This window comes from Gemmatimonadaceae bacterium (assembly GCA_036496605.1).
In the GTDB taxonomy this organism is placed as follows: domain Bacteria; phylum Gemmatimonadota; class Gemmatimonadetes; order Gemmatimonadales; family Gemmatimonadaceae; genus AG2.
In genome coordinates, this window is sequence record DASXKV010000040.1 from 1 (window position 1) to 57671 (window position 57671).

Annotated in this window: 53 protein-coding genes (1 of these 53 running past the window's edge); 2 read left to right on the forward strand and 51 right to left on the reverse strand. The window is 64.1% G+C overall.

What is annotated here, in order from left to right; genetic code table 11:
* From VGH98_15975 to VGH98_16005, 7 genes are all read right to left on the reverse strand, one after another.
* The coding region (locus tag VGH98_15975; protein ID HEY2377477.1) for an NAD-dependent epimerase/dehydratase family protein at positions 1-588 on the reverse strand (588 nt) is incomplete at its 3' end.
* A 235-nt stretch (positions 589-823) separates the two neighbouring features.
* Positions 824-2137: a GTPase HflX gene (gene hflX / locus VGH98_15980; protein ID HEY2377478.1), complete on the reverse strand. Its 1314-nt coding sequence runs from the start codon at positions 2135-2137 to the stop codon at positions 824-826.
* Positions 2138-2140: 3 nt separating this feature from the next.
* Positions 2141-2608: an LEA type 2 family protein gene (locus VGH98_15985; protein HEY2377479.1), complete on the reverse strand. Its 468-nt coding sequence runs from the start codon at positions 2606-2608 to the stop codon at positions 2141-2143.
* A gap of 75 nt (positions 2609-2683) precedes the next feature.
* Positions 2684-4030 carry a replication-associated recombination protein A gene (locus VGH98_15990; protein HEY2377480.1) on the reverse strand — a complete coding sequence of 449 codons (1347 nt, stop codon included), beginning with the start codon at positions 4028-4030 and terminating at the stop codon, positions 2684-2686.
* A 214-nt stretch (positions 4031-4244) separates the two neighbouring features.
* Entirely contained in the window at positions 4245-4958 is a 714-nt protein-coding gene (locus tag VGH98_15995; protein HEY2377481.1) for a ZIP family metal transporter, read from the reverse strand.
* On the reverse strand, positions 4955-5482 hold the full coding sequence (locus VGH98_16000; GenBank protein ID HEY2377482.1) for a hypothetical protein: 528 nt from the start codon (positions 5480-5482) through the stop codon (positions 4955-4957). The genes VGH98_15995 and VGH98_16000 overlap by 4 nt, the downstream gene beginning before the upstream one ends.
* A 19-nt stretch (positions 5483-5501) precedes the next feature.
* Entirely contained in the window at positions 5502-6803 is a 1302-nt protein-coding gene (locus VGH98_16005) for a CCA tRNA nucleotidyltransferase (protein ID HEY2377483.1), read from the reverse strand.
* A 171-nt stretch (positions 6804-6974) separates the two neighbouring features.
* Between VGH98_16005 and VGH98_16010 the strand changes: the two genes are divergently transcribed.
* Positions 6975-7370: a hypothetical protein gene (locus tag VGH98_16010; protein HEY2377484.1), complete on the forward strand. Its 396-nt coding sequence runs from the start codon at positions 6975-6977 to the stop codon at positions 7368-7370.
* A gap of 48 nt (positions 7371-7418) precedes the next feature.
* Here the strand turns inward: VGH98_16010 and VGH98_16015 are convergent, their stop codons facing one another.
* The 19 genes from VGH98_16015 to VGH98_16105 form a co-directional block, all read right to left on the reverse strand.
* Positions 7419-8387: an asparaginase gene (locus VGH98_16015; GenBank protein HEY2377485.1), complete on the reverse strand. Its 969-nt coding sequence runs from the start codon at positions 8385-8387 to the stop codon at positions 7419-7421.
* The gene (locus VGH98_16020) at positions 8384-9139 is read right to left on the reverse strand and encodes an SDR family oxidoreductase (protein HEY2377486.1); all 756 of its coding nucleotides are present in this window, start codon (positions 9137-9139) and stop codon (positions 8384-8386) included. The genes VGH98_16015 and VGH98_16020 overlap by 4 nt, the downstream gene beginning before the upstream one ends.
* Positions 9136-9711: an SIS domain-containing protein gene (locus VGH98_16025; GenBank protein ID HEY2377487.1), complete on the reverse strand. Its 576-nt coding sequence runs from the start codon at positions 9709-9711 to the stop codon at positions 9136-9138. The genes VGH98_16020 and VGH98_16025 overlap by 4 nt, the downstream gene beginning before the upstream one ends.
* Before the next feature lie 66 nt (positions 9712-9777).
* The gene (locus VGH98_16030) at positions 9778-10533 is read right to left on the reverse strand and encodes a CpsB/CapC family capsule biosynthesis tyrosine phosphatase (GenBank protein ID HEY2377488.1); all 756 of its coding nucleotides are present in this window, start codon (positions 10531-10533) and stop codon (positions 9778-9780) included.
* Between the two features lie 3 nt (positions 10534-10536).
* Complete coding sequence (locus tag VGH98_16035; protein ID HEY2377489.1) at positions 10537-10872, reverse strand: hypothetical protein; 336 nt, start codon at positions 10870-10872, stop codon at positions 10537-10539.
* Complete coding sequence (gene alaS, locus VGH98_16040; GenBank protein ID HEY2377490.1) at positions 10869-13652, reverse strand: alanine--tRNA ligase; 2784 nt, start codon at positions 13650-13652, stop codon at positions 10869-10871. Before alaS ends, VGH98_16035 begins: the two co-directional genes overlap by 4 nt.
* Positions 13653-14012: 360 nt before the next feature.
* Complete coding sequence (locus VGH98_16045) at positions 14013-14666, reverse strand: regulatory protein RecX (GenBank protein HEY2377491.1); 654 nt, start codon at positions 14664-14666, stop codon at positions 14013-14015.
* A gap of 358 nt (positions 14667-15024) precedes the next feature.
* Positions 15025-16068: a recombinase RecA gene (gene recA / locus VGH98_16050; protein HEY2377492.1), complete on the reverse strand. Its 1044-nt coding sequence runs from the start codon at positions 16066-16068 to the stop codon at positions 15025-15027.
* A 107-nt stretch (positions 16069-16175) separates the two neighbouring features.
* Positions 16176-16550, reverse strand: coding sequence for a YraN family protein (locus tag VGH98_16055; protein ID HEY2377493.1), 375 nt, complete (start codon positions 16548-16550; stop codon positions 16176-16178).
* A 38-nt stretch (positions 16551-16588) separates the two neighbouring features.
* The gene (locus VGH98_16060; GenBank protein HEY2377494.1) at positions 16589-17404 is read right to left on the reverse strand and encodes a glycerophosphodiester phosphodiesterase family protein; all 816 of its coding nucleotides are present in this window, start codon (positions 17402-17404) and stop codon (positions 16589-16591) included.
* A gap of 22 nt (positions 17405-17426) precedes the next feature.
* On the reverse strand, positions 17427-18239 hold the full coding sequence (locus tag VGH98_16065; protein ID HEY2377495.1) for a hypothetical protein: 813 nt from the start codon (positions 18237-18239) through the stop codon (positions 17427-17429).
* A gap of 51 nt (positions 18240-18290) precedes the next feature.
* Complete coding sequence (locus VGH98_16070) at positions 18291-20654, reverse strand: DNA translocase FtsK 4TM domain-containing protein (protein HEY2377496.1); 2364 nt, start codon at positions 20652-20654, stop codon at positions 18291-18293.
* Positions 20655-20726: 72 nt separating this feature from the next.
* On the reverse strand, positions 20727-21476 hold the full coding sequence (locus tag VGH98_16075) for a 2-phosphosulfolactate phosphatase (GenBank protein ID HEY2377497.1): 750 nt from the start codon (positions 21474-21476) through the stop codon (positions 20727-20729).
* Positions 21476-22831 (reverse strand): acetyl-CoA carboxylase biotin carboxylase subunit, encoded by a 1356-nt coding sequence (gene accC / locus VGH98_16080; protein HEY2377498.1) that lies wholly within the window; start codon positions 22829-22831, stop codon positions 21476-21478. The genes VGH98_16075 and accC overlap by 1 nt, the downstream gene beginning before the upstream one ends.
* A 165-nt stretch (positions 22832-22996) precedes the next feature.
* The gene (locus VGH98_16085) at positions 22997-24175 is read right to left on the reverse strand and encodes a type IV pilus twitching motility protein PilT (protein ID HEY2377499.1); all 1179 of its coding nucleotides are present in this window, start codon (positions 24173-24175) and stop codon (positions 22997-22999) included.
* 4 nt (positions 24176-24179) lie between these two features.
* Entirely contained in the window at positions 24180-24686 is a 507-nt protein-coding gene (gene accB / locus VGH98_16090; GenBank protein HEY2377500.1) for an acetyl-CoA carboxylase biotin carboxyl carrier protein, read from the reverse strand.
* A 44-nt stretch (positions 24687-24730) separates the two neighbouring features.
* Positions 24731-25822, reverse strand: coding sequence for a Xaa-Pro peptidase family protein (locus VGH98_16095; protein HEY2377501.1), 1092 nt, complete (start codon positions 25820-25822; stop codon positions 24731-24733).
* A complete protein-coding gene (gene aroQ / locus VGH98_16100; protein ID HEY2377502.1) occupies positions 25815-26279 on the reverse strand; it encodes a type II 3-dehydroquinate dehydratase in 465 nt (154 codons plus the stop codon). The genes VGH98_16095 and aroQ overlap by 8 nt, the downstream gene beginning before the upstream one ends.
* Entirely contained in the window at positions 26276-27895 is a 1620-nt protein-coding gene (locus VGH98_16105; protein HEY2377503.1) for a tetratricopeptide repeat protein, read from the reverse strand. Before VGH98_16105 ends, aroQ begins: the two co-directional genes overlap by 4 nt.
* A gap of 176 nt (positions 27896-28071) precedes the next feature.
* On the opposite strand from VGH98_16105, the gene VGH98_16110 reads away from it, so the two are divergent.
* On the forward strand, positions 28072-29907 hold the full coding sequence (locus VGH98_16110; GenBank protein ID HEY2377504.1) for a peptidyl-prolyl cis-trans isomerase: 1836 nt from the start codon (positions 28072-28074) through the stop codon (positions 29905-29907).
* 307 nt (positions 29908-30214) lie between these two features.
* Here VGH98_16110 and VGH98_16115 read toward each other — a convergent pair whose 3' ends face one another.
* From VGH98_16115 to tsaB, 25 genes are all read right to left on the reverse strand, one after another.
* Positions 30215-30481: a twin-arginine translocase TatA/TatE family subunit gene (locus tag VGH98_16115; protein ID HEY2377505.1), complete on the reverse strand. Its 267-nt coding sequence runs from the start codon at positions 30479-30481 to the stop codon at positions 30215-30217.
* Between the two features lie 9 nt (positions 30482-30490).
* Positions 30491-30778, reverse strand: coding sequence for a DUF4321 domain-containing protein (locus tag VGH98_16120; protein ID HEY2377506.1), 288 nt, complete (start codon positions 30776-30778; stop codon positions 30491-30493).
* Entirely contained in the window at positions 30778-31782 is a 1005-nt protein-coding gene (locus tag VGH98_16125) for a polyprenyl synthetase family protein (GenBank protein HEY2377507.1), read from the reverse strand. The genes VGH98_16120 and VGH98_16125 overlap by 1 nt, the downstream gene beginning before the upstream one ends.
* A complete protein-coding gene (locus tag VGH98_16130) occupies positions 31779-34409 on the reverse strand; it encodes a tetratricopeptide repeat protein (protein ID HEY2377508.1) in 2631 nt (876 codons plus the stop codon). The genes VGH98_16125 and VGH98_16130 overlap by 4 nt, the downstream gene beginning before the upstream one ends.
* Positions 34410-34470: 61 nt before the next feature.
* Positions 34471-35742 (reverse strand): imidazolonepropionase, encoded by a 1272-nt coding sequence (gene hutI / locus VGH98_16135; GenBank protein HEY2377509.1) that lies wholly within the window; start codon positions 35740-35742, stop codon positions 34471-34473.
* 4 nt (positions 35743-35746) lie between these two features.
* Positions 35747-36733: a radical SAM protein gene (locus VGH98_16140; protein ID HEY2377510.1), complete on the reverse strand. Its 987-nt coding sequence runs from the start codon at positions 36731-36733 to the stop codon at positions 35747-35749.
* 6 nt (positions 36734-36739) lie between these two features.
* A complete protein-coding gene (gene hutU, locus VGH98_16145) occupies positions 36740-38428 on the reverse strand; it encodes a urocanate hydratase (GenBank protein ID HEY2377511.1) in 1689 nt (562 codons plus the stop codon).
* Positions 38429-38438: 10 nt separating this feature from the next.
* Positions 38439-39944, reverse strand: coding sequence for a histidine ammonia-lyase (hutH, locus tag VGH98_16150; GenBank protein HEY2377512.1), 1506 nt, complete (start codon positions 39942-39944; stop codon positions 38439-38441).
* Between the two features lie 881 nt (positions 39945-40825).
* A complete protein-coding gene (locus VGH98_16155) occupies positions 40826-41926 on the reverse strand; it encodes a hypothetical protein (protein HEY2377513.1) in 1101 nt (366 codons plus the stop codon).
* A gap of 310 nt (positions 41927-42236) precedes the next feature.
* Positions 42237-45209: a putative LPS assembly protein LptD gene (locus VGH98_16160; GenBank protein HEY2377514.1), complete on the reverse strand. Its 2973-nt coding sequence runs from the start codon at positions 45207-45209 to the stop codon at positions 42237-42239.
* Entirely contained in the window at positions 45206-45997 is a 792-nt protein-coding gene (tatC, locus tag VGH98_16165; protein HEY2377515.1) for a twin-arginine translocase subunit TatC, read from the reverse strand. Before tatC ends, VGH98_16160 begins: the two co-directional genes overlap by 4 nt.
* 53 nt (positions 45998-46050) lie before the next feature.
* Complete coding sequence (ybgF, locus tag VGH98_16170) at positions 46051-46827, reverse strand: tol-pal system protein YbgF (protein HEY2377516.1); 777 nt, start codon at positions 46825-46827, stop codon at positions 46051-46053.
* A 38-nt stretch (positions 46828-46865) separates the two neighbouring features.
* A complete protein-coding gene (gene pal / locus VGH98_16175; GenBank protein ID HEY2377517.1) occupies positions 46866-47507 on the reverse strand; it encodes a peptidoglycan-associated lipoprotein Pal in 642 nt (213 codons plus the stop codon).
* Between the two features lie 86 nt (positions 47508-47593).
* On the reverse strand, positions 47594-48889 hold the full coding sequence (locus VGH98_16180) for a hypothetical protein (GenBank protein ID HEY2377518.1): 1296 nt from the start codon (positions 48887-48889) through the stop codon (positions 47594-47596).
* Between the two features lie 63 nt (positions 48890-48952).
* Positions 48953-49684: a TonB family protein gene (locus VGH98_16185; GenBank protein HEY2377519.1), complete on the reverse strand. Its 732-nt coding sequence runs from the start codon at positions 49682-49684 to the stop codon at positions 48953-48955.
* Positions 49681-50091: a biopolymer transporter ExbD gene (locus tag VGH98_16190; GenBank protein HEY2377520.1), complete on the reverse strand. Its 411-nt coding sequence runs from the start codon at positions 50089-50091 to the stop codon at positions 49681-49683. Before VGH98_16190 ends, VGH98_16185 begins: the two co-directional genes overlap by 4 nt.
* Before the next feature lie 24 nt (positions 50092-50115).
* Complete coding sequence (locus VGH98_16195; protein ID HEY2377521.1) at positions 50116-50865, reverse strand: MotA/TolQ/ExbB proton channel family protein; 750 nt, start codon at positions 50863-50865, stop codon at positions 50116-50118.
* The gene (locus VGH98_16200; protein ID HEY2377522.1) at positions 50862-51872 is read right to left on the reverse strand and encodes an NAD-dependent epimerase/dehydratase family protein; all 1011 of its coding nucleotides are present in this window, start codon (positions 51870-51872) and stop codon (positions 50862-50864) included. Before VGH98_16200 ends, VGH98_16195 begins: the two co-directional genes overlap by 4 nt.
* Before the next feature lie 13 nt (positions 51873-51885).
* Complete coding sequence (hemA, locus tag VGH98_16205; protein HEY2377523.1) at positions 51886-53184, reverse strand: glutamyl-tRNA reductase; 1299 nt, start codon at positions 53182-53184, stop codon at positions 51886-51888.
* The gene (locus VGH98_16210) at positions 53175-53795 is read right to left on the reverse strand and encodes a bifunctional precorrin-2 dehydrogenase/sirohydrochlorin ferrochelatase (GenBank protein ID HEY2377524.1); all 621 of its coding nucleotides are present in this window, start codon (positions 53793-53795) and stop codon (positions 53175-53177) included. The genes hemA and VGH98_16210 overlap by 10 nt, the downstream gene beginning before the upstream one ends.
* Positions 53792-54598: a cytochrome c biogenesis protein CcsA gene (gene ccsA / locus VGH98_16215; GenBank protein HEY2377525.1), complete on the reverse strand. Its 807-nt coding sequence runs from the start codon at positions 54596-54598 to the stop codon at positions 53792-53794. The genes VGH98_16210 and ccsA overlap by 4 nt, the downstream gene beginning before the upstream one ends.
* A gap of 31 nt (positions 54599-54629) precedes the next feature.
* Positions 54630-55814, reverse strand: coding sequence for a LysM peptidoglycan-binding domain-containing protein (locus VGH98_16220; protein ID HEY2377526.1), 1185 nt, complete (start codon positions 55812-55814; stop codon positions 54630-54632).
* A 338-nt stretch (positions 55815-56152) separates the two neighbouring features.
* Positions 56153-56650 (reverse strand): single-stranded DNA-binding protein, encoded by a 498-nt coding sequence (locus VGH98_16225; protein ID HEY2377527.1) that lies wholly within the window; start codon positions 56648-56650, stop codon positions 56153-56155.
* A 140-nt stretch (positions 56651-56790) separates the two neighbouring features.
* Positions 56791-57282 carry a ribosomal protein S18-alanine N-acetyltransferase gene (gene rimI, locus VGH98_16230; GenBank protein ID HEY2377528.1) on the reverse strand — a complete coding sequence of 164 codons (492 nt, stop codon included), beginning with the start codon at positions 57280-57282 and terminating at the stop codon, positions 56791-56793.
* Positions 57279-57671 carry the 3' portion of a tRNA (adenosine(37)-N6)-threonylcarbamoyltransferase complex dimerization subunit type 1 TsaB gene (tsaB, locus tag VGH98_16235; GenBank protein HEY2377529.1) on the reverse strand. It continues 279 nt past the right edge of the window, so 393 of the gene's 672 nt are visible here — the last part of the coding sequence; the start codon falls outside the window, past its right edge — the gene reads right to left on this strand; its stop codon occupies positions 57279-57281. The genes rimI and tsaB overlap by 4 nt, the downstream gene beginning before the upstream one ends.

Here is a 57671-nt window from a genome sequence, read left to right on the forward strand (position 1 = left end):
CGCTGCCGGGCTCTTCTCTCGCCCGCCATCGTACGTGCCTAACGGCCCGTAGATGTTGTGGAAGCGCACCACCCGCGTCTCGAGCCCGTGGTCCTCGGTGTAGTGCCGGCACTGGCGCTCGCTGAAGAGCTTCTCCCAGCCGTAGCCGTCCTCGGGATCGGCCGGATACGCGTCCGCTTCCTTGAGCGGCGTCACGTCCCTGCTCGTCTGCTTGTAGCCGGGATAAATGCAGGCCGAGCTCGTGTAGAGATAGCGCTGAATCCCGTTCAGCCGCGCTGCCTCGAGCATGTGAATGTTGATCAGCACGTTGTCGTGCATGATCACGGCCTTGTTATGCTCGATGAACCCGATCCCGCCCATGTTGGCGGCGAGGTTGTAGACCTCGTCGATTCCGCGCGTCGCTTGCAGGCAGTTACCCCAGCGCCGGAGATCCAGGAGCTCGAACTCGTCGGCCCGTGTCGGTTCGTACTCCGGCTCTTTGACGTCAACGCCGCGCACCCAATAGCCCCGGTCTTTCAGGTAGCTCACCAAATGATGGCCGATGAAGCCGCCAGCTCCAGTCACCAATACACGGGTCTTCGCGCTCATGTGCTCAAAGAGGAGAAGGGTTTCGAGTGTAAAGCAGCGCTCACGCGCGCTGTGCTGCACGCGGCATTCGTGATCACTAACTCATCTCGTGATCGGGCAAGGCGTGAGCTCTTTTCGGGGTGCATTCCACCCCACCGTTGTGGCCCGGATGTGCAATCTCCGGGCCCGTCACCGGTTACGGTTCAGGGAAGCTCGACAGGTGCACGCTGTGATGCAGAGTGAACTGCACCACACGTCAGATGGGCGTCGCGATGCCCCCGATGACCTCGGCGCCGGCGCGTCGAAGGCGGCCGGCGAGCGCGTCGTCGACGCGCGCGCGAATGATGAGCTGATCGCCATCGGTACGCTGATCGACGACCTCACCACCACGATGAATCTCCGCGAGCAATTTCCCGTCACCAGCTGAGAATCTGATCTCGGTGAGCGGTCGACGCGCGCGAATGGCTGAGCCCAGCGCACGTCGCAATGGCTCGAGGCCGCCATCGTGAACAGCCGAGACGAATACGGCGCCCTTCACGAGCCGGCCGATGCGCTCCTGCAACGCGAGCAGTTCCTCCTCGCTCAGGAGGTCGGTCTTGTTGAACACGAGCAGCTGCGGCCGGTCTCCGACGCCCAGCTCCTCGAGGACCTGCTCGACGACGAGGCGCTGGTCTTCCCACAGCGGCTGACTCGCATCGATCACGTGGAGGAGCAGGTCGGCCTCGGCCGTCTCCTCGAGCGTCGCGCGGAACGATGCGACGAGATGGTGTGGGAGTTTTCGGATAAAACCGACGGTGTCGGTGACGAGCACCTTCGCCTCGCCGACGTCGACCTCGCGCGTGAGCGGATCGAGCGTCGCGAAGAGGCGGTCTTCGATGAAGATGTCTTGCCCGCCGCCCGTGAGGCCGGACAAGATCGACGATTTGCCCGCATTCGTGTAGCCGACGAGCGAAGCCTTGAATGCGCGCTGTCGCGATTGCCGCTGGACGACGCGTCCTTTCTGTACGTCGCGGAGGCGCTCCCTGAGGAGCTTGATGCGATGGTTGATGAGCCGCCGGTCCGTCTCGAGCTGCGTCTCACCGGGGCCGCGCATGCCGATGCCGCCCCGGAATTTCTCGAGGTGGGTCCACATTCTCGTCAGGCGCGGCAGCATGTACTCGAGCTGCGCGAGCTCGACCTGCATTTTCGCTTCGGCCGTGCGCGCGCGCGTCGCGAAGATGTCGAGGATGAGTTCCGCGCGGTCGACGACGCGCTGGCCCACGGCGTCCTCGATGTTCTTCCCCTGCGACGGCGACAGCTCGTCGTCGAAGATCACGAGCGACGCATTCCGGTCCGCCACCATGTCGCGCAGCTCGTCGATCTTCCCGGAGCCGAGGTACGTGCCGGGGTGACGCTTGTCGAGCTGTTGCATGATCTGCCCGACAACGACGGCGCCGGCGGTGTCGGCGAGCTCCTGCAGCTCGCGCAGATGGTCGTCGACGGCGCGACGGGCACCGGCGCGCTTGAGCGGCGCGCCGACGAGGACCGCGCGATCGACTGCCGGACCGATGTCGATCGGTTCTTTAGCGATTGGTCAGTTTCCGCGGCTGTTGCCGCCGAGGGTGGAATAGCGGCCCGTCTGCGAGAAGGGCACGGTGAGATTGCCGACCGGCGAACCGACGGTGACGTCGCCTTTCACCGTGTAGAGCACGCTCCCCGTGTTCATCAGCTGACGCCCAGCGGCACCGACACCCGAATACGTGAAACTGATCGGGATATGTACCTGTTGGGTCTTCTTCCCCTCGACGGTGAACCGCTGCATCGTCGTGCCGTTCGCGAAGGGCACGGTGTCGACGAGCACGTTGTAGCGAAGCTGCGTCGCGTCGAGCCGGAAGTCGTTAGGGTTCTGAACATTCAAAACGACGTCGAGCGAGCCGCCGTTCAGGCCGACTCCGGTCACCTTCACGTCCGCGAGGGTGACGACGGGATCCCTGAGTGCCTGTTTGCCGAGTGCCGAGCAACCAACCACTGCCACTGCCGCCGCCAACAAAATTCGTCGCATTGGAACCTCTGATAGGTGATTGGTCGTTGGTGATTGGTTGCTGGTGGTTCATGACTACCGATCGCCAACCACCAATCACTGCTCCGCCTTGCGCTTCAGCTCCTCCCACCAGGCCATGCGCTTCGCGATCTCGCGCTCGAATCCGAATTTCCCCGGTTCGTAGAACGTCGCGCCGCGCAACGACTCGGGCAGATACTCCTGAGGAATGTACGCCTCCTCAGCATCGTGCGCATACTGGTACCCCTGGTGATAACCCAGTTCCTTCATCAGCGGCGTCGGAGCATTCCGGATGTGCAGGGGTACGGGTTCGGCTGGGTGTGATTGGGCCGCTTCCAGCGCCGCACCGAGCGCGCGCTTCGCGCTGTTCGACTTTGGTGCGGTCGCGAGATACACGATCATCTCGGCCAGCGGTAAATATCCCTCTGGCGGCCCCAGATGGTGAAATGCATCGCGTGCGGCGACGGCAATCTTGAGCGCTTCCGGGTCAGCGAGTCCGATGTCCTCAGCCGCCATGGCGAGCGAGCGGCGAAACATGATCATGGGGTCCGCACCACCTTCGATCATACGCGCCATCCAATAGAGTGCGCCCTGTGGATCGCTACCGCGCAGGCTCTTGTGAAAGGCGCTGAGCATGTTGTACGTCTCTTCCCCGCCCTTGTCGTATCGCGCGAAGCGGAGCTGCAGCGCGTCGCGCGCGACGTCGACGGTGATGGTGCCACCGGCACCGACGTGCGTTGCCGCCGCCTCGAGCGCCGTCAACGCGCGCCGCGCATCGCCGTCAGCCTGCTCGGCGATCAGGCCTAACGAGTCCGGCTCGGCGTTCAGCTCCATCGCTCCGAGGCCGCGGTCGCGATCCTCGAGCGCACGCACGAGCAAGCCCTTGATGGCGTCGCGCGAGAGTGATTGCAGCACGAACACCCGCAGCCGGGAGAGCAGCGCACCGTTGATCTCGAACGATGGATTCTCGGTCGTGGCGCCGATGAGCGTGATCGTGCCCGCCTCGACGTGCGGGAGAAACGCGTCCTGCTGCGCCTTGTTGAATCGATGAATCTCGTCGGCAAAGAGAATCGTCCCTCGGCCGAGCCGGCGGCGCCCTTCCGCTTCGTGCACGATCTCGCGCACGCGCGGCACTCCTTCGGTGACGGCCGAGAATGAAACGAACTCGCGATCGGTGTAACGCGCGATCATGCGCGCGAGTGTCGTCTTGCCGGAGCCGGGCGGACCCCAGAAGACCATCGACATCACGTCGCCGCGCTCGATTGCCTCGCGCAATGGTTTCCCGGGGGCGAGTAGGTGCTCCTGCCCGACAAACTCGTCGAGCGAGCGCGGACGTATGCGCGCCGCGAGCGGCTCCGGCGTCCGCGCGGCAAAGAGCGACTCGTTCTGATCGTCGCCGCGACCTCTCGATCTGCGATCAGGCACCAGCTGTCATCCTTGTATCGTGAATTGAAACTGAAATCGCGTCGAGGGCGAGCTCGAGAAGCGAGACGTGAGTGATGAGCTCCGGCCCTTTCGATGTGGCACTCAGGCAACGCCTCACGGAGTAAGCCGGATCTCACCACTCAATTCTCGAGCCTCAAGCTCGCGCGCTTTCCCGGAATTCTGCGAAGGCAAGCGCTTCGCTCAAGATGACAGGTCAGCGAGCAAGCGAGCGCGCTGCCAAGTAGAGCCCACATCCGAAAAGAAAGCTCGTCGGAATTTGCCAGCCGCGCTTCGCCTGGAATTCCGGCACGAGGTTCGACGCGCCGACGTAGAGTGTCACGCCGGCGGCAATCGCGAGGCCGTTCGACTGAAGAAAAGTCAGCTGACCGGTGAGTAAGACGCCGAGAAATGTCGCGGCGCCAAGCGCGGCGGCGGCGAGAAGCGCTCGGCCGCGTCCGGCGCCCGCCGCGAGGAACAGGCTCGAGATCGCCAGACCTTCCGGAAATTTGTGCAGGAGCACCGCCACGAAAACGAGCGCGCCGAGGGAGGAGCTCACTCTCAGCGAGCTCGCGACGGCGACACCGTCGACGAACGTGTGCAGCAGGAGTCCGACGAGGGCGGAAATCGACACGATCTCCGAGACCTCGTGCGTCTCCTCGCCGAAATGAAAGTGCCGGCCGAGCGTGTGCTGGCTGAGATGCACGAGCACGTAAGCGACGAGCGCGACGATCGCGGCGCGACTGCCCGAACGCTCGATGGCCTCCGGAAAGAGATCCAGTACGGTAACCGAAATCAGAAATCCGGCGGCGAGCGAGAGGATCAGGTCGAGCGCGCGAAGGCTCCAGCGCGCGCGGCTGATCACCGCGAGCGCTCCGAGCATGTTTGCGCCTGCTGCCGCTATCGCGTACAGCAGCTCCGCGCGCGTCACGCCGGCTTCAGTCCCAGCCGTTCGACCGCGGCCGCGAGAGCGGTGGCCAGCTCGGGCGCGGCGGGGAAATCCTCACGCTTCATCTTCCAGCTCTTCGTGCGCACGCGCTTCTGTTCCTCGAGCCCTTTGCCTTCGAGCAGGTACAGCCAGCGATCGGTGCGCGCGTAGATGAAAAGCTCGAGATGCGGGTTTAGCGTTAACTGATCTTCCGACGTGAAGATGGAGAACTCGATCCCGCCGTAGCGCGCGAGAAGGATCTTGAGCTTCGCCACCTGCTCGCGCACGTCCGGCAGCGCCACACCCTCACCCTTCCACGTTTGCCCGCCGCGCAGATCCTCGATTACCACGTCGGTGGCCGGCGAGAGCTGCTCGGATAGGGTGAAGAAAAGGTCGACGACGCGCTCGGCGTTGGCGACGACGTGCGCCGCATAGAAGTCGGATTCCTGCACGAACGTGAAGCCGTCGGCGCTGGCGCGAAATCGACGCCAGATGGAGGCTTCAGGGGTGCGGCCGCGAAAGAACAAGGGGGCTAGGGGCTAGGGGCTAGGGGCTAGTCTCCGTCGCGATGCGTTGGGCTTCTTGCAATAGCCAGTCCCTGCTGTTGCGACTCGGGTCCTCGAGCACGGCCTCGAGTAATGCGTTCAGTATCTTACCAACCAGAGGGCTTGGCGGTATCCCTGCAACGCGAAGGTCGTCGCCGTCGAAGGCGAGATCGGCGATCTCGATCGGATCGGTTTGCGCCGCGCGGAGCATGCGCCGATACAGCGAGCGCAATCGAGATTGCAATACTCGATCGTCGGGATGACGCGCCGCCATGGAGGCGGCGGCGATCCGCATGAAGGGAGCGAGATCCAGCCGTCCGATCGCAGCGACCCAGCGTCGCAGCTGCGAGTCGGACACCGGCAGACGCTCCACAAGCGCGTCCCCCAGTCTCGCACCGATCTCGCTCCACGTCTCCGCAAGCTCGGCGACGCGACGGATCTCGGCGCGCGGGAATCGAAGCGCGGTCATTGCCTCACGTGCCCGCGATTCTCCGAGCTCGACGAAGAGTGCGGCGACACGTGTGAACAATCTGAAGGCTTTTGGCGCGAGCGTCGGTAGCGGAAGGAGATCCAGCGCGGCGAGGATGTCGTCGCCGACGTTCGCGAGCAATGGGATCACCGTCGCCAACACGCCCGTGCTCTTCCACCGCGCGAGTGCGCGACCAGGCCGCGTGACCTGGTCCATCGTCTTCTCGAGCTCCTGCTTCACCCGCTCGGGCGACAGGCGGCCCATGTGCGGCGCGCTGCGCTCGATTGCCGCAAGGGTGTTACCCTCGATGTCGAACTCGAAGCGCGCGGCAAACCGAATTGCACGCAATGCGCGGAGCCGATCCTCGCGCATGCGCGCGTCCGGATCGCCGACTGCGCGCACGACACGTCGGCCGAGGTCCGCGCGACCATCAAACGGATCGCGGAGCTCGTCGCGTGAGGGCGAATAGGCGATGGCGTTGATGGTGAAGTCGCGGCGCGCGAGATCCTCCTCCAGCGTCGCGCCGAATTCGACCTCGGCGTGCCGGCCGTCTGTTTTGATGTCTCGGCGGAACGTCGTCACCTCGTGCAGCGTGCCCTGGCCATCGAGGACGCCGACGGTTCCGAACTGAATGCCGACGGGAATCGTACGTCGCTTGCCGAAGACTTCGCGCACCTGCTCGGGCGTTGCCGACGTCGCGAAATCCCAGTCCAGATGGGGATGACCGAGTATCGCGTCGCGCACGGCACCGCCGACGCACCACGCCTCGTAGCCCGACTCCTCCAGGCGTCGGGCGATGCCGAGCACAGGCTCCGGTGGACGCAAAAGGGACATGCTGGAAGGGAAACGGGCTGGTCTGGGACGGATTGGCCGGGCGTTGAGAATAATCGCGACTTCCCCGGTCGAGAAGCGCGTCAGGGGTGCAACGAGTGGCGCGTGAGTACCATATTTGGTTGCCCCCGTAACGATTTAGCGCCGAGTTCGGCCAAGGAAGGAGGTAGGGTTTTGAAGGAGTTGGAGGCACTGCTGGCGCAGTCGCGCGCGTGCGAGAAGTTCAAGGCAGATGTGATCGCGTACTGCGCGCGCGGCGAGGCGGCACGAATTCGGGTCGATTCGTACGTCCCGCGAGTCAAGGTTCAGCGACTACTCAAGCACATCCTTGCGACCGAGCCCGATCTCCCGATCGACGGAGTTGCCGTATCGGGGTCGTCAGGGTGTTCGGACTTCGTGGGAACTGTCGAGGCTCGAGCGCAGAGCGCGACGCACGTGTTCGAGTTCGGATGGTGCTGTCGTTGGCGCGCCGAGCAAGAGGGGTGGACCGATTACTTCGGTTTTCCGGATCAGATTCGTGCCGCGCAGGAGTTCGATTGGCAGTGTTTCCATACCTGGCGGCGCCGGTAAGGTATCGCACCAACAGCTTTTCAAGCCTGGGTCGCCTGTATTCCGCGCTCACTGCTCGAAAAGAGCACGGATCTCCACGTTGGTGAGCTGAGCCCCTAACGCCAACATCAGATCGATCCGGGCCTGCTGCGGTCTGCGGCTGCCGGCGAGGATGGCACCGCGTTCGTGCAGCCGGCGCGCGCCGCCTGGGTAGCCGTAGGTTCGGCCGACGCGGCCACGCTGGACTCGTGAGGCAATGATCACCGGCTTGCCCTCGTCGTGCCAGCGATCGATCCCTTCGATCATCGCCGGGGGAACGTTGCCTCGGCCCATGCCGGCGAGCACCACGCCGCGAGCGTCGCGTCGCGAGGCGTCGAGGAGCCGCGAATCGGATCCGGCCCAGGCGTAAACGATATCGACGGGACCGCCGAGCTCCCGCGGGCTGAGGGCCGGCTGCAACTCGGGCAGCGCGCGGCGGAATACGACCTGTCCGTCGTCCACGACGCCTAACGGTCCGAGGCCGGGACTCTCGAAGGCGTCGACGGCATGCGTGTGGGTCTTGGTCACGTCCAGAGCCGAGAATATTCGGTCGCACATAGCGACGAGGACTCCGAAGCCCGCGGTCGACTCACTTGCCGCCACGCGAACGGCGGCGCCGAGATTTGCCGGACCGTCCCAGCCAAGGTCGCTCGCCGTGCGCATTGCGCCGGTGAAGACGACGGGCTTCGACGCGTCCAGCGAGCGCGCCGCGAGATACGCCGATTCCTCGAGCGAGTCGGTCCCGTGCGTCACGACGATGCCCTGCACTTCGCTCCTGCCAAGTTGTTCGGCGATGGCATTGCGGAGCGCCCACATGCGGTCGGTCGTCATGTGAGGCCCGGGGTACGCGCCGAAGTCGACGATCTCCACGTCCGCGATCTTCTCGATCGCCGGCGCAAGTGCAAGGATGTCGCGCCCCGACATCGACGGGACCGCGCCGCCACTCGCCGGATCGTGGCGCATCGAGATCGTTCCGCCAGTGAAGAGGAGAACGATCATCCGACGAGCACACTACCGCCGTTGACGTTGAGAATCTCGCCAGTGATGTGGCGGCCGAGGTCGGAGCAGAGAAAGACGATCGGACCGGCGATGTCGCGAGGATGAGCGACGCGTCCAAGTGGAATCGAAGCCGCGATACGATCGCGGCCGCCGGCGGCGAACGGCTCCTCGCACATCTCCGTGTCGACCCAGCCTGGCGCAACGCTGTTGACGGTGATGCCGCGCTTCGCGAGCTCGATGCACAACGATTTCACATACGAGATCATTGCGCCTTTCGAGGCGGCATAGTCGGCGTGATAGGCTTCGCCGCGCTGTCCGGCGGTGCTCGACACGAGCACGATGCGTCCGCCGTCGGACATCGAGCGCGCCGCGGCGCGCGTCGTGTAGAACATCGAGTCGACGTTCTCCATCATCGTGCGCCGCCAGCGGCTGTCGTCCATGTCGGCGACCGGAACGTCGTCGGTGGGCCAGATGCCGGCGTTACCGACGAAGAAGTCCAGGCCGCCGAGGTCCTTGGCCGCGCTCCGAATCAGCAACTCCGATCCATCACGCGAGCCGATGTCTTGAGCATATGCGAATGCCCGCACGCCGGCGGCTTTCGCCTGCTCGACGATGCGCACCGCGTCCTCCTTCCGCGATCGATACCCGATGGCCACATCGACGCCGTACTCGGCGAACAACAGCGCTGTCGCCGCGCCGATGCCGCGCGACCCGCCCGTCACCAACGCGCGCTTGCCGCGAAGAGCGTTCACAGCGTTCGCTCCACGAGGTCGCAGATGATGTGCTCGATGCAGAGATGCATCTCCTGCGCGCGATCCGTCCGGTCGGTCGGAATGATCACGGAGTGGTCGGCCAGCTCGAGCAGTGGACCGCCGTCGCGCGCGCTGAACGCAAGCACGGGAATGCCTCGATCACGGGCCGCCTCGGCGGCACGGAGCACGTTAGGCGACGCGCCGCTCGTCGAGTGGATGATCAGGAGATCACCCTCCTTCGCCAGCGCCTGAATCTGTCGCGCGAACACGTGCTCGAAGCCGAAATCGTTGCTGGCGGCGGTGAGGAGCGAGCTATCGGTCGTCAGCGCAATGGCCGGATACGCTCGCCGGTTTCGCATGTAGCGGACGACGTATTCGGTGGCGAGGTGCTGGGCATCGGCGGCGCTGCCGCCATTGCCACAAAAGAACAACGTTCCGCCGGCGCGAACGGTGTCCTCGACGAGTCCGAGCGCGACGTCTAGCTGGGCGCCGAGCTCGTCGGCGACACGGTTGGCGAGGGTCGCGAGATCGCGCAGCGCGTAGGTGAATTGCGCTCCGGGTGTCGACGTCAACGTTCGTATTGGACTGAGGTGGAAGCAGCAGGAGTTGTGAGCACGGGATACGTGTCGCTACGGTGCCTAACGGCTACCCAGCAGGAGCTCTTTGAGACGATCGAACACGCCGCGGCGACGGCCGATGGGCGGAACGGGTTCTATCGGCTCGTTCGCCAATAAGTGAGCCGCGTTTCGCCTCGTGAGCAAATCCGCGGCGTCGTCCGCGCCGAGCTCGGTGAGCCAACGATGCGCGGGCAGCAGTGCGCGCGAGTCGCCGTGCGTGTCGCTCGCGAGGAGATCGACCAGGCCCTCCTCGAGGAGCGACGCGGCCACCGTCCCCTGCGGTCCGCTGGCGAAAACGCCGGCGACATCGGTCTGGATCACCGCCCCAACGCGCCGCCATTCCTCGACGCGCTCCACCGTGCATCCCCAGTAGCGTTCAGGGTGTGCGAGCACGGGGACGATGCCGCTCATCCTGAGCCGAAAGAGCTCTTCCGACGCGTTAGGCGGGATCATCATGCGCGGGAACTCGACGAGGACCGCACTCGAGCCGCCGAGCGACAGCCGCCGGTCGCGCAGGTCGGCACCGGGCTGATCGAGCATGATTTCCCAGCCGAGCTTGAGCTCCGGGCTCTCGACGGCGGCGGCTCGAAGTGAGGCGAGAATCTCGAGATGGCGCTCGTACGGCGCGGCCGCGGCGCGTGATGCGTCCAGATGCGGCGTGCAGACGACGATCTGTACGCCGTCGGCGGCGAAGCGCGCGAGGATCGGGATGGAGACATCGGCCGAGGGTGATCCGTCGTCGACGCCGGGAAGCAAGTGCGTGTGTACGTCGATCATCGATCAGGCGTCGGGCGAGGTCGGCTCTCCCGCCAGTGCTCCGAGCCGCGTCATCGCGGCCGTGGCGCGGTCATCGAGTTTCGCGATGTCAGCGGCCGCCGCTTCGAAGGCATAAGTGACGAGTGCGTCGGCCGCGAGGAGATCGATCGCCGAGTCCCGTCCGAGGGCATCAGGCTGCAAGAGTCGCTCGAGCAGCCCGGTCGCCGCATCGAGGCAGAGCGCGGCTGCGCGTGACGCGTCGTCCTCGGCGCGCCGGCCTAACGCCTCGACGATTCGCTCCATCAGCGCGGGCGGCGGGGCGGGCGTCCGCGATCGCAGCCAGTCGAGCAGCGTCATCACGCCCCGCCGAGGGCGGCGCCCACGAGCTCCAATCCGCGCTGTGCTGCCTCGTCGAATCGATCGGCGTCGGGAAGACCGGCTTGCGCCATATGCGCCTTCCCGCCGCCGCGCCCGCCGGCGGCGGCCGCGATCTCCTTGATCAGCGTGTCGGCGCGAATGCCGCGCTCGCGCAGATCGTCGCTGACGATGACGATGACGCCTCCCTTCCCGTCCGAGAATTTGCTGCCGACGACGCCGACGCCGCTGCCGATGCGCTCTCGTAAGGCGTCGCCGAACACCTGGAGCTCGCGCACGTCACCCGCGCGCACCGTCCCGGACACATAGCGCACGCCGTTCGCGCCAACCGACACCGCTTTCTCGAGCAGCGTCTGCAGTTGATCGCCGCCGCCGCGCATCGCTTCCTCGAGCCGACGCTCGAGCGCTCGCCGCTCCTCGACCAGCTGATTGACCCGGCGCTCTACCTGATCCGCGGGAACGCGAAGCGAATCGGCCACACGATGCAGCGCGCGCTCTTCGCCGCGGACGAACTCGTATGCGCCCGGACCGGTCACTCCTTCGATCCGGCGAACGCCAGCCGCGACTCCCGTCTCGCTCACGATCTTGAAGAATCCGATCTGCGCCGTGTTGCGCACGTGCGTGCCGCCGCAGAGCTCCATCGAGAAGCCAGGGATCTTCACGACGCGCACGACGTCGCCGTATTTCTCGCCGAACAGCGCCATCGCGCCAGCGTCGCGCGCTTCCTGATACGCCATCTCGTCCGTCGTGACCGGGATCGCCTGCCAGATCTCGCGGTTCACGAGTGCTTCGATCTCCTCGAGACGCTCTCGCTTCACCGGCCCGTGATGAGTAAAGTCGAATCGCAGTCGTTCCGGCGCCACGAGCGAGCCCGCCTGATGGACGGCTTCGCCGAGCACCTGCCGCAATGCCGCGTGCAACAGGTGCGTCGCCGTATGATTGCGTTCCGTCTCATGACGCCGCTCGCTCGGCACGCGCGCGGTGACGCGCCCGAAGCGAAAGGTGCCAACGAGCGGACCGACGGCGGCCGGACGCCCATCGATCTTGCGGACGTCGTCGACTTCGACGCGCCAACCGTCGCCGCTGATCTCACCGCGGTCGGAGATCTGTCCACCCGACTCGGCGTAGAATGGCGACTCGCGGAGGAGAACCGCGACGCGGCCGTCCGGCAAATGGCGAACTGCCGTCGTCTGCGTCTCGATCTCGATCGCGTCGTAACCGACGAAGCTTCCCTCAGCGGATTTCTCACCCGGCGGAAGCTCCCATTGGTTCCAGTCGGCGAGGCTATCGGTACCGACCGTGATCTTCCTGGCCCTTCGCTCCGCCTGCGAGCGCTCTCGTTGTGCCTGCAGCGCCGCCTCGAAGCCCGCGATGTCGACGGTATAGCCGCGCTCGCGCGCCATGAGCTCCGTCAAATCGATCGGAAACCCGAAGGTGTCGTACAGGCGGAAGGCATCCTCTCCGCTGATCGTTCCTCGCAGATCGGCGCTGCCCTCGACAGTGAGCGTTGGCGCGAGCTGCTCGAAGCGAGAGAGACCACCCTCGATCGTGGCGAGGAATCCCTGCTCCTCCACGCGCGTCGTCTCGACAATGTGCTTCGCGCGCGCTTTGAGCTCGGGATAGACATCGTTCATCGTTTCGATTACGGTCTCGACGACGTCCACGAGCGTCGGCTCCTTGCGTCCGAGGAGCCATGCGTGCCGTACCGCCCGCCGAAGAATGCGACGGAGCACGTACCCCCGTCCCTCATTGGATGGAAATACGCCGTCGGCTAACAAAAAGGCGACCGCGCGCGCGTGGTCGGCAAGCACACGAAAAGAGGCCGGCGACACCGCATTCGCGATCACATCAGATCCGCCGCGTCCGCCCCGCACCTTCAATCCCGACCGTGGCTCATCGTTCTCGCGTCCCCAGTACGGGATGCCGACGACTTTTTCGACTTTGCGAATCAGCGATGAGAAGACGTCGGTGTGAAAATTGTTCGTCACGCCCTGCAGCGCCGCCGCGATGCGCTCCAGGCCAGCACCCGTATCCACAGATGGCTTTGGCAGCGGCACGAGCGTCCCGTCGGACTGCCGATCGTACTGCATGAACACGAGGTTCCAGATCTCGAGAAACCGGCCCGCCTCGGCACCTTCGACGAAGCCCTCGAGCGAATAGTCGTCGTGGTCCTCGGTCCACTCGCCGTGCGCACCGGCCGGATAGCGCCAATCGTTCGCGAGATGCGCGAGGTCGACGTAGATCTCGGAGCACGGACCGCATGGGCCCGTGTCCGCCATCTGCCAGAAATTGTCCTTGTCGCTGAGACCGTAGATGCGGCTGTCGGGGAGACCGGCGATCTCGCGCCAGAGCGCGCGCGCTTCGTCGTCGGCGTGGTGCACCGAGACGCGAATCTCCTTGGGGTCGAGCGACAGCTCATGCGTGACGAACTCCCAGGCAAACTCAATCGCGTTGCGTTTGAAGTAATCGCCGAAGGAGAAATTGCCGAGCATCTCGAAAAAGGTGTGGTGCCGCGCCGTGTGGCCCACCTGCTCGAGATCGTTATGCTTTCCGCCGGCACGCACGCATTTCTGCGATGTGGTCGCGCGACGCCCGAAGTCTGGCTCCTCGAGACCGAGGAAGACTTTCTTGAACTGGACCATCCCGGCGTTGGTGAACAGCAGGGTGGGATCGTCGCCTGGAACGAGCGAGGAGCTCGGACGGATGGTGTGTCCGTTACGACGGAAATAGTCTAAAAATCGCAGTCTGATTTCAGCGGCCTTCATTCTGCGGAATATAGGACAGCTTGCGAGCATACGCTCGCAGGCTGTCCTATATTCCGCATCAGAAGTCGCTCGCTGGCGCTCGCTCGAAGCCGATATGGAGTCGCTCGCGCTGTGCGCTCGCTCCCGCTCCTCTCGCCTTTATTGTGCTCAGATCTCGATGGCAGGAGCGGAGTCGAGTCTCGATAGCAGGAGCGGAGTCCGGAGGGGCAGCTATGGCGATACTGCCATCCTATCGACCATGCCTAACGGCGTAGGGGCGATGGCAGTATCGTCATAGTGCCCCGGAGCGGCTCCGCTCCCGCGATTGCACGCACGGACGCACGGACGCACGGAACACAACCGCCCTGAGCGACTCCGCAGTCATTCTCTCGCGTGGGCTTCGTCGCGCGACAACACGGTGCGAAGGGTTCGCGCGATGTCGTCGCCGTCATAACCGCGCCGAGCGAGGAACGAGTAGAGTCGGCGTCGCTGGACGGTGGTGTCGAGGCGTTCGAGTGATTTCAACTTCTTGCGCGCGACGCGCTCGAGAGTGCCTTCCTCGTCGACGTGTTCATCCGCGAAGACTTCGGTGATGGCCGCATCGGCCACTTCGCGCGCGACGCCTCGACGAGCCAGCTCCAGCTGCACGCGGCGGCGCGAGAGTCCGGCGCCGACGGCTTTGCTGCGAGCGAACTGTCTCGCGAAGCTGGCGTCGTCGAGAAATCCGGCACGGAGTAGTCGATCGATGGCGACGTCGACGTACTCGGGCAACTCTCGTTTCCTCACGAGCAGCCGCCGCAGCTCGGCTGACGAGCGTGCGCGAAGGGCGATCATGTTCAGCGCTCGATCGTAGGTGGCGACGATGCTCGTCTCGCGCGCCAACGCAGCATCGAGGCGCTCATCGACGACAACGCCGACGGCGAGTCGCAATCGCTCGAGCGCCTCGAGCGAAAGCGTGGCGACGTGGCCACCGTCGACAGCGACGTCGAATCGGCCATTGCGCCGTGGAGCTGCGGTGATCGAAGTAACTAGCATAGATAGAGCGGTGTCGATGGTGGGCGAGATTGAGGCTCGAGCCGCGAGCCATCTCGCATCTGAAGCTCGATCTCGAGACTCGTTGCTGCCTTCTCGTGGCTCGCATCTGGGCTCGCTGATGGCGGGTGAGATGCGTGAGTGCGACTTCGAAAGGGCGGGATCTCATTACTCACGTCTCGCTTCTGGAGCTCGGCCTCGACGCGACTCGTCCCGGAATCTCCGCCTTTTGCCGCGCGCAAAGCGCGCAGCAAAAAGGCCGGGGACCAACAGCCTGATCACGAGGGGAGTATCCGGGTCCCGACGATCCCAGGGCTGCGTGTCCCCGGCCCTGATGCAAAGGCCGGTGCGATGGTGGACGTCAGTCGTCCAGCACCTCTCCGTCTGCCAATCCAGCGCGCGGCGTCATGCCGAGCAGGTTCTTCACCTGCTCCTCGACCTCGGTCATGAGCGCAGGATTGTCCTTGAGGAACATCTTCGAGTTTTCACGACCCTGGCCAATCTTCTGACCCTTATAGCTATACCATGCGCCGGACTTCTCGATGATCCCGGCTTCAGCCGCAATGTCGAGCACCAGGCTCGCGTGGCTGATGCCTTCGGCGTACATGATGTCGAATTCTGCCTGCTTGAACGGCGGCGCCACCTTGTTCTTCACGACTTTCACGCGCACGTGCGAACCGATGACGTCTTCCTTCTCCTTCACCGGACCGATGCGGCGAATGTCGAGGCGCACCGACGCGTAGAACTTGAGCGCCTTACCTCCGGTCGTCGTTTCGGGATTCCCGAACATGACGCCGATCTTTTCACGCAATTGGTTGATGAAAATCACCGACGTCTTCGACCGGGCGATCGCACCCGTGAGCTTGCGGAGCGCCTGGCTCATGAGACGCGCTTGCAACCCGACGTGGGCGTCGCCCATGTCACCTTCAATCTCGGCTTTTGGCACCAGTGCCGCGACCGAGTCGATGACGACGACGTCGATCGCGCCCGAGCGAACGAGAATGTCGGCGATCTCGAGACCCTGCTCGCCGGTATCCGGCTGCGAGATGAGAAGATTCTCGACATCCACCCCGAGTTTCCGCGCGTATTCGGTGTCGAGCGCATGCTCGGCGTCGATATACGCGGCGACCCCGCCCGCGCGCTGTGCGTTCGCAACGACGTGAAGCGAAAGCGTCGTTTTGCCGCTCGACTCGGGACCGTAGATCTCGGTGACTCGGCCCCGCGGAATGCCGCCGATGCCGATCGCCGCGTCCAGGTTGATAGCGCCGGTCGGGATCGCCTCGACTCGCACCTTAGTCTCGGTGCCGAGTCGCATGATCGACCCCTTCCCGCAGGTCTTTTCGATCTGCGTAATGGCCAGATTCAGCGCTTTTTTCTTGTCGTCCGTGATCGTAGAAACGGCCATCGTGCACACATCCTCTCGTTGATCGTGGATACTCTGGCCAAGCAGAATCGTACCGGAAACACCGTGGCTTCGATACCCGAAGAAAATACGAAGACGACCCGAGCGAATCAACCCGATCGTGCGACTTTGAACGCGTCTTCGACGTGACGGACGCGAACGCGCTCACCGCTCATGAGGACACCGATTACGTCGAAGCGGTATGACTCCTCCGCGCGACCATGGCGGTCGATCCAGACCTGGGCGGATTTCGCTAATTCCTTCTGCTTCCGCCAGTTGACCGCTTCTATGGGCTGTCCGAACCGATCGCCGCGCCGCGCTTTCACCTCGACGAAGGCGATGGTTCCTTCCCGTTCGACGACGAGATCGATGTCCCGGTGGCCGGAACGAAAACGCCGCTGAATGACCCGCCAGCCCGTACGCCGAAGCCACCGCTCCGCGATTCGCTCGCCCAGCTCTCCGAACGCCTGCTTGGTCGCTGACATGGCCGCCAACCTACGGCGGCCGCCGGTCGGCTCCGGTATCAAACTCCCGCGCTTGGGTGCGAATCAGCGACGTCCGTCTGGAGCTCGTTCCGAGCCCGGAGCATCACTGCGGGATCATTCGTGACAATCCCTTGAATCCCCGCGCTCCACAGGCGTTTGGCGACGCCTGGGTCATCGATGGTCCAGACGTGCGTAACCGCTCCGCCGCGCCGGGCGACTCGAGCGAGCCGTGTTACCGGAAGACGAATCCCGCGGTACCAGCGCGGAATGCATAACGCGTCGTACGGCAGTCGGTGCGAAGCCTCGGCCCACAGCGTCTCCCAGAGTAATCGCACCACGTCGGCGCCCGACGCGCCGGTCGCAAGCGCGCGTCCGCGGAATGGCGCGACCGCGTCATGGGTCATCGAGGCGATGACCGACCGATGCATGGCGTCGCCACCGATCAGCGCTCGCTCGACTGCCTCGAGCGCGCCAGGCACCTTCACCTCGATGAGCAACGGAAGCTCTGGAAATCGCTTCAGTACGTCGTCCAGCCTCGCGATCGTTAGGCCGCGGCCGCGAAAGGGATACGTCGAGCCGCCGTCGCTGGTGAACGTTGCTCCCACGTCCACGCGTTCGAGCTCGGCAGTGGTCATCTCGGCGACAACTCCGGCGCGACCTGCGGTGCGCGCCAGGGTTGGATCGTGAATGACGACGGGAACGCCGTCGCGAGTGATCCGGACGTCGAACTCGAGCGCGTCGACGCCTAACGCGGCTGCCTGGTCGAACGATTCGATCGTGTTCTCGGGTGCGTGAGCCGCGTTGCCGCGGTGCCCGATCACCAGCCGCGCGCCGAGATCAGTGAGCGGGTTCACCCGGCTCCCGGCCCTTGGCGCGTCAGTGCGGGAGACGCGCGCTCGTCGGCACCAGCGCCGGGCTGTCGCTCTGCGCCAGGGTGCGCACGAGGGTTGCTCCGAGCTCCGGGAGCACCTGCTCGGCGCGAACGACGATCTGTCCCTGCTTCGTGACCCAGAGCCGCTCGGACGCGCGCTCCGCCTCGAGAGACACGATCCAGCAGTCGAAGTCTCCTGCGGGAACCGTCACGTGCTCTTCGCCCTCGACGGAGAGCGTCGCGGGCGTCAGCGTCGACCCGCCGGCATCGATGACAATCAGCGACGCAGAGTCTCGCCACGTCGCCGACAGCGGGAGCGACGCGAGTACCACGTCGACCGCCATGGTGTTGACGAGCAGATCTCCGCGGTTCGCCAGCACGACGTTGTGCCTGCCCAACGGCGACGTCATCGCCCCGAAAATGCTGTCTGGTGTGAACTCGGCCGCGACGCTAGCCAAGCCATGCACGGAAACCCAGTGCAGCGGCCTCAGATCGTCGAGCCGCACGACGAGTGTATCACTCGTGAGCGCGACACCTTCCATTCCGTTGCGCGTGAGCAGGAGCGTCGGCGTTCCAGCATAGTCGAGCGTGGACACGACAAAGCGCTGATCTCCGATTGGAGAGCTTGCACTGTCGCGCATCAGGCTCAGCTGATACAGGAATTGAGCAGGCTGTATGCGGGTCGAATCGAAAACGAGTCGATGCGAAACGCTGTCTACGTGCGGCGGTGTGGCAACGGCAGCCGTTTGCGCAGTCGCCGTCTCGATCGCAAAACCGAGCGCGGAGAGTGCGAGCGCGCATAGGAGGGACCGTCGCATCAGAGTGATACGTCGGGCGACGAGGTCACGTTCCACACACGCGGCGGCGCATTAGCCGCGCGGTCCGCAGATACGCTCGAGATCGTCCAGGCCGACGAGTACGTCGCGGGGCTTGGATCCATCCGGCGGACCGAGCACGCCCGCGTAATGAAGCTGATCGATGATCCGCGCGGCGCGCCCATAGCCGACCTTGAGACGTCGCTGCAGCAACGACGTCGAGCCCTGCTGGTGCTGGATCACGACCTCTGCAGCCTCGCGGAACAACTTGTCCCGATCGACGATCTCCGCTTCCTCATCGTCGCCCTTCCCAGACTCCTCTGCTTCGCGCTGCCGCACCGCCTCGAGAATGTCCGGCTCTTCGGCGGCCGTGTCGTCGACGAGCGCGCCCTGCGCGGCAAGCGCAGCGCGTTTTGCCTCACGGCGATCGTGATACCACTTCATGAGAAACTCGGTGTCGTCGCTCGACAGGAATGCGCCTTGTAGCCGTGCGGGCTCGGACTTGCCAGGCGGAATGAACAGCATGTCGCCGTTGCCAAGCAGCGCTTCTGCGCCTGCCCCGTCGATGATCGTGCGACTGTCGACTTGTGACGCGACTCGAAAGGCGATGCGACTCGGGAAATTCGCCTTGATGAGCCCCGTGATGACGTTCACGCTCGGCCGCTGCGTCGCGAGGATGAGATGGATGCCCGTCGCGCGCGCCTTCTGCGCCAGCATCGCGATCGGCGTCTCGACTTCACCCGGCACCGTCATCATCAGGTCCGCCATCTCGTCGATGACGACGACGATGTACGGCAGGACATCTCCACGATACGTGAGATCCTCGAACGCGACGTTCTCACGCTTAGGCAGCTTGAGCTGCGCGCCGTCCTGCACTCGCTTGTTGAAATCCTGAACGTTCCGGCAGCCGTTGGCGGCAAGGACCTCGTAGCGCTCGTTCATCTCCATCTTCGCCCAGTTCAACACCGCCGCCGCGTCATGGTTGTCGGTGATGACCTTGTGCCGCAGATGTGGCAGCGTGTTGTACACGGACAGCTCCACCATCTTCGGGTCGACCATGAGAAAGCGAAGAGTTCGAGGTGTGTGCCGATATATGAGGCTAGTGATAATTGTGTTCACACACACCGACTTTCCTGAACCAGTTGCACCAGCGATGAGCAAGTGCGGCATCTTCGCGAGATCGCTGATGACCGGCTTCCCTTCGAGATCCTTGCCTAACGCGATCGGGAGCGCCGCGCGTGCGTTCTGGTAGTCGCGCGTTTCGATGAGCTCGCGGAAGGAAACGATTTCCGATGTCGGATTCGGAACCTCAACACCCACAGCGCCGCGTCCCGGAATCGGCGCGACGATACGGATGGACGCCGCCCGCATCGCGAGCGCGAGATCGTTGGACAGGTTCGCGATCTGCCGGACCTTCACGCCTGGCGCGGGCTCGACCTCGAATTGCGTGACGACGGGCCCCGTCGTGCGACCAACGAGCTCTCCTTCCACCCGGAATGTCCGCAGTGCGTCCATGAGCTTCGCGCCCATCGCGTCGAGCTCGCGACGGCCCACGTCCGCGTTATGCGGCGGTGGCGGCGAAAGAATGTCGCTCGGCGGTAGTTCGTCGCCGAGCGTGGAGACGGGCCCCGTCGCTTCGATCGCGGCTGTGATCTCGATCTCACGTTCGGCCGCCGCTTCCGCGCGGCTCTTCTTGCGGCGGCGTTTGCCATCCGCACCAGAATCGATGGTCCCGTTATCGAGATGGAGCGACGCGCCGCCACCAACGAGCCCGGGCAGCTCTTCCGGCGATGGCTCGAGCGGGACGCCCGCGGCCACCAGTGCTTCCTCCTCTTCTTTCTCTTTCTTCCGCCGGCGCTTGGACGGCGCGAGCGGCTCGGCGAACGGCAACGGTTCAGGTGCGGGCGCTCGCCGCCCGATGAGCATACGGATCGGATTCCAGGCGAGCGTCGTCGCCGTCAGTGTGCTGAATGCGAGCACGATGACGACCCACGCCCCGATGTCGCCGAACCACGTTCGCAAATAGAACGCAAAGAACGCCCCCCACAGGCCCGCCATTCGGCTCTCTTCACCGAGCGGGAGATTCATCGCGAGGCCGACAGCGATCGGCAGAATCGCGACCAGTCCCGCGAAGAAGATCATCCACTTGCGATCCTGCTCCGATTGCAAGCGACCGAACACCTTGAGTGAATGCACGGCCGGAACGAGCGGGGTGAGCGCCGCGGCGGGCCAGCCGAGCAGCTTCACGAGCGGGCGTGCAAGCCACCAGCCCACCCAGCCGACGTTTCCTCGCACGTCGACGCCAAAGCGCATCTGCGCGAGCGCAAGAACGCCAAGCGCCGCCGCAAGGAAAAACGCGAACAGGAGAAAGGCGATGGCGGTGATCTCGCGTTTGACGCTACTACTCACTTCGATCACCTATGTTACCTGTTAGAAGCTGCTCATGACATTCGCGTGATTCGCGTCCCAGAACCCTTGACTCTCCAATGACTAACGCGCCCGCTCGGGACCCAACTTTGTAATCTGGCGATCCTGGTAGATCGGGATCACCGGATAGGAGTCAATCGCTGCACAATCGGCGAGATCTTCGCCGTAACCCGCCTCACTCAGCGCGCGGCCGTGGGCTGACGCCGAGAAGAGACGCATGAGGTTGTCACTGTACCGGCGATCGATGAGCATCGCGGCAAAGGCTGCGTCGTTGAGGGCGACTTCGGATCGACGACGTGTGGCATGATGAACGTAACGACCCGCGCAGGCCGCGTCCTCGAGCGAAAACTGCTTCTCGCGCCCGGCGCAGAGAATGGCGATGTCCGTCCCTCCGCGCTGTGCCGTGCGCAACATCGCCAGCACGGCCGAGAAATTGACGTACGATCCGATCACGACGTCACGCGGTCCCTGTTGAACGACAGCAATTGCCGTCGTTCCGTTGGTCGTGCTCAGGAGGACCGTCTTTCCTTCGACCGCCTCGCGAGTGAATTCGCGCGGCGAATTTCCGAGATCGAAGCCGGGGATCGGACGCATCTGACGTTCACCCGCGAGCTTCACCTCGGATCGCTCGAACGCCTTGGCGCGCATCACGACTTCGTCGGTGTTCTCGAGCGGGATGATCGTGCGTGCGCCGTTGGCGAGCGCGGTCGCGATGCTCGTCGACGCGCGCAACACGTCGATGACGACGACGACGCGTCCCGAGGTGTCGCTCGCCGTTAGGCCCCCCGTGCCGAAGAAAACGTCGATCCGCACTACGCGGGCTCCCGAAGCAACTGGCTTTCGCGCTCCAGGAACTTGGTGTCGAAGTCGCCAGCCTTGAATTTCTCGTTCTGCATGACGCGAGCGAGGAACGGAATCGTCGTCGTCACGCCTTCGATGATGAAGCTCTCGAGCGCAACCATCATCCGTGCGATGGCCTCGCTGCGATCGCGACCCTGGCAAATCAGCTTCGCGAGGAGCGAGTCATAGTAGGGCGGCACGGTATAGCCATCGTACACGTGGCTATCGAGGCGCACGCCAGGGCCACCGGGGGGATGATAGGTCGTGATGCGTCCCGGCGATGGCTGGAAATTCCTCGCCGGATCTTCCGCGTTGACACGTACTTCGATGACGTGTCCACGCCGCGTCGGCAGCTCCTTCTCAGTGAGCGGCTCGCCCGCCGCGACGCGGATCTGCTCTTTCACGAGATCGACGCCATAGAGCATCTCGGTCACCGGGTGCTCGACTTGAATTCGCGTGTTCATCTCCATGAAATAGTATGATCCGTCTTCATCGAGGAGCATCTCGATCGTACCCGCGCCGACATAATCGATCGCTTTGGCGCCGGCGACGGACGCGGCACCCATCGTCGCGCGGAGCGCGTCGTCGACAGCTGGGCTGGGCGACTCCTCGATGAGCTTCTGGTGGCGCCGCTGAACCGAGCAGTCGCGCTCACCGAGGTGCATCACGTTGCCATGGCGGTCCCCGAGGATCTGAAACTCGATGTGCCGGGGACGCGCGAGATACTTCTCGACGTAAACCTCGCCGTTGCCAAACGCACTCAGCGCCTCGGAGCGCGCGAGCGAAAACGAACGCCCGAAGTCGTCTGCATCCTTGGCGACACGCATTCCCTTTCCGCCGCCTCCGGCCGCGGCCTTGATGATCACGGGAAAGCCGATCTCGGTCGCGAATTTGAGCGCCTCGTCGACATCGTCGACCGGTCCGGGCGTACCAGGAATAATTGGCACTCCGACGGCGCTCATCGCCTTCCTCGCCTGGGCTTTGTCGCCCATAGTGCGAATCTGGTCCGCCGTCGGGCCGATGAACGTGATCTTCGACGCCGCGCAGATCTCCGCGAACTCCGCGTTCTCGGCGAGAAAGCCGTACCCGGGGTGAATCGCGTCCGCGCCGGTGATCTCCGCAGCCGCGATCAGCCGTGGGATGTTGAGATAGGAATCTTTTGCGGGCGGTGGCCCGATGCAGACGTCGTCGTCCGCAAAGCGGACGTGGAGCGACTCGCGGTCTGCATCCGAGTATACGGCGACGGTCTCGAGGCCAAGCTCGCGGCACGCACGAATCACGCGCAGCGCAATCTCACCTCGATTGGCGATGAGGACTTTTGAAAACATCGAGAGGGGCTAGGGGCTAAGTGGGATGGGCTAGAGTCCAGGGGCTAGGGGCTAGGGAGTATCTCGAGACGAAGCGTCTATGAGAGTTTCGCGCGATCATCCATCGACGCTTCTTCCGACCTTCCGCTAGCCCCTAGCCCCTAGCCCTCTAGCCCCTCGCCAAATCTACCCATTTCCTTCCCTTTCGAATCCCGCCCACGTGCTGTCGCTCGTTCCGGCGACGCCCTGGACACGGAGCGCAAACTCGGAGGGACTGCTCGCGAAGAACACCGCGCTCTCGTATGAGATGATCCCCTTCGTGTACCAGCCCATCAGCGACTGGTCGAAGCTCTGCATCCCGTACTGAACGTTTCCCTCCTTGATCAGGTCGGGAATATTCAGGGTCGCATTCATGTCGCGGATGTTGTCGCGGACCGCGGCCGTGTTGATCAAGATCTCACAAGCGGGGATGCGCCCCGGCTTGTCCGCGCGCGGCACGAGGCGGAGAGAGACAACGGCCTGGAGAGCCGTCGCGAGGGAAAAGCGAACCTCCGCCTGCTGGTGCGGCGGATAGAACGACAGAACGCGGTTGATCGTCTGCGTCGCGTCGGTCGTGTGCAGCGTCGAGAACACGAGGTGACCGGTGTCGGCCGCCTTGAGCGCGGTATCGAGTGTTTCGATGTCTCGAATTTCACCGATCAGCACGACGTCAGGATCTTGCCGAAGCACGCGACGGAGTGCCTGTCCGAAATTGGCGGTGTCGGTTCCGACTTCCCGCTGGTTGATGTGGCAGTTGATGTCGCGGTGCAGGAATTCGATCGGGTCCTCGATCGTGATGATGTTCGCGCGACGGTGCTCGTTGACGTGCTGGATCATCCCGGCGAGAGCGGTGGACTTTCCCGATCCCGTGATGCCGGTGACGAGTACGAGGCCGCGCGGCTTCATCGAGATCTCTTCCAGCACGGGCGGCAGATTGAGCTCGGCGATGGTCCGTGCCTGATACGGAATGGCGCGCATCGCATAGCACAACGAGCCGCGCTGCTGATACACGTTCACACGGAATCGCCCGATTCCGGGAACACCGATCGCGAAGTCGCACTCCTTTTCTTCGGCGAACTGCTTCACCTGGCGCGGCGTCATGAGCTGCTCGGCCAGCGCTTTCAGGTCCTCTGGGCGTAGCGGCGGGCGGCCGAGGGGCTCGAGCTCACCGTTGACGCGAAGAGTCGGCGGACGGCCGACTTTCAGGTGCAAGTCCGACGCGTTGCGCTGAATCAGCTCCTGCAGCACGGACTTGAAGTTGAAGCCCGAGGTAGGAGCCGATTGACCAGCCGCTGGAGGAGCGGCGGTACCGGCAGCGGCGCGCATTGGACTAGCCATTAGGATCGATTCTGTAGAGCACCTGTCCGTATTCCACCGGCTGCGCGTCCTGCACAGCGATTTCGCGGAGCACTCCGGCGTACTCCGACTCGATTTCGTTCATGATCTTCATCGCCTCGATGATGCACAGGATCTGCCCCTTCGCCACCCGGTCCCCGACGGCCACATAGTTCTTGGCGCCCGGTTCCGGCGATTGGTAGAAAGTGCCCACCATTGGCGACTTCACTTCGAGTAGCTGTGTCTTGGACGCTTCGGCCCTGCTCTGCGTTTCGGGCTCGCCGAGAGCCGGGAGTCCGTCGGCCGGAGTTAGCCGGGCGGCGGGCGGCGGAAGCATGGCGGCGGGCATGGGCATCTGGCTGGTCACCTGCACCGTTCCGCGCTGCTGTGGACTCTTGGAGATCCGGATCTTCATCCCTTTGTCGGATGAGATCTCGATAGAGTCCACCGTCGACTCATCGATCATCTCGATGAGCTTTTTCACATAGCGAAGGTCGATCAAGGATGGTTGGGAAGGATGTTGGTTACGAGTGCCGGTGAGCAGCATCAGCCCCTGATTTCGATCAGCTCGCGCGTGAATTCCGTCAGAATGCGTGGACCGGACGCGTCCAAAACGACGTCGTCCTCGATGCGAACACCACCCCATCCAGGGCGGTAGACTCCTGGCTCGATCGTCACCACGGCTCCCTCCGCGAGCGCAGTGTCGGCGGTGCGGGCGAGCCGGGGCGCTTCATGGACCTCGAGACCGACGCCGTGCCCGAGGCCGTGCCCGAACAACTCGCCAAAACCACGCCGCTCGATGTAGCCGCGCGCGATGGCGTCCGCGTCGCGGCCGGTCATACCGGGGCGAATATCGTGTGCCGCCTGCTCGTTGGCTTTGCGAACGACATCGTAGATCTCGCGCTGCTCGGCCGTCGCCCGGCCGACAACCACGGTTCGAGTGATGTCGGAGCAGTATCCCTCGACTTCGGCGCCAAAATCCAGCAGCAGAATGTCCCCGTCGCAAATCCTTGCCGACGACGCGCGCGCGTGCGGAAGCGCGGATCGGGCACCGGTTGCCACGATCGATGGGAATGGAAAGCCCTCGCTTCCTTCGTCGCGCAGCGCGCGTTCGAGCACGCCCGCGACCTGAAGCTCGCTCATCCCGACGCGGACCTTGGCCAGGGTTCGTTCGAGGGCGCGGATCGCGACACCCGCCGCGCGCTCGATGCGCATCACCTCGCCAGGGTCCTTCCGTTCGCGCAAGGTCTCGACGAGATCGAGCGTCGGCCGCCATTGCCAACGCGCTCCCGCCTCCATCAGACGCTGAAAGTCGCGATGCAGAACATGAGCAGACTCGAAACCAATGACCTGGACACTGGCGAGCTGTGCGAGCTGCTGCCACAGTCCCGTCCACAGGCTCTGCGGCTCGATCAGCACGCGCGCGGCATCGCCAACCTCGTCCGCCGCCTGGGTCTGATAGCGGAAGTCGGTGATCAGCACGGTGTCCCGCTGGCTCACGAGCAACAGCGCGCTCGAGCCGGAGAAGCCCGTCAGGTATCGCACGTTCGCGAGGCCGGTAACGAGCAGCGCGTCGACGTGCGCGGCCGTCAGGCTCTCGAGCAAAGCGGCGAGGCGCCGCGGGCGTTGATCAGACACGCGCGACGTTTCCCGTCGACGCGCGTGCCGACAATTTCGCGGCAAGGCCGCGGAGCGCGAGCTCGTAGCCGTAGGTGCCCAGGCCACACACGACGCCGATCGCCGCCGGCGCCAGCATCGAGTGACGGCGCTCGGGCTCGCGTCCATAGACGTTCGTTATGTGCACTTCGACAAATGGCATCGCGACGCCGGTCAATGCATCCCGAATAGCGAGACTGGAATGACTGTACGCTCCAGCATTCACGAGCGCGCCATCAACGCGACCACGGAGCCCATGAATGTATTCAATGAGCTCCCCTTCCCCGTTCCGCTGCACGAACTCGAGCGTCGCGCCAAGCTCGCGCGCCACGGCTTGCAGTTGGCGCTCGACATCATCGAGCGTCTCGGTTCCGTACACCGACGGCTCTCGCACCCCGAGAAGATTGAGGTTCGGTCCGTTTATGACGGCGATCCTCACGTCTTCTTCAACCCCTCGAGCCATGCGTTGAATTGCTGGATGTCGTCCGGCTGCCCAGCGCCCGCCTCAGACGACGGCTCCGCGTCGCTGGCCGTGACGTCCTGCTGCGCCTGCTGCGAAAAGAACTGGTCAAAAGAGAAGCCCGCCTGGGCGCCGCTTCCCGTTGCCGGCGTCGCATGACGAAAGACGTGATCGAGGGAGAGCTCCGTTGCGGCAGGCGTCGCTGGTCTCCCGCCCAACGAGGGCTCTGCTGCCGCGCGATCATGCGAGGCAGACGCAGCGGTTGCATCGTGGTTGGTTTGACCGACCTGATCGGCCCGCGGCCGCTGTTCGGCGTCGGTGAACAAGTTATGAATCGATCCTCCCACGGTCGCGGCGGGCGCAGCCGAACGCGCTTCCGGCACGCTGTTGGGGATGGCCGGCGCGAAATCGTCCGGCGAACGACTGCCTCGCGGCCTGGACTCGGCGATCTGGCCGAGAAACTCGCGAATCGTCGGTCCTGCGTCCGCGACGACCTCGGGTGCGGGCGACGGAACCGCTGGCACCCCACGGAGGCGTCCGTCGCGGTCTTGCTCGAGCGCGCTGGCTCGAGCGGCGAGATTGGCGTCGTCAGGGTGCAGCTTCAGCAGCCTGCGATAGACCTCGAGCGCCTCGTCGAGATGCCCTTGCTTGACGTACAGCTCTGCCATCGTCTCAGTGACGAAGGCGCTGCTCGCATCGCTCGGCGGCGCAGCGGGCGCTGAAGCTGGCTGTTGCTGTGGTGGAGGGGGCGCTTGCGGCGCCGCTTGCTTCGGCGCAGGTGCTGGCTCGGCGGGCGGCGCTTCGTTCGTTAGGCCGTCCAGGAACGAAGCATGGAATCCCGATGGCGCATTCTCCTCATCCCTGGCGAACGGCGGAGCGCCTGACGAGGAAGCCGCACCGCGAATCGGCTGCGCATCCGCGCTGGTGTGCTCGTCCGGGTGACCAAGGAGATCCTCGCCCTCATGGATGAGCTGCAATGGCCCACTCGCCAACCCCGACGGGGATGAGGCCGTGAACAGCTTGGCCAAGTCGTCGAAGTTGCTTTCCGAGGGTCCTGCGGGCGCCGCAGATGGTGACGGAGCTGCAGTCCCGGGCGACGCAGAACTAATCGCAGACTCGACTTGGAGCGAACCACCCTCCGACTCGCCTGCTGCATTTTCCTGCTGTGGGGCTGCGGCGGGCGGCGCGGTGCCGCCGTCGGTGTCGAGCGACGTAAGGATTCCTACGATTTCCTCATTGCGTGGATCAGATTCGAGGACGCGGCGGTACCAATCACGGGCAGTCTCGTTGTCCCCGCGCGCCCGCGCGATGTCGCCAAGGTGGCGGAGGGCAATGAGATTTTCGGGATCGAGCGCGAGCGCGGTCTCGAATACGCTGCGAGCTTCGTCGTGCCGGCCAGTTTCGAACAGGGCTTGGCCGTACACGATGTGGCCGCTCATGTGGCCCGGCTGCTGCGGCAGGAACTCCTGACAGATGAAGATGGCCTGCTCGAAGTCGCCGCTCTTGCGGTACTCGTTGGCGAGTGGCGCGAAATAGCGACGAGGATTCTCGTCGAATTTTTTGCGGAGCTCGTCGATACGCGAAGGGCCGGCCATTGAGCGTGAGCCAGATGTGTCTACAGGAGGGGCTGGCGGGAACGTGAAAATACATTCCGCCGAGTGAACAAGTCAATCAGGAAGTGCCGCGCTCACTTGATTTTACCTCATTGCCGCTCGTACTTTTCACAGCTTCGACCCGCCTTTTTTCTCGCCTTTTTTAGGAGTATCGCCGCGTGCTGCGACAAATGCGGAGCGCGAGTTTTGTCATCGTGGTGTGGGGCATCATCGCCTTCGCATTTATCGGTGGCTTCCTTTTCGCCCAGACATCCGGACTGCTCGGTCGTACGAGCGTCAATTCCACGACCGCCGTTGCCGTCGTGAACCACCACGACATCCTGTGGAGCGACTACGTCAAGGCGTATCAGGACGAAGTGCAACAGGAGCAACAGCGCTCCGGACGCACTCTCACCGAGGATGAAACTCGCCGCGTTCAGAACGCAACCTTCGACCGCATGGTCATGGACGTTCTGCTACAACAGGAGTACGAACGCCGCGGCATCGTGGTCACGGATGATGAGATAAAAGAGTACGCCAAGTTCGCACCGCCACCGTGGGTGACTTCCGCACCCGAGCTGCAGACTGATGGGCAGTTCGACATGCAGAAGTACCAGCGGTTGCTCGCGAGCTCATACGCGAAGCAGACAGGACTCCTCGCGGGACTCGAGCAGTATTATCGAGGCGAGGTCCCTCGACGCAAACTGTTCGATCAGATCTCGAGTGGGCTTTACGTGACGGACGCGGAGCTCTGGCGCATCTGGCGCGATCAGCACGACAGCGCCTCGGTGAGCTTCGTGGCGTTCCGGCCGCAGCCGGACAGCGCGCTCGCAAAGTCGATCTCGGATGCCGACCTGCACGCGTACTTCGACAAGCACACGGACGAATTCAAGCGCCCTGGGCGAGCGGTACTGTCGGTCGTCGAGATTCCGCGCGTCGTCACTGCCGCCGATAGCGCCGCGGTTCGCAATCACGCAATCGCGCTCCGCAACGAAATCCTCGGCGGTGCCAAGTTCGAAGATGTTGCCAAACGAGAGTCCGCCGATTCAGTCTCTGGCGCAAAAGGCGGCGATCTCGGTAAGGGTGGAAAGGGCCGCTTCGTCGCTCCCTTCGAGCAGGCTGCGTATGCGCTCAAGCCCGGCGAGATCTCGCAGCCGGTGCTGACGCAGTTCGGCTATCACCTCATTCGCCTGGACGAGCGGAAGGGCGACACGCTCTCGCTCCATCATATTCTGCTCCGTATTCAGCCAAGCGATTCGAACGAGGCACTGATCGATCGTAAGGCAGACGAGCTCACCAAGGACGCGGCATCGACGGAACAAGGCGCAAAGCTGGACAGTGCCGCGAAGAAGCTTGGGCTGCCCGTGTTCAAGGTCGTCGCGACGGAAGACGAGCCGGCGACGTACGAGGGTCGTCCGATTCCCAGCGTGAGCGCATGGGCGTTCGGTGGACCGCACGCCGGCGAAACGAGTGAGATGTTCGACGACGAAAGCGGCTACTACCTCGCGCGCCTGGACTCGATCACCGATAGTGGCGAGCCAAAGTTCGAGAATGTGAAAGAACTAGTTAGGCAGCAGGTCGCGCGTGAGCGAGAGATCGACCGGCTGATGCCGGCGGCCCAGAAGCTGGCCGACGCGGCGGCGACCGCGGGCCTGGATGCGGCGGCAGCTCAGCAGAAGCTGCAGGTGCAGCAATCGCCGATGTTCACGCGCGGCACGTTCGTGCCGGGAATCGGCCAATTCAACGAAGCGATCGGCACGGCGTTTGGTCTGCCCGTCCAGGCCGTGGGCGCGCCGGTGAAGACTTCCGATGGGGTCTTCGTGCTCCGCGTCGACAAGCGCGTGCAGGCCGACAGCGCGGCGTGGGTGAAGCAGGTAGCGCAGCAGCGGCAGGCTCGAATGCAGCAGCTCCAGCAGCAGCGCGTGCAGATGTTCTTGCAGGACGTCCGCCAGTCGGCAAAGGTGGACGACCGGCGCAAGCTGATCCTGGCAGCGACGAGGCGAGGAGAGAGTTGAGTAACTTGAGCGTCGCCGAATTCCGAGCCGTGGGTGGTCGCTGAGACCGCTGACAAGGCGCTGAGACCGCTGACTCGCGCCTCATCAACGACAGCTCCACGCAGCGAGTAGCAGCTGGTTTCTTGTTCAAATGCCTCGGGAAGCTTCCAACGATACTGGAAACCTCCCGAGGCATTCACAAATTCAAAACATCATCGGGCGCGGAGCTGCCTTTGCACGCGGAGCCCGTCAGTGGTCTCAGCGCCGTGTCAGTGGTTTCAGCGGCCCTGCTGACCTCAACCCTCCCGGAATTCGGCGACGCCGAACGCTAGCTCAACAATCTCTTCGGCTCGGGCCGGGCTTCCTCGTCGCGGCGCGTCGCGGCTTGAGGATCGGCGGCGGTGAGGCGCTCCGACCGCACCTCGGGCTCCGGCTCGCGGATCTGACGATCCACATCGCTGATGTTCCGCTTGAACTCGCGAATGCCCTTCCCGATCGATGCACCGATCTCCGGCACGCGCCGCGCGCCGAAGAGCACGAGCACGATCACGAGAAGCATCAGCATCTCGGTGAAGCCAAAGTTTCCGAAATTCATAACAATCTCCTAGAAGAGCGATCGCGCGATCAGATAGGCGATCAAAACGCCGACGAGACTCAGCAGTGAAACATCGAAGGCCACGGGCCCTATCGCGAACTTGAGGACCACAAGGTCGATATGCAATGGCCCCAGCTCGGGGGTCACGCCCGTCGTCAGGAACTCCTTTACCGGGCCCGCGGGCAGAAAGCGCCGCGCGACCTGTGTGAAAGTACCACCGACGACGAATCCAATGCAGAGTACCAGGGCATGAAACCCCGGACGATGCTTCGAGGATCCACGAGAAGGACCAATCATTAGGACCGCCGATCCATGACGTAAGAGATGGCATCCGTCAGTGCCGACCGGACTGGGCTATCAGGAAGGGGAGCCAACGACTCCTCGGCCTCCTGCGCGAAGCGTTCACCCCGCTGGTGAGCGCCTTCGATCCCGCCGGCGTCGGCGATAATTGCCACGACGTCGCTGATCAGCTGATCGTCGGGGTCTTCCGTTGCAAACAGCTCCTCCACTCGCGCCTTGCTCGCGCCAGACAGCCGGGGACGAGCAAGAATCAGCGGTAACGTCACCTTGTGCTCCCGAAGATCGAGGCCCGAGGGCTTCCCCGTCACCGCAGAGTCCGAGGTATAGTCGAGGATATCGTCGGCGATCTGGAAAGCCATTCCCAGCAGCTCGCCATAGCGTGACAACACGGAGCGATAACGCACCGCACCGCACAGAGCGCCAGTCTCGCACGCCGCCGAAATCAGCACCGCGGTCTTCGAGCGAATGAGCGCGAAGTAATCATCCTCGGAGAACTCGAGGCCCTCGATCGCAGCGAGCTGACGCATCTCGCCGATGGTCAGCTCGTTCGCGACGGTCGTGAGGATTCGCAAAAATTCGAGGTCGCCCACGTCGACGAGCGCCGCATGGGCGCGCGTGTAGAGAAAGTCTCCCATGATCACGGAGACTTGATGGCTGAACAGCGAGTTCACCGTCGGCAGGCCCCGCCGCAGCACCGAATGATCGACCGAGTCGTCGTGCACGAGCGTTGCGAGGTGCATGAGCTCGACGACCGCGGCGAGACGAAGCGCACGCGCATCGGATTCGCCGGTCACGGCGCTCGACAAGAGCGTGAGCGTGGGACGAAACATCTTCCCGCGCATCCGCAGGAGATGCGCGCTCACCTGCTCGATCATCGGAAGCTCCGAGCTCACGATCGCGTGCATCTCGTCCACGACCCGATCGAGCCGCTCGCGTACGGGCGCTTGAATCGCGCGCAGTGCGTCCGTTGCAGGCCTTCTTTCCCGTGCGACGGTGCTCATCGAGCGACACGCTCCACTTCGTTGATTCGTTTCACCACGTCTCGGAATTCGATGTCGACCACGAATACTCGCTGATAATAACCCAACGCCTCGTCGAAGCGGTTCAGCGCCTGCGCCGCGCGACCAAGAAGATAGAGTAGCCCGATCAATTCTTCGTCGCTGTAACCGCCCTCACCCAGCGCGCGAGCGAGAACCGTCGCCGCGATGCCGTACTGCTGCTTCTCGATGAAGCACTGGCCGATCGCCTCGTACGTCGGCAGACGACCCGCCGGGGCTTTGAGTGCCTTCTGAAATTCCGCAATCGCTTCGTCGACGAGACCCATCTCCTTGAAGGCGACACCCAAATCGTAATGACTCTGGTAATCCTCCTGCGCGACGTTCTCGGCAATCCCCTGCTTGAATTTCTTGAGCATATCGGCGAAGTCGGCTTCTTCGTCGCCGGTTGGCTCCTCCTCGTTCACGATCATGCGCGTGCTCTTCGGCGCGTCTGCGGAACGCAGCAGCTCACCGAGGTTGACGAAGCCCGCCTCGCCCGGCGTCGGCTCCGGATCGGCGTTCCGGGTGCGCACGGGCGACGACGCGGGCGCGCGAGACGCTTTGCGCGCGGGAGCCGGCGCTTCGACCGGCGGCGGCTCGGGCTCGACCTTGATCGACTCGAGCGCCGCCTGCGCGCGAATGTCGTCCGGGGCGAGATCGAGCACGCGCTGGTAGACCGCCCGCGCTTTCTCCGCTTGCTTCGCATTCAATAACGCGCCAGCGAGGGCCAAATAGGCCTCGATGAGGCGAAGCTTGTCGTTCGTTCGAAATGCGTACTCGACGCGCTTCTGGTGGAAGCGGACCGTCTCCGGCGCCATGCGCGCGATCTCTTCCGCGAGCGACGAGGCGAGATCCAGCTCGTTCGCACGCTCGGCGCCCATCATCGCGGCTTCCAGCTCATGCACTCCACCGTCGCGATCGCCCGACTCGAGCATCGCTTCGGCGAGCTCGCGGCGCAGCGTCCAGTTTTCCGGGTCCGCTTCGACGATCGCGTGCAGCGCTTCCACCGATCGCTCGGCCGAAATGGTACTCTGGCGCAGCGAGGCGGGACCCTGTGGAATTGGCGGCAAGCTCTCGATGCCGAGCGATGGATCGAGCTCGATGAGCGGAGTGGCGTTGTCGAAATCGCCGCCACCGTTTGCCGTTGTGAGCGAATCGTCGAAACCGATAGCGTCGGATCGGAGAAGCGTCGGATCCTGCTCCACGGTTCCGAAGTCGCTTCCGAAATCGTTCGTCGGCGATTGCTGCTGCCAGAGCCCTGCGCCGGAGCCAAGCTCTTCGGCAGGTGGAACGTCGACGTCGAGGCTCGACGAATCGTGAGAGATCGTGAAGCCTGACGAGTCGTCCGTCCTCGCATCGAACGACGGTGCATCGAACGACGGCGTGTTGTTGTTAGGCGCGATCTGCTCGAACTGATGCTCCGTCGGTTCGGCTGTCTGGCCCTGGTCCTCGAGCAATTCCTCCTCGGGCAACAGGGAGGCACTGGCCTCCTGCTCGATGATCGAAGGCTGCTTCGGTCGCGGAGGCGGCGGCGGCGGAGCAGCCGGCGTCTCCTCGAACGCTGTCGGCTCGATATCCAGCATTTCCGCCGATTCCGTCGTGGCCGAGCTGTCGTCGAGACTCGTGCGCTCGAGGCCAAGGACCGACTCGTCAGCCACCGGCGGAATCGATGGCGCCGGGGCTGGTCGTTGCGGTTGCCCCGGTCGCGGACCGGGGCCAGGCTTTGCCGTTGGGTGCGCCGGGCGCGGCGGCGCATGACCTCTACCGGGCGGCGGCGACGGTGGTGCCTCGGACTCCTCATCGCCACTGTCGAGGAGCGGAAGGTCCGCGACCGCGGCAGGCGGCGGAGGCTTCGGCTGACGGCGCGGTGGCACGTTGGATGGTGCCTGCCGTGCGGGACGGTTGGCTGGCTCGCCGAGATCGAGAAAGACGAGGTCGGCCCCGCGTTGCGAGCGCGAGTCGCTCTTGGCCTGCGGTTCCACGGACGGATCGATCGCCTTGATCCGGCTCAGTATGGCCTGCGCCTCGGAGTCCTTTCCTTCGGCGTGAAATCGCGTCCACAACGTTTGCAACTGCTCAATTGCTTCTTCTTTGCGTTCGAGCTTGGAGAGCTGGTCCGCAAGCATCAGGCGGATGTCATCCTGCCCCGGACAGAGATCCGCGAACTCCTTGAGCGATCGAAAGGCCTCGTCGAGGTTGCCGGCCTTCTGCATTCGGTCTGCGTACTCGAGGAAGTTCTGCTTCGCATCGGTGGTGAAGCCCTTGTGGGCGCTGATTTTCCCGAGCGTGTAATAGACCGAGGCGCGCCCTGGCGAATGGCGAAGGATCTTGTTGCAGAGCGCGATCGCGTTGTTGTAAAACCCGCCGTCGACATAGCGGACGACAGCGCGCTCGTAATAATCGACGGCGTCCGCCACGTTCCCCTGGCGGAGCATGAGATCGCCGACGCGATTGAAGAGCGAAACGTCGAGCTCCGCCGCGTATTCGTCGAAGCTATCCAGAATTTCGACGTAAACGGCGAGCGCTTTCGCGAAGTCCTTCTTGAGCTCAAAATCTGCCGCCTTTTTCTTCAGCTTAGCGACGTTGGACATCAGCGTCCTGGCGGGCTCCGCGACGGAACGTGGTTCCGCGACGAGGTAGGATTTGGGGCGGTTAAGTTAGTCGTAAGTGACTTGGGTGACAAGTTTTGCCTCGCACCCACGTCCCCAGGCAGCGACGATCGCCGTACCAGTATGGCAACTCCCGAACGTCGCCGATCTCGAACAGCGCCAGGTCCGCGGAGAAGCCAGGCGCCAACTGCCCGACCGAGTCGGACAAACCGAGAGCAGCCGCGCCGTTGACCGTGGCGGCGATCAGCGCTTCGGAGGCCGACAGGTGAAGCTGGCTCACGCCCAGCGTCAGTATGAGCGGCAGATTCGGCGTCGGTGACGTGCCGGGATTGAAGTCGGTCGCGAGGGCAACCGCAACGCCCGCGTCGATGAGCTGTCTGGCAGGTGCCCGGGTCGATTTGCCGAGGAAAAGCATCGTTCCCGGTAGAAGTGTGGCGACGGTGCGAGAGCTGGCGAGTGCGCGTATCCCAGCCTCTGAAACGGCACCGAGGTGATCGGCCGACGTCGCATCCAACTCGGCGGCGAGCTCCGCTCCGCCGCAGGAGGTCAATTCGTCCGCGTGGAGCTTCAGGAGCAACCCGTTACTGCGCGCGGCTTCCAGAATGCGCCGAGACTCCGGAACCGTGTACACGCCCGTCTCGCAGAAGACGTCGGCGAAGCGCGCCAGACCCTCCTCGGCCACTCGCGGAATCATCTCGTTCACGAGGAGACTCACATACTCCTCGCGACTCGCGGCCGAACCGCGATGCTCGAGCGGGATCTCGTGCGCGCCGAGGAACGTCGGCACGATTCGCAGCGGGAGCTCGCGCGATAGCCGCGCGATGACGCGCAACGTCTTGAGCTCGTCGTCCAGCGTCAGGCCGTAGCCCGACTTCACCTCGACCGTCGTTATGCCGTACGAGGCGAGACGCATGAGACGCGCGCGCGTCAACGCCACGAGATCGTTCTCGTCGCGCGTGCGAAGGTCGCGGACCGATGAGTGGATGCCACCGCCGCGCGCGGCGATTGCCATGTAGTCCATGCCCGCCGCGCGCATTTCCTGCTCGTCGTAGCGTGCGCGTCCGAAGACGGCGTGCGTATGCGAATCGACCAGGCCCGGCGTGAGCACGCCGCCAGCGCAATCGATCTCCGTCGCACCTGCGAACCGACGGCGGAGCTCGGCCTCTGCGCCCACCGCCTCGACTCGCTCCCCAACGACGACGACCGCGCCGCGGGGAATTGTTTCGAGCTTGCTCATCTCGCCGCCGCGGCGCGCGCGCGCCGGACCGGCGGACGTTACGACCTGTGCGGTGTTGACGAAGATGAGGTTGGGCACCGGGCTATGCACGCAGCCCACGCCCCATGACGTCGCGAACGCGCGACAGACGCAGGGGCGCCTGGGCTTCGCCGCGACAGGCGTAGTAGCACGCGTTGCAGTCGATGGGCTGATACCGTTTGAAGTCGGTCCAGTGGAAGTCCGTCGGAAAATCGGGACAGCGCTTCACGTGACCCGTGGGATCGACGTGAATCGTGCGGATCCCCGACCGACATGGCTCGTGCATCTCGCCGCGTGCATAACGAGGGATCTGCTCGAGGTAGTAATCGGAGTTGGTGATCACGCCGCGTGCCCGCCGCTTGAACGCGAGCAGTTCGGCGACGAGCGCGTCGAGCTCGGCGTACTCGCCAGCGCCGATGAGAAACTCGCCGTTGCCGTTCTTGGCGTCGGTGTACACGCTCAGGTTCACGCCATAGCCGAGTTGCGCCGCGCGATCGACGATCGGCTTGATCTGGTCGAGATTGTCGTTCCGGATGACCGTATTGAAGCGCACGTTGTCGATCCCAACGTCGCGCAGCCGCGGCAGCGTATCGAACAGCTTCGCCGTCAGGCCCGGAATGCCGCGCGCGAGATCGTGGCGCCCGTCGATGTAGTCGAGCGAGATGTTGAATTGATTGACACCGGCGCGCCACAGCGAGAGGGCACGCTCCGGAGTGAGCATCGCTCCGTGTGTGATCAGCATGACGTACTTGAGGCGAATCGCCCGTGACACGGCAGCGACGAGATCCTCGAGGTCCGACCGCAGGAGTGGCTCACCACCGGTGAAGGTGACCAGCATCGGGTTGAAGAATCGGGCGGCCTCGGCGAAGCTCTTCGCTTCCGACGCGCGCGTCTTCGGGTCCGTGCGCCAGTAATCGCAGAACGAGCAGTGCGCGTTGCAGCGAAGCGTGACCTCGAAATGAACGAGCACCGGCCGGCGTCGCAGCGTGAGCCAGCCGTACTTCGCGAGAAAGAGCGCAACGTGGTACGGTTTGAAGCGCGCTGAGAGCACGACTGGCTACTCGTCCATCGGCAGTCGAATGCCCTGGTTCTCGGCGGTCTGGCGCGCCAAGTCGTATCCGGCATCGGCGTGGCGTGCGACGCCGATGCCCGGGTCGTTCGTGAGCACGCGCTCGAGCCGCAATCGCATCTCCGGCGTGCCGTCGGCGACGATCACCTGGCCCGCGTGCAGCGAGTTGCCGATGCCGACTCCGCCGCCATGATGGAACGAGACCCACGACGCACCGCTTGCCGTGTTGAGCAACGCATTGAGAATCGGCCAATCGGCAATCGCGTCGCTGCCGTCTTTCATCGCTTCGGTCTCTCGGAATGGCGAGGCCACGCTCCCGGTATCGAGATGATCGCGCCCGATGACGATGGGCGCGGACAACTCGCCCCGCGCCACGAGATCGTTGAGCGCGACGCCGAAGCGCGCGCGATCGCCCTGGCCTAACCAGCAGATGCGCGCCGGCAATCCCTGGAAGTGAACCTTCGCGCGCGCGAGGTCGATCCAGCGACGGAGATGCGCGTCGTCAGGGAAGAGCTCGAGCACCAGCTCGTCGGTCCGGGCGATGTCACGCTCGTCGCCGGAGAGCGCCACCCAACGGAACGGTCCCTTTCCCTGGCAGAACAACGGTCGAATGTACTCGGGCACGAAGCCGGGAATCGCGAAGGCTTCTTTGACGCCGTTGTCGTGCGCGACCGTGCGGATGTTGTTCCCGTAGTCGAAGGCGATCGCGCCGCGGCGCTGCATCTCGAGCATCGCGCGAACGTGCTCGCTGATCGACGCCGTGGAACGCACGACGTATCCCGCCGGATCGCGCCGGCGCAGCTCGGCCGCGGCCGCGAGCGTAAGCCCCGCAGGTACGTACCCATTGAGCGTGTCGTGCGCGCTCGTCTGATCGGTGAGGACGTCGGGCGTCACGCCGCGCCTAACGAGCTCGGGAAGGAGCTCCGCGGCGTTGCCGACGATTCCCACCGAGAGCGCGCGTCGCGCCGCCGTCGCTTCACGGATCCACTCGAGTGCTTCATCGAGCCGATGCGTCTTGCGATCGCAGTAGCCGGTCGCGAGCCGCTTGTCGATGCGTGCCTCGTCGACCTCGACGCCGAGGAGGGCCGCACCATTCATCGTCGCGGCCAGGGGCTGCGCTCCGCCCATCCCGCCAAGGCCCGCCGTGAGCACGAAGCGTCCAGCGAGATTTCCATCGAAGTGCTCACGTGCCACGGCGCCGAACGTCTCGAATGTGCCCTGGAGTATTCCCTGCGATCCGATGTAGATCCACGAGCCGGCGGTCATTTGACCGTACATGATCAGGCCGGCCCGCTCGAGCCCACGGAAGTAATCCCAGTTCGCCCAGCGCCCGACGAGATTGCTGTTCGCGATGAGGACGCGTGGCGCCCACGTGTGCGTGCGAAAGACGCCGACCGGCTTGCCGCTCTGCACGAGCAGCGTCTCGTCGTTGGCGAGCGTACGCAGCGTGCGGACGATCGCGTCGAACGCTTCCCAGCTTCGCGCCGCGCGGCCGGTGCCCCCATACACGACGAGGTCCTGCGGCCGTTCCGCGACCTCGGGATCGAGATTGTTCATCAACATTCGGAGCGCCGCTTCCTGCTGCCAGCTCTTGCAGCTGAGCGTCGTACCACGCGGCGCACGGACGACGCGCGCGCCCGTCGCCGAGCGCTCCGTCGCGATGGTGCTCGAGGTCATGATAATTCTCTCAATTCGGAATGCTGTCGCCGCGCTCGATCGCCGCGGCGATCAACTCGATGTCGGGTCCAAGCACGCGATCGCGAGCCAGTGGCGGAACGAGGCGCCGCACTGCCGCGTGCCCGCGAGCGACGCCGCGTCCCGGCTTGAGCGGAGACCGATAGTCGATGCCCTGTGCCGCGCACAGTAGCTCGATCGCAAGCACGTAGCGGACGTTTCGCACGATGCGTCGGAGCTTCCAGGCGGCGCCCATCGCCATCGGCACCACATCCTCCTTGTTGCCGTCCGTGGGAATCGTGTCGACGCTCGCGGGATGCGACAGCACCTTGCACTCGCTCGCCAGGGCGGCCGCCGTCACCTGCGCCATCATGAAGCCGGAGTTGACGCCGGCGTCGGCGGTGAGAAACGGGGGCAATCCCTGATTCAGATCCGGATGCACCAGGCGATCGATGCGACGCTCGGCGATCGTCGCGAGATTGGTGAGCGCGATCGCCAGAAAGTCCAGCACCATCGCCACCGACTGGCCGTGAAAGTTGCCGCCGCTCAGCAGCTCGCCCGACTCGAAGACGAGTGGGTTGTCCGTCGCGGCGTTCAGCTCGCGTCCAACGACCGACGACGCAAAGTCGAGCGCGTCGAGCACCGGACCATGCACCTGCGGCATGCAACGGAGACAATACGCATCCTGTACGCGCGGATCCCCATGACGATGGGACTCGCGAATCTCGCTGTCGGCGAGGAGCTCCCTCAAGAGCGCAGCGGATGCGGCCTGGCCCAGCTGGCCGCGGACTTCCTGAATGCGCTCGTCGAACGCCACCGGCGTACCAAGCAATGCCTCGAGTGACATCGCACCAGACAAATGCGACACACGCCACAGGCGATGACACTCGACGATTGCCAGGGCCGCGATTGCCGTGTGCGACTGCGTGCCGTTGATCAGCGTGAGCCCTTCCTTCGGACCTAACGTCACCGGCTCGAGTCCGCATGCCCTGAGCATCTCGCGAGCGGGGCCGACGCGACCGTTATGCGCGAGCGTGCCTTCGCCGATCAGCGAGAGCGCGAGGTGCGCGAGCGGGGCGAGGTCGCCGCTCGCGCCGACACTTCCCTGCTCCGGGATCGGCGGGTGCAGTCGCGCGTTCAGCATTGCGAGGAGGAGCTCCGCGAGATCAGGGCGGGCGCCCGAGTAGCCTTTCGCGATGACGTTCGCGCGGAGCAGCATCATCGCGCGCACTTCGCGCTCGGCGAGTAGCTCCCCGACGCCGGCGGCGTGACTACGCACGAGATTGATCTGGAGCTCGGCGAGGCGGTCGGAAGGAATCGCGATCTCGGAGAGCTTGCCGAAACCGGTGGTGACGCCGTACGCGACGGTATTACGCGCGACCAGATCTTCCACGATGCGACGAGAAGCGCGTGCGCGTTCGCGTGCTACCGGAGCCAGCTTGACGGTGGCGTCACCCGCGGCAACGGCGAAGACGTCCTCGATTCGTAGCGATGCTCCGTCGATGACCACTGACGACATGGCGGAAAGCTCGTCTGAAGGGATCGAGGGCGCAACAGAGGGCAGAGAGTAGAGGGTAGTGGCTAGAGGGTAGCGGCTAGCGGGTAGCGGGTAGTGGGTAGAGGGTAGTGGGTAGAGGGTAGAGGATAGAGAGTGGAGAGTGGAGAGTGGAGAGTGGACAGTGGAGAGTGGAGAGCTGTGCGTTCTCCAAATTTTGACACTCTGTTTCTGTCTACTCTCTACTCTCCCTACTCTCTACTCTCCACCCTCATGACGGTGCGGTGACGCTCTCTCATATGCTCCGGGCACCTTCGCCCACGGTGCCTAATGCGGATGCGACGATATCAGGATCTCGAAGTCTGGCAGCGCTCGATGGAGCTGGCACTCACGGCATATCAGTTCACCACCTCGTACCCCGATGCTGAACGGTACGGACTCGTCTCGCAGACCAGACGGGCTGCTATCTCGATTCCATGCAATATTGCCGAAGGACAGGGACGGTCTACGGCCGGTGAATTCCTTAACCATCTCTCGGTGGCACGCGGTTCACTTCAGGAATTCGAAACGCTCGCGATCCTGGCTCACCGGCTCACATATACAAACCAGAAGCAACTCGACTTATTGCTCGAGGGTTCCGAGAGCATTAGCCGCATGTTGACGGGACTGCGAAAGTCAGTCGAACGCGCTCAAGGCGCGCCGGCCGGCAGAGCCGTGGAACCGCGGGGAAGATCGAAGGCCAAGAGTAAACGCTATACGCTATAGGCTGCGCTCTACCATCTGCTCTCTGCCCTCTGCTCACGGCCTCTACTCTCTGCCCTCTACTCTCTGCCCACTGCTCTCCGCCCTCTACTCTCTGCCCTCTGCCCTCTGCCCTCTACCCACTGCCCTCTACTCTCTGCCCACTACGGCACTCTCATGAGCTCCGGGTTGCCGACGGCGCTCTGATACGACCAGTCGAACACCACGTAATCCGTCGCGACGTATGCAACTCGCACGGCGCCGTAGTGCGCGCCGTCGCTCTTTCGCGTGCTGAAAACATACCCATAGCCCGGCACGGCCTCGATCGTAACGTTCGCGAGCGCAGTCACTGGCGCCTGATCGATCGATGTCAGATCGGGAACCGCGGCGTTCCCATAGGTGGCCATCATCACGTCGGTGCGCGCCGGCTTGAACCAGAGCGAGCCGTCGGCGTGCCGCTCGATCGTGAAATCGATACCCGCCTGCGTAGCCGCAGTCACGTTGCCATAGGCGCGCGCGGTCTCGTCGTAGAACAGGAAGCCACTGCTATCCGCCCTGATGTCGTGCGAGTACACGAGCACATTGCGCGCGTCATAACGAGGCGTGTCGTGCGTCGCGCTGCTCCAGCTGCTTTCGTGCCCGTCGCGGCTCACTGCACTCACGGCGTAGCAACGCGTCACGCCATTCGCGAGGTTCGCGACGAGAAACGCGTCGGAGACGGTCGAGCCCTCGAGATTCCACGAGCTGCAGACGCTGTGCGCGGCGTCGAAGGCGGACGAGTACACGCGGTAGTAGTCGAACGCGCCGCGATTGGCGTCGAGGGCATTACTCGACCAGGCCAGTTGGATGGCGCCATTGAGTGAAATGGAATGCAGGCCCAGCGGCGCCGGCAGCTCGCTCTGCAGGTCGACGGTGATCGTCTGTGTCTGGCCGAGGAAGTTGCCCTGATCGTCGTTGGCGACGACGTAGTACTGCAGCTCCGGCACAACGTCGTGAAAGGATGGCGAGGTCGTCGTCGCCCGAAGGGACCAGCCGTCGCCCGTCGAGGCTCGGCCATAGACGTCGAATGCGGTGGCTTGTCCACTCGACGGAATATCCCAGCTCAGGATGACTCCGAGTGGCGCGTTCGGATTGCCGCTCGGGATCAGCTGATAGGTGAGGTTCGATGGCGCGTTGGGATCGATGCCGGTGACGTCGGCGAGGTCACAGCCGGCGAGAGGACCGACGAGCGCGACGACGGCGAGGAAGGTTCGAGCGAAGCGCATGCGGAGCTCCAGTGATTTCCGGAACACCACGATTGCATCGGACACGCCCGTCGACGCATCGACGAAAGTTCAAGTTACTACTTCACTTAACATTCGGGGCGCGGAGTACCCGTCCAAACGCGAGGACAGCGCGGTGGGTCCCAGAGGGAACGCGCGGAATCTCGGGACGAGTCGCGTCGAGGGCGAGCTCCAGACGCGAGACGTGAGTAATGAGATCCCGCCTTTTCGAAGTCGCACTCACGCATCTCACCCGCCATCAACGAGCCCAGCTCCGAGCCGCGAGCTCGCGCGATTTCCCGAAATTCCGGGCCTAGAAGCCGCCCGATCGAACCGTCGCCTTGTTGTAGTCAAACTTGAGGTCGGGCTCCGCCTTCAGCGCGATGAAGAAGTTGAAAGCGAAGTTGCCGTTCGTGGATTGCGTGAAGGCGAACACGGCGCGCCAATCGTGCAAGTCGCGCTGTAGGGTCACGATGTGCTGGGCGAACTGATGCTTTACGAAATCGTACTGCGTATTCCAGCTGACCGCCCATTTCTCCGTGAGCCCGAACCGGAAGTCGCCGCCCATATTGGTGACCGGCGGATTTCGGTAAACCGTGGCGCCAGGGACTCCCGCCTCGAACGGTGATTGTGCCGTGCTCGTCGTTTGGGCTTGCAACTGAGCGAGACACGTGCTGAAGACGAAGGGATCCTGCGCCGCCTCGGCCAGCTGTCTACACCGCGCCTGCGGATCGATCTGGACGACGTTGCCCGAGACAGGCCGACTGTGCTGTGATGAGAAGGTCAGGTTTGCGCTCCACCCCTGGGCCGGCGGCAGGACGTACGCGCTGCCGCGAGCACCACTGCCCGCGACTGGCTGATTCGCGAGCTGCTGCATGTACTGTTGGTTCGTCGACACCTGGTCCGGCGTCGGGGCCGACGACGGCCGCTGATCGTTGGAAACGGCGCGGCCGAACAGCTTCGTCAGCACCGTGAACGGGTTATTCCCCTGCGCGAGATTGATCGTCGCCGAGACCGACTCGAGATACGGCGAGAAGACGGCCGTATCACTGACCGGATCGCCGGCGAACAACGAATAGCCAGAGGAAAACTGGAATCCCGGTAACAGATCCGACGACAGGCTGTACGTGAAGTTGGATGTCGTTAGGCCGCGGATTGCTTTGTGCGCAGCGTGTGCACGGTCGATGTCGTACGTGAACGACGACATGTTCAGGGAGAGCAGCTTGATCTTCTCGCCCGCTTCGGGATTCGTGTCGCTCCGCGATCGAACCTTGGCCTCGACGCTCTGATTCAAGCCGAAGCTGAGCGCATTCTGCTGCAGCCCGCTGAACTCGTGCGCCTGGGAGCGGCTGAGGGCCGCGAGGTAGTCCGCGCCGACGCTCGACGCCGGCGCATAGCCGTAGCTGATCGAAGGCTGAAGCGTGTGCCGGAGCCGCAAGAACGGACCGAAGCCCGGCCACAGCCCGTACATCATGGGCGACGCGCTGAGGGAGAAGGATGGTCGCTTCGCCTGATGGACGAACTGGCCATCGCTCAGATTCGTGCGAACCCAGAATGGACCGGACGTCACGTTCGCCAGGCTCACGCCCGGCGTAACGTTGAACAGGCTCCGAAAGAGCGGCGGCAGCGTGAAGCTCGGCGTCCAGTCGACGTCCGTCTCGTACCAGTTCGGGAAGACCTGACTGCCCGCCGGGCTGCCGCTTACCGGATTCGTGAGCACGATCAATTGTGGGTAGTCGAGCACCCTTTCGTTCACGCGGAAGCTGTTCCCGAGATCATAGCCGAAGATGCGTATCGGCGTGTCGAAGCTCGTTGCGGCTGTGTACTGATCGCGCTTCGCGAGCGAGCTGTCGATCAGGCCATTCGCGCCCGTGTGGTACTGATACTGGTATGGGCCAATCTGATCGATGTGGAGCGACTGTGAGGCCGTGTAGCTGAAGTTCGGCGTCCACTGGAGCCACGACGCGACGTTGAGTGTTCCCGTACTGAGCGAGACCGTCGGTAGTGTTTGATCGACCTGGGTGCGACCTGGATACTGCGATCGCGTACCGCCGATTTGCAGCGTTGCCGGACCGATCTTGTCCGCGTAATTGAGCGCCGAACGAATCGTCGCGAGCGCCTGGTACGGATTGAAGGTGTTCTGCCGTTGCAGCTGCGTGCTGGTGACGTAGTTGACGTCGGCAGAAATCTGGCGGTCTTTCGTGAACCTCTGCCGATGGCCCCACGTGAGCGCGAGGTTCGTCTGTCCGTTGCGCTGCGTCGTGTACGACGATGCGAGACTGCCGCTGATCCAGCGGTCGAGCCAGTTGTAGCGCCATTCGCCATTGAACTTCGTCCAGCCTGGATCGCCCTGGGTCATGCCCGCGCTACTGCGCCAGTCGAGCCAGGCCGACGCGTCCATGTAGTCGTTGATCGACCAGAAGTAGCCGATGTTCTCGACGTTGCGCCGGTACGATGGATTGGTACGAATGATGTCCGACACGCCGAAGCGCGGCGTGAGAATGCCGCTGTGACGGCCCGGCCGCATATCCGAGAACAGGAACGGCAGCCACATCACGGGAATGTCCCGGATGTACAGCACCGCGGGACGCGCGACGAGCGTGTTCGCTCCCGAGCGCTTCACTTCATTGAACTTGAAGTGGTAATCCGGAATCGAGTCGGTGCAGCTCGTGAGCTCTCCGCCGAGCCCGTAGAACGCCGACGTCTTACCAGCGGCCGAATCGCCGAGGATCGCCTTGCCCTTCAGCGCACGAATTTCCCAGCTCTCGCCGTAGTTGGCCTGAAACGACGGATTGGTAATCGTAGCGGAACGTTCGTTCAGACTATACTCGAGTCGCCCGCGGCCGAAGACGTCGGCCTGACCGCTATTGGGATCGTGCATGATGAAGTTCCCAACCGCGGTCGCGACCTTCGTGCGCTGATTGTAGTAGATGCCGGTGTCGGCGAACACGGTCTGCGAATCCCCGCGCTGAACGAGCGCCCGTTTGCTCTCGGGGGACAGGATCTGGAGCCGGTCATTGGCCGCATCGAAGATGACGCGGTCGCCCTCGTAGCGCGTCGTCGTGTATCCGCTTCGCCTGAGCAACGCCTGCGTGATGGAATCGGCTGGCGTGAGGCGCAGCTTGGCGGTGATTGCGCTGTCGGCGGCGGTCGTGTCCTTCCGCGTGGTATCGCGCCGCTGGGGCTGGATGGTGGGCCGCGGCAGTCTCGGGATCTGGGCACGCGCGGCGAGCGCGGGCGCGAGCCCCATCAGGAGCGCGAGACCCGCGACGCGCCAGCGCTTCACGCCGGTACGCCCTGCTCCGCGGCCAGCTCAGCGTCGCGACGCTGCTTCTTCTTCCGGTAAATCAGGTACGAGACGGCGACGCTCACCTCGTACAGCAGGTACAACGGAATCGCGAGCGCGATCGTCGTCGTCAACAAGTCGCCCGGTGTGATGATCGCGGCCGCACCGTACGCGATTATGACTGCATAACGACGGAACTTCGCCAGCGTCTGCGGTGAGACGATGCCGAGCGCCGACAGGCCGACGATCACGATCGGCACCTCGAATACTCCACCGAAGGCGAGACACATGCTCGTCACGAATCCGAAGTACTCGGATACCGTGATCATCGGCGTGAGCGACTGCGCCTCGAGGCCGAACAAGAACTTGAGCGTGAGCGGCAGAACGAGGAAATACGCGAGCGCCACGCCGAGGACGAACAGCAGCGTCGCCGCGAAAAGCACAGGAATGACGACCTTTCGCTCATGTCGATGCAACGCCGGCGAGAGAAACGCCCACACGTTGTAGACGATCACCGGCAGCGCGACCGCGATTCCCACGACGATCGACATCTGCAGAATCGTCGAAAAGGTGTCGCCGGGGTGGGTGTAGACGAGGTGTTGGCCGCGTAGATACGGCAGCACCGGCACCTGCATCCAGAGGATGAGGTCGAACTTGAACGTGAGAAAGAAGCCGATCCCGACGCCCACGACGAGCGCACCAAGACAATAGATGATGCGCCAGCGAAGCTCCTCGAGGTGGTCGAGGAACGGCATTTCACCCGACGGCGACGACTTGGGGATTCGCATGGAGTCCAGCCTACTACACGACTGAGGCTCGAAAGAGCCGTGGCATCCGAAGCCTACTTCGTGGTTCGAAGCAGGTCACGCGCCAAGCTCGCTTCGTCGCTGTTCGGATAGTCCTTGACGATCCGATTGAGCGCGGCCTTCGCTGGCGTCGTGTTCTTCTGCGCGATGAGCGATAGCGCGTACTTATAGAGCGCGGTCGGCGCCGCCTTCGACTTCGGATATTTCGCGACGACGAGCTGGTACACGGAATCCGCTGCGGACATGTTCTTTTCCTCGGCGAACGACTGACCGATGTACAACTGCGCAGACGGTGCCTCTTCGAACGTCGGGTACTTGTCGACCAGTTCCTGGAATCCCGAGCGAGCGACGCCGAAGCTGCCGCGCTGCATTTGCTCGAAAGCGATCTGGAAGAGCTGGGCGGGACCCGGACCGCCGGCCGCAGCAGCCTTCGAGGTATCGGGCGTCGCTGGTGTCGGCGCGGTGGTCATCGCGTCGTTCCGCGACTCCATCGATGCACGCAGCTCCTGGAGACGGCGCTGGCTCTGTCCGCTCAACTCCTGAATCTGCAGAAGCTGGCGATTCATGTCGTACATGCCACCGCTCACGTTCGCCTGGAACGCGGAGAACCGCGTGCTGAGGAGACGGAGCGAATCGTTGGTTCGGACAACCAGGGCAAGGGCAGTATCGGCCTGTGCGCGTCGCGCCGTGTCCGTCTGCGCAATGGAGCTTCGCAACGCGCGCAGCTCGTCCTGCAGCACGCGGATGTCTCCCTGGCTCGCGAGGCACGCCGTCGTGCTCGAGACGAGCACGACGGATGCGGACGCGAGCACGATCGCTCGCGCCCTTTTACCCGCGGGGTACGACAACATCACGAGCCCGGCTTGTTGAGATGCGTGCCGCCAGCCGTGATCTCGAATTCGTCGCGGCGATTCTGCGCCCACGCACTCTCGTCATGTCCGTCGGAGACTGGACGACCTTCGCCGTAGCTGATCGTCTCGATCCGCGTTGCCGCAACCCCGCGCTCCGTGAGATAGCGCTTGGCAGCCGCCGCACGACGCTGACCGAGTGCGATGTTGTACTCGACCGAGCCGCGCTCGTCGGTGTGTCCAGCGATACGAATCGTGACATCCGGATTCGCCGCGAGCACCGGCACCTTGGCGTCGAGCGTCGCGCGCGAGTCGTCTCGGAGGTCCGACTTGTCGAAGTCGAAGTGAATGACGGCGGTGACCGTATTGCGGAGACCGGTCTGCGCGCCGGCTGCCGCGGCCTCCTCGTTGGCACGGCGAACGCTATCGTCGTACGCGCGCTGACGAGCGAGCGCCGCGTCACGCGCCGCTTGGGCGCGCGCGATCGAGTCTCTGATCGCCGTACTGTCGACGGCCGTTGCCTGCGGCACGGGCGCTGGCGCCGGAGCTACTTCCGGCTTCTTGTGACACGCGCCAACCAGCATGGCCGACGCAAGTAGTACGACGGATACCGAACGACCCGCGGCACGAGGTTGTGCTGTCATCGAAGATTCTCTCCTGAGAGATGAGGTGGGGAAGGACATGTCGGGACTGCAGGAGGGACTTCCGGTGCCGAATGAACGGCGCCGTCTTACTGACGACTGGCGGCGCTTGTGGATGCACTCGACCCGAGTCGCGGCGACCACGCAGGCAACTGGGCGCCGGCCACGCGGGTGAGTTGGCGCAACCGTCCAGATTCCGTGTCGAGCACCCAGAGTTCCCTCCCCCCGCCGCGGGTCGAGGCGAACACGAGATGTCTGCCGTCCGGCGCCCAGGACGGCTGTTCATTCGAGCCTTCGCTTGTGAGCAACTTCGTACTTCGGTCACGCAAGCTGATGGTCATGATCTGAAAACGACCGTCTGCAAACTGGGACTGAAATGCGACCAGCCGCCCGTCGGGCGACCAATCGGGATCGGAGCGATAATTCTTGTCGCCAAAATCGAACGAGGTGAGAAGCTCGGCGTTCGTTCCATCCGCGTCCATAATATATATCTCCGGATGGCCAACACGACCCGAGGTGAACGCGAGCCGTCGCCCGTCGGGGCTGAAGGACGGCTGCACGTTATCCGTACCGCGTCCCACGGAGATGCGCCTCGGCGCCCCATCGTCCGCCGCGACCAGATAAAGATCGGATCCCTCGTCGTCCGCATGCGCGTAGACAATGGAGGCACCGTCAGGTGCAAAGACCGGCGTCAGGTTCGCGTGCGTCGGCGTCGCGTTATGCAGGATGCGTGACTTGCCCGTGCGCAGATCGAGGACATTGATGCGCGACGCCGTTCCGAACGTCGAGTACACGATCTGATTGCCGGCGAAATTCCACGCCGGCGACATCGCGTTGCCGGTGACCGGAGTCACCTCGTCGTCGGCTCCGTCGCTGTCGGCGATGTGAATGTGCTGACCCGCGATGTACGTGATGCGAGTCTGCGCGATCCCTTTGAGGCCGGTGATCCAGCGCTCGATCTCGTCGGACACGCCATGCACGGACAACCGCCATTCCTTCGAATTCGCGCGGCCGGTGAGCGGAAAATCCTGCACGTTCATGACGCTGCCCTTCGCGACATCGTGCAGGGCGACGTGGAGCGAGCCGTCACCGACGGTCGCCTGAATCACCGCTGCCGCGCCAAGCCGCGAAAACAGCGGATAATTCAGTTCGGCACCCGGCGTCTTGCCACGAAAGGTCGACGGATCGGACGCATCCAAAGGGACGATGGTAAAGCGGTCACTGTAATCGAAGTCACGCTGCACGATCATGCGGACCGAATCACCCGACGACCCCGTCACCGGCAGCACCGCCAAGCCGGGACGCGACGTTGGATCGTACGTGAGACCGATCGTGACGCCGCGCTTTGTCGTATCCTGGGCGTGCGCACGCTGCGCGGGCAGCACGAGAACAACGGCTAAGCAGAAGCAGAGAGAAGAACGCATCTCGAATGGGAACCGGGATCTGAGTTAACGCAGCCGAGGATCGAATTTGAACGTGACCGGCAGCGATTCATCAGTATAGCCACTCGGAAGCGGCCCGAAGGCTTTCGCATTCGCCGCGGCCTCGACGGCGCCCTGGGCGTCCGCGTCGAAGGAATAGGCACCGGATCGTGTCACGATCTGGATGCCCTTCACCGATCCATCGCGGTTGATGATGAAGAAGACCTCCGCATGGAGCGCGCCCCGTGAGGAAGTTTTAAACCGAAGGGCGATCTGCCGGACGATGTTCTCGAGGTACCCGGGGTATGGGAAATCGATCCCGCCTGTGCTCACCGTCACAACGTCAGTGCCGCGGCCGCCTTCCTCACCGCCAGCGGCGGTGGTTGGCGTTTTCGTCGCGGGCTTTGTTTCGGTCGGCAAGGTTGGGGTTGCCTCGGTGGCCGCCGCTTTTTTTGACGGTTTTGCCGTGGGGACCGGCATTTCGTGAGGCGCGATCTTTGGCCGCACGGGCGGAGTAGGCGGTGTCGACGTCGGCGCCACAGGCTGCACGACACCGACGTTGCGCGGCCCGGGCGGCGCGGCGAGGAGATCGACGCGGTACACGGGCGGCGAGGGCGGCGGCGCGGTTGGGCGAAGAAGAAAGAACAAACCGATCAGCAATCCATGAAGAAGGAGCGAGCCGGTGAACGGACCCGCGAGCATCGGTCTCGCGTTAGGCAAGAGCGACTCTTGTTGACGCGCGCCACTCGGCGACGTCACCGGATGTCCTCCGGCTCCGTCACGAGGCCAACGTCGCCCACGCCGGCCGCGCGCATCACCGCCAGAACCTGCACGACCAGCCCATAGCCGACATTGCTGTCGGCGCGCAGATACACGCCCTGTTTCGACTGCTGCGCCGCGAGCGCGCGGAATGCCGCGCGAAATTCGGGAAAGGACATCTTCGTGTCGCCGACGTGGATCTCGCCCGTGCGCGTCACTTCCACCACCAATCCGCCCTTCGACTCGAGCGGCCGAGACTCGGCCCGAGGCAGGGCGATGTCGACGCCCCCCTGCATCATCGGCGCCGTGATCATGAAGATCACGAGCAGTAGCAACATCACGTCGATGAGGTTGACGACGTTGATGTCGGCGTTGAGGGCGATGCGATCCCGTCGGCGGCGGGCCACGTCAGGCGTCTCCGCGTGCGATCATCAGATCTGTCCCTCGCGCACGAGCAACGCAATCGTCGCGGTGCCGAAGCTCTCCATCATGCCGTCGAAGCGATTCAGACGGCCCGCGAAGATGTTGTAGCCGAACGTCGCGGGAATGGCGACGACGAGCGCCGCTGCCGTCGCGATGAGCGCTTCGGCAACGCCCGGGGCCACCGCCGACAGATTGCCGGAGCCTTTCGTCGCGATGCCGATGAACGCGTCGATGACGCCGAGGACGGTACCGAGAAGTCCGATGAGTGGGCTCACCGAGGCGATCGTCGCCAGCCACGGAAGAAATCGTCCGAGCCGGTCACGCTCGGTCGAAGCGTCGGTCTCGAGGAGCAGGTGCAGCGTCTCGATCTGCGATCCGCTCAGCGTCGCCATCGCCGGCGCGCGAACGGCGACGTCGCCCGAGTCACGCTCGCGCGTCTGCTGATTGCGAACGCGCGTATCGGAAACGAAGTGCGCCGCGCGCATGAAGAGCCGTGTGAGCGCGTTAGGCGCCGTGACTTTGGCGAGCGCACCGGCCTCTTCGAGGCGCGTCGCGCGCTCGAAGTCGCGGAAGAAACGCAGCGACGTCCGTTGCGCGCGCGCCAGCTCGCGCCAGAGCGCGAACATCATTGCCCAGCTCAGGAGCGAAAGCAACGCGAGGATGACGAGAACCACCTTCGTCAACATCGTCGCGCCAGTGATCAACTCGATCGGCGTCGCCGGCACTGCGCCACGAATCTGCAGTATCGCAGCGATCATCGCCGCGCTCCCGTTCCTTTCGCCGCGGACGGCGCTGCTTCCCGCGTCGTTTTTCCGTGCCGTTCGGCGAACCATGCCAACGTGCGCGAGAGCCCTTCCTCGAGCGACGCTTTCGGCCGCCAACCGAGGAGCGACCCAGCCTTCGAGATGCTGACCACGGATCGCTGCTGCTCGCCGGGTCGTTTGGGCAATGGTTCGACCAGCACGTCGGAGCGCGCCACTCGCTTGAGCACGCGCGCCAGCTCGGTGACGCTCGTCTCGACGCCTGTGCCGACGTTGAAGGCGCGCGCATCGAGACGTTCCGGCCTCGGGAGCGAATGCGTACCGGCCAGCGCCGTGGCCTCGGCGACGTCGCCGACGAAGACGTAGTCGCGCGTTTGAGAGCCGTCGCCGAACACGGATAGTGGACGGCCATCCAGGATGCGACCGCAGAAGATTGCGACGACGCCCGCCTCGCCATGCGGATCCTGACGCGGGCCGTACACATTCGCGAACCGGACGCACACCGTGTCCATGCCGTGCACGCGCGCGTAATACGCCAGGTAATACTCGGCGCTGAGCTTCGCGATGCCGTACGGCGACTCGGGGTCCTTCGCGTAGTTCTCGACGTTAGGCGGGTCGACGAAGTCACCGTACAACGCGCCCCCCGTCGACGAGAAGACGAATCGCGTCCGCCCGCCACGACCGCTCTGCCGCAGCGCCTCCACGAGGTTCAGCGTGCCGCCGATGTTGATGCTCGCATCCATTGCCGGGTCGGCGACGCTCTTGCGGACGTCGATCTGCGCCGCGAGATGAACGATCACGTCGTACGGCGTCTGCTTGACCAGCTGCGCCGCCTCGGGCGAGCGAATGTCGAGCTCGTGCAGGCGCACGCGTGGGTCGACGTTCTCGCGGCGCCCGGTCGAGAAGTTATCGAGGACGTCCACCGCATAGTCGCGAGCGAGGAAGACGTCCGCGACGTGCGAGCCAATGAACCCGGCGCCCCCGGTGACTAGTACACTCGGCACTCGTGCTCTCCTTTCAGGTCAGGTCGTGATGGTGATCTCGATCACTCGAGGATTCGGCCGGCGAGCTGTCGTCGAGACCAAAGAGATAGCGGACAGCGTCGACAATGCCCAGCCCCCGCCCATTCGCGGCGGCGGCACGCAAGCGCACCGTCGGGCCATGTAAGAACTTGTTCATCAATGAGTGCGACAGCTGCTCGACGACCGCCCGATCGGCGGGCGTGAGATGATCGAGGTGCCGCAGTGCGGTTGCGACTTCACGCTCGCGTAGATGCTCCATCTCACCGCGGAAATGGGTGAGTACGGGAACGGCCGACAATCCGGTGAACCACTCCCAGTACCGCTCGACTTCCCTCGCGATGAGGTCCTCGGCGGTCGGCAGCTCGGAGCGGCGACGCTCGACGTTCGTCGTCACCACCGCGCGCAGGTCGTCGAGATCGTAGAGGAAGACATTGTCGAGCGCCCCGACGGCCGGATCGACGTCGCGCGGCATCGCGATGTCGAGGATGCATAACGGGCGATCGCGTCGTCCGCTGACCGCGGTTTGCAGGCGTTCGAGCGTTACCACGGGTCGCGGTGCCGAGGTCGAACAGAGTAACACGTCGACCTCGTGAAGCGATGCCCAGCATTCGTCGTAATGCATCGCCAACGCACCGTGACGCGCGGCCAGTGCTTGCGCGCGCTCGTAGGTGCGATTCGCGACGATCGCGGCGCGCACGCCCTCGTTGACGAGGCACTCGAGCGCGAGCTCTGCCATCTCCCCCGCCCCGAGGACCATCGCGCGACGTCCCGCGAGGGATCCAAAGATTTGTCGGGCCAATTGGAGGGCCGCCGAGCTCACCGAGGCCGCGCCGCGTCCGATCGCCGTCTCGCTACGCACGCGTCCCGCGACGAGCAGCGACGTCTGAAAAAGTCGGTTGAGCACTGCACCGCTCTCGCTGCGGCACGCAGCCCACGCGTCGCGCACCTGGCCGTGAATCTGCGCTTCGCCGAGCACCATGGAGTCGAGGCCGGACGCAACATGAAAAAGATGCGAGATCGCATCGCGGTCGCGACGAACGTAGCCGTACGCCGATGCCTCCTCGCCGAGTCGGGACGAGAGCGTCTGCCAGATGCCTGGTGCCACGTCGGTGTCACCCTCGACCGCGTAGAGCTCCGTGCGATTGCACGTCGACAACAAAACGCCTTCACGCAATCCAGACTCGGTGCGCAGCGCCGACAGCGTCGGCACGAGCTCCGCCGGCCGATAAGCGACCTTCTCGCGCACGGCGAGCGCGGCGCCCTGATGGCTGATGCCGGCGACGACTATTGCCATTCCGCGAGCCGCTCCGAGAATTCGCCGCTCTCCACCGACTCGCAGAAGTCGTCGGCGAGTAATGCGCTTGCTGCCGATCGCCATGCCGATCGGTCGTCGTCCTCGAGAAGACGTTGACGCAGCCGTGCGAGGTCGCGAATCGCTGCCGCGTACCGATCGTCGAGGCGGCGCGCGAGATCGTCACGCACGCGCGCCGAGGCGCGCGGAACGCCCCCCGACGTCACCGCCACGAGCAGATCACCCGAGCGATGGACGGCCGGCATGACGCAGGTGCCGGCGGCGGGGTCGCCCGCGACGAGCACGAGGCGATGCGCTCGGCGGGCGTCGGCCGCGATACGCAAGTTGAGCGCGTGGTCGTCCGTTGCGGCGAGGACGAGCGTCGCGTCGCCGATGGCCGCCTCGTCGTAGAAATCGTGCTCGATGAGTAGATGCTCATCGGCCGCCTCGCGCTCCTGCAAGGCATCCGCGACGCGCGGCGCGCGTACCCGAACCAGCGCACCGCTGTCGAGCAGCGAGAATATCTTGCGAGTCGCCACCGCGCCCCCGCCAACGACGAGCACGATCATCTTGCTCGCGTCGAGCACCAGCGGCAGTCCGAACGAGGCGCTCATAGGAACTTCCCCGCTGCCGGACCCGCGACCCGGATCGCAACATACAACAAGAGGACCGCGGCGAAGGTGATGCTCGAGTACACCGCGGCCCGCCGCGCCTGCCAGCCGCCGAGCACGCGCCCAACCGCGATTCCACTCACGGCAACCCATGCCCCGGTGCCCCACATGAGCTGTGGGAGGTTCATCTCGCGATAAGCAATGGAGTACGCGCCAGCCAGCACGACGCCAAGCGTCAATCCCAGCCAGCCTGCGATGGCCGCGACATGGTTCACTCGATCGAGTGTGGCCAGTGGCGGGAAAAATCGGAAAATCGCGCCGAACCGACGGGATTTGAGCTCACGGCGTTCGATGAGATACATCGTTCCCGCCGCCGCCGCCGTCGCGAAGGCGGCAATACCGACAAAGCTCAGCGCGATATGTGCGAACAGCCACGCGCCTCTCACGCCCGGCGGCTCTCGTCCCGGAATGAGACCGATGATGTTCGCGAACGTCGTTGGAAGTGCCGCGAGCGGCGCGGCAACGAGCGTGAGGGACACCTCCTGCGCGAGCAATTCCACCAGAAGCAGCGTCGCGGCGAGGACGAAGCCGGCAAACGACAGTGCCGGCCCGAGCCCCGTCATCGGAACCGCGCTGATGCTGCGCGCAAAGAGGACGAGTGCGATTGCGTGCGTCACGACGCCAGCTGCGAGCAGCGTGATGACGCCGCGAACTGGCGCACCCACCGGGCGAGCAAATGGCGTCGCGGCCACAGCGGCCGCGCCGATGTAAAATGAAATGGCGACGAAGTGGGCGATCGCGATCATGCGTCGCCCCAATCTATAGTCTGGACGAGCCTTACGGCATCGTCGCGACGCGTCGCACCAGCGTTCCGGCCTCGATTTTCGGGTGTTTCTCGCCCGTGATCATCAGCGTCGTCGCGTACGACGTGACTCGCACCGCCTGTGCACGCGCGATCGGAATCTCGGGATCGGCGAAATCGGAGCCCTCGGTCTTGTGATGCGGCTCGAACAGCATGAATTCGTCCCCGAGCTTTATACCGTCGCGCGTCGTTGCATCGATGAGAAGGTAGTCCTGAACGCCCGGCAAGATCGGCATTCCGCTCACCAGCTTCACGGTGCTCACAACCGAATCCGCGACCGGCTCCGGATGCCCAAAAATGTGTAGCGACGCGCTGTCATAGGGCATGAGGTGCTGATCGGCCATGATCTCACCATACATGCGTATCACTTGCGCAATCGCGGCTTCACGATCTCGCGGAGCCCTCGTGACTTCGATCACGCCCGTGGGAACGATGACCTGGCCCAAGTCCTCGACGTACGGGCCGAGGGTATAGGTGACGTAGCGATCTCCCTCGGAAGCCGCGGAACCGACGGGCGGCGCGATGAGCAAATCATCATGCAGCTGCGCCCGATCTTTGAGGTCTTGGCCAGCAAGCGTAACGGAAAGGTTGACGATCTTCTGGATGCGTCCAGAGCCGCGCGGCCCGCCCGAGCGATCCACGAATGGCGCCGAGACGTACGTGCCGAGTGTAACCGCTGGCGTGGGCGCTTTCTCGCGCGGACGACGCTGCACGATCGGCGCGGCGACGCGCTGGCGCGGAAAGATTGTGGGGCCATCCAGCACGCCGATCGGTGGCTCGTACACGGGCACCGGAGCTCCCGTCGCCGATGGCGACACGGGCGCTGCCGATGGCTGAGCTACGGGTGCTGCTGTCGGCACGGGCGCTGTCGGTACGGGCTCACCCGCTTGCTTCACCGGCGGCGGCGCCTCGGCCACGATCGGAGGCGTCGTGCCTGGTGTCGGGAGCTTCAATAGCTCGCCCGGATAGATCCAGTGCGGATCGTCGATCACATCGGTGTTCAGCCGATAGATCTCCGGCCACAGGAATGAATCCCCGAGGTAGAACTTCGCGAGATCCCACAGCGTGTCGCCTCGCTTGACCGTGTGGGAAACGCTCGTCGTGTCCTGTGCACCGAGCTTCGACGTACCGAGCAACGCAAGGACGAGCGTCGCGATCACCGCCGCGCTCGACGTGCGGAACCTGAATTGAGCATGCCCCCTGCGAACTGCTCGGCGGACCATAAAGCACTCCGGTTCGGTCGTGATGTCCGAGATAAGCCGCACACAGAAGACGAATTGCCAGCGCGGAAGAAACGGGGTTGGCAGAGGGTTGAGGGTGGCGGGTGGTTCGTGCTTGGTGGTTGGTGGTTGGTGGTTGGTGGTTGGTGAAAAGGAATGGCCGGCGCAAAGCGCCGGCCTTCCGCACCACCAGTTACCAACGACCAATGACTCACCACCAGCCAACAACCAATGACTCACCACCAGCCAACCACCGCCCACGAACGACCCGCCACCAACTAGAACGGCAGGTCGTCGTCTTCGTCTTCCAGCGCGCCCGGGAAGTCCTCGAAGTCATCGCCACCAGCTGCTGCCTTGGCCTTCTGAGTGGCAGCCGCGCGGCTCGGACGCTGGCTTGCGCCCTCGCCGTCAGTATCAGCGCTACCACCGCGTGGAGCGCCGAGCATGATGAGCTCCCGAACGTTGATCTCCGTGCTGTACCGAGTCTGGCCCTCTTTGTCCTGCCACTGACGGTACTCGATTCGGCCCTCGACGTAGATCTTGTCGCCCTTCTTGACGTACTTCTCGACGATGTCGGCGAGCTGTGACGCCTTCGAATTCCACACCACGCACCTGTGCCACTCCGTTTTCTCCTGCTTCGATCCGCCGGCGTCGTTCCACGTCCGGCTTGTCGCAAGGGAGAAGGTTGCAACGCGATTTCCACCCGCGGTGGACCTGACCTCGGGATCGTTCCCGAGATTTCCCATCAGCATGACCTTGTTCAGGCTACGGCTCACGTAATCCTCCTGGCGAGAGGGGCCTCAGTCTCGCCGCGTACAGTGTCATCCAACCCATTGGAACGCCCAACCGAATTCACGCACCTCGAACAGTTTCTTGGCGAGACTGCTCAAGCTCCTCTACCACAACTACTTCCGCTTTACAGCTGAGAATGTGGATTAACAGCGGCCGGCTCCGTTCTGCGCAGGATCACGGCGTCTTCCACCGGCTGACGATAGTAGCGACGGCGACGTCCGACCTCGGCGAATCCACGTGACTCATACAATTGCCTCGCCCTCAGATTGGAGCTTCGAACCTCGAGAAACACCTCGTCGGTCCTCTGGCGTCTGGCTTCCTCGAGCGCGGCATCGAGCAGCGCCGACCCGACGCCATGTCCACGGGCTTCAGGATCGACCGCGAGGTTCGCGATCTCACCCTCGCCGCCAGCGAACCACGCGACAACATAACCGAGCACTCGTGTTGCGGCAGCGCTGTCCGACACATCACGCCGCGCGCACGCGAAGTACATCCGCGAGTGACTCAGAACGTCGTAGAAAGCCCGCTCCGACCAAGGATCGGAAAATGACCGGCGTTCGATATCCGCAATTGTCGCGATATCGTCATCGTGGACCAGACCCACGCGCGCCATCATGAGGGTGTCCCGTCCACTGGCAGCGGTTGGCCATGGGCCGCCTCCCATCGCATTTGCGCTTCCGCCTTACGCCCGTAGCCAGGCTCCCAATTGGCCAGGTCGATGGGCCCGCTTGCAGCGATAATCGATTCGAGAGCCATCGCGCCGCGAGCGTGAGGCGCGCGCTCGATCTTCTGCCCGCGTCCCATCGTTGTGGCGCCAAGGTTTCTCGCCACGTTCACGACATCCTGCTGGCTTATTAGACGCTCCGACATGAGGACTCCAATCGCTCCGCTCGCCTCGACCGAGTAGCCGGCAACGTACGCTTCACCTCGCAGCGCGTCGAGGACAGCGAGATATCGCCCCGGTCGCGGCTCGCCGTCACCGGCGGCAAGAAGTGCCAGCGAAGA

Excerpts from the sequence above, each read along its gene's own strand:
- VGH98_15985 (HEY2377479.1), bottom strand. The coding sequence starts at position 2,608 with ATGCGACGAATTTTGTTGGCGGCGGCAGTGGCAGTGGTTGGTTGCTCG.
- VGH98_16005 (HEY2377483.1), bottom strand. The coding sequence starts at position 6,803 with ATGTCCCTTTTGCGTCCACCGGAGCCTGTGCTCGGCATCGCCCGACGC.
- VGH98_16015 (HEY2377485.1), bottom strand. The coding sequence starts at position 8,387 with ATGATCGTTCTCCTCTTCACTGGCGGAACGATCTCGATGCGCCACGAT.
- VGH98_16030 (HEY2377488.1), bottom strand. The coding sequence starts at position 10,533 with ATGATCGACGTACACACGCACTTGCTTCCCGGCGTCGACGACGGATCA.
- alaS (HEY2377490.1), bottom strand. The coding sequence starts at position 13,652 with ATGAAGGCCGCTGAAATCAGACTGCGATTTTTAGACTATTTCCGTCGT.
- VGH98_16045 (HEY2377491.1), bottom strand. The coding sequence starts at position 14,666 with ATGCTAGTTACTTCGATCACCGCAGCTCCACGGCGCAATGGCCGATTC.
- recA (HEY2377492.1), bottom strand. The coding sequence starts at position 16,068 with ATGGCCGTTTCTACGATCACGGACGACAAGAAAAAAGCGCTGAATCTG.
- VGH98_16055 (HEY2377493.1), bottom strand. The coding sequence starts at position 16,550 with ATGTCAGCGACCAAGCAGGCGTTCGGAGAGCTGGGCGAGCGAATCGCG.
- VGH98_16065 (HEY2377495.1), bottom strand. The coding sequence starts at position 18,239 with ATGCGACGGTCCCTCCTATGCGCGCTCGCACTCTCCGCGCTCGGTTTT.
- accC (HEY2377498.1), bottom strand. The coding sequence starts at position 22,831 with ATGTTTTCAAAAGTCCTCATCGCCAATCGAGGTGAGATTGCGCTGCGC.
- VGH98_16085 (HEY2377499.1), bottom strand. The coding sequence starts at position 24,175 with ATGCGCGCCGCTGCCGGTACCGCCGCTCCTCCAGCGGCTGGTCAATCG.
- VGH98_16105 (HEY2377503.1), bottom strand. The coding sequence starts at position 27,895 with ATGGCCGGCCCTTCGCGTATCGACGAGCTCCGCAAAAAATTCGACGAG.
- VGH98_16115 (HEY2377505.1), bottom strand. The coding sequence starts at position 30,481 with ATGAATTTCGGAAACTTTGGCTTCACCGAGATGCTGATGCTTCTCGTG.
- VGH98_16120 (HEY2377506.1), bottom strand. The coding sequence starts at position 30,778 with ATGATTGGTCCTTCTCGTGGATCCTCGAAGCATCGTCCGGGGTTTCAT.
- VGH98_16125 (HEY2377507.1), bottom strand. The coding sequence starts at position 31,782 with ATGAGCACCGTCGCACGGGAAAGAAGGCCTGCAACGGACGCACTGCGC.
- VGH98_16130 (HEY2377508.1), bottom strand. The coding sequence starts at position 34,409 with ATGTCCAACGTCGCTAAGCTGAAGAAAAAGGCGGCAGATTTTGAGCTC.
- hutU (HEY2377511.1), bottom strand. The coding sequence starts at position 38,428 with ATGACCTCGAGCACCATCGCGACGGAGCGCTCGGCGACGGGCGCGCGC.
- hutH (HEY2377512.1), bottom strand. The coding sequence starts at position 39,944 with ATGTCGTCAGTGGTCATCGACGGAGCATCGCTACGAATCGAGGACGTC.
- VGH98_16155 (HEY2377513.1), bottom strand. The coding sequence starts at position 41,926 with ATGCGCTTCGCTCGAACCTTCCTCGCCGTCGTCGCGCTCGTCGGTCCT.
- tatC (HEY2377515.1), bottom strand. The coding sequence starts at position 45,997 with ATGCGAATCCCCAAGTCGTCGCCGTCGGGTGAAATGCCGTTCCTCGAC.
- pal (HEY2377517.1), bottom strand. The coding sequence starts at position 47,507 with ATGACAGCACAACCTCGTGCCGCGGGTCGTTCGGTATCCGTCGTACTA.
- VGH98_16195 (HEY2377521.1), bottom strand. The coding sequence starts at position 50,865 with ATGATCGCTGCGATACTGCAGATTCGTGGCGCAGTGCCGGCGACGCCG.
- hemA (HEY2377523.1), bottom strand. The coding sequence starts at position 53,184 with ATGGCAATAGTCGTCGCCGGCATCAGCCATCAGGGCGCCGCGCTCGCC.
- VGH98_16210 (HEY2377524.1), bottom strand. The coding sequence starts at position 53,795 with ATGAGCGCCTCGTTCGGACTGCCGCTGGTGCTCGACGCGAGCAAGATG.
- ccsA (HEY2377525.1), bottom strand. The coding sequence starts at position 54,598 with ATGATCGCGATCGCCCACTTCGTCGCCATTTCATTTTACATCGGCGCG.
- rimI (HEY2377528.1), bottom strand. The coding sequence starts at position 57,282 with ATGATGGCGCGCGTGGGTCTGGTCCACGATGACGATATCGCGACAATT.